At 55.8% G+C, this 57,671-nt stretch carries 47 protein-coding genes and 6 tRNA genes (2 of these 53 cut by a window edge); 15 read left to right on the forward strand and 38 right to left on the reverse strand.

The window, feature by feature from the left end:
• The 12 genes from obgE to CKROP_RS06760 form a co-directional block, all read right to left on the reverse strand.
• Positions 1-291: the start of a GTPase ObgE gene (obgE, locus tag CKROP_RS06705; protein ID WP_012731985.1), read on the reverse strand. 1,251 nt of this gene lie to the left of the window's left edge; 291 of the gene's 1,542 nt are visible here — the first part of the coding sequence; the start codon lies at positions 289-291; its stop codon lies beyond the left edge, outside the window.
• 56 nt (positions 292-347) lie between these two features.
• Positions 348-1,742 (reverse strand): amino acid permease, encoded by a 1,395-nt coding sequence (locus CKROP_RS06710; RefSeq protein ID WP_202795517.1) that lies wholly within the window; start codon positions 1,740-1,742, stop codon positions 348-350.
• Between the two features lie 212 nt (positions 1,743-1,954).
• Complete coding sequence (gene rpmA, locus CKROP_RS06715) at positions 1,955-2,230, reverse strand: 50S ribosomal protein L27 (RefSeq protein WP_012731987.1); 276 nt, start codon at positions 2,228-2,230, stop codon at positions 1,955-1,957.
• Between the two features lie 74 nt (positions 2,231-2,304).
• A complete protein-coding gene (rplU, locus tag CKROP_RS06720; RefSeq protein ID WP_012731988.1) occupies positions 2,305-2,607 on the reverse strand; it encodes a 50S ribosomal protein L21 in 303 nt (100 codons plus the stop codon).
• 253 nt (positions 2,608-2,860) lie between these two features.
• On the reverse strand, positions 2,861-6,637 hold the full coding sequence (locus CKROP_RS06725) for a translation initiation factor IF-2 N-terminal domain-containing protein (RefSeq protein ID WP_012731989.1): 3,777 nt from the start codon (positions 6,635-6,637) through the stop codon (positions 2,861-2,863).
• A gap of 541 nt (positions 6,638-7,178) precedes the next feature.
• On the reverse strand, positions 7,179-7,589 hold the full coding sequence (gene ndk, locus CKROP_RS06730; protein WP_041628861.1) for a nucleoside-diphosphate kinase: 411 nt from the start codon (positions 7,587-7,589) through the stop codon (positions 7,179-7,181).
• 129 nt (positions 7,590-7,718) lie between these two features.
• Entirely contained in the window at positions 7,719-8,564 is an 846-nt protein-coding gene (locus CKROP_RS06735; protein WP_012731991.1) for an amino acid ABC transporter ATP-binding protein, read from the reverse strand.
• Positions 8,561-9,493 carry an amino acid ABC transporter permease gene (locus CKROP_RS06740; protein WP_012731992.1) on the reverse strand — a complete coding sequence of 311 codons (933 nt, stop codon included), beginning with the start codon at positions 9,491-9,493 and terminating at the stop codon, positions 8,561-8,563. The genes CKROP_RS06735 and CKROP_RS06740 overlap by 4 nt, the downstream gene beginning before the upstream one ends.
• 268 nt (positions 9,494-9,761) lie before the next feature.
• A complete protein-coding gene (locus tag CKROP_RS06745; protein ID WP_041629446.1) occupies positions 9,762-10,166 on the reverse strand; it encodes a DUF4233 domain-containing protein in 405 nt (134 codons plus the stop codon).
• Between the two features lie 86 nt (positions 10,167-10,252).
• Complete coding sequence (gene folC / locus CKROP_RS06750; RefSeq protein WP_041629447.1) at positions 10,253-11,770, reverse strand: bifunctional tetrahydrofolate synthase/dihydrofolate synthase; 1,518 nt, start codon at positions 11,768-11,770, stop codon at positions 10,253-10,255.
• A gap of 173 nt (positions 11,771-11,943) precedes the next feature.
• A complete protein-coding gene (locus CKROP_RS06755; protein WP_041628862.1) occupies positions 11,944-14,715 on the reverse strand; it encodes a valine--tRNA ligase in 2,772 nt (923 codons plus the stop codon).
• A 161-nt stretch (positions 14,716-14,876) separates the two neighbouring features.
• Entirely contained in the window at positions 14,877-15,872 is a 996-nt protein-coding gene (locus CKROP_RS06760) for a malate dehydrogenase (protein WP_012731996.1), read from the reverse strand.
• Between the two features lie 624 nt (positions 15,873-16,496).
• Between CKROP_RS06760 and CKROP_RS06765 the strand changes: the two genes are divergently transcribed.
• Entirely contained in the window at positions 16,497-17,369 is an 873-nt protein-coding gene (locus tag CKROP_RS06765) for a TetR/AcrR family transcriptional regulator (protein ID WP_052292383.1), read from the forward strand.
• A gap of 64 nt (positions 17,370-17,433) precedes the next feature.
• Here the strand turns inward: CKROP_RS06765 and clpX are convergent, their stop codons facing one another.
• From clpX to CKROP_RS06795, 6 genes are all read right to left on the reverse strand, one after another.
• The gene (gene clpX / locus CKROP_RS06770) at positions 17,434-18,702 is read right to left on the reverse strand and encodes an ATP-dependent Clp protease ATP-binding subunit ClpX (RefSeq protein WP_012731998.1); all 1,269 of its coding nucleotides are present in this window, start codon (positions 18,700-18,702) and stop codon (positions 17,434-17,436) included.
• Positions 18,703-18,894: 192 nt separating this feature from the next.
• Positions 18,895-19,515, reverse strand: a complete 621-nt coding sequence (locus CKROP_RS06775; RefSeq protein WP_041629449.1) for an ATP-dependent Clp protease proteolytic subunit — start codon at positions 19,513-19,515, stop codon at positions 18,895-18,897.
• A gap of 65 nt (positions 19,516-19,580) precedes the next feature.
• A complete protein-coding gene (locus CKROP_RS06780; protein ID WP_012732000.1) occupies positions 19,581-20,219 on the reverse strand; it encodes an ATP-dependent Clp protease proteolytic subunit in 639 nt (212 codons plus the stop codon).
• Between the two features lie 174 nt (positions 20,220-20,393).
• A complete protein-coding gene (gene tig, locus CKROP_RS06785) occupies positions 20,394-21,881 on the reverse strand; it encodes a trigger factor (RefSeq protein WP_012732001.1) in 1,488 nt (495 codons plus the stop codon).
• A 104-nt stretch (positions 21,882-21,985) separates the two neighbouring features.
• Positions 21,986-22,062 (reverse strand) — tRNA-Pro (locus tag CKROP_RS06790).
• 686 nt (positions 22,063-22,748) lie between these two features.
• Positions 22,749-22,823 (reverse strand) — tRNA-Gly (locus CKROP_RS06795).
• A 348-nt stretch (positions 22,824-23,171) separates the two neighbouring features.
• Between CKROP_RS06795 and CKROP_RS06800 the strand changes: the two genes are divergently transcribed.
• Both CKROP_RS06800 and CKROP_RS11705 read left to right on the forward strand, forming a co-directional pair.
• On the forward strand, positions 23,172-24,950 hold the full coding sequence (locus CKROP_RS06800; RefSeq protein WP_012732002.1) for an ABC-F family ATP-binding cassette domain-containing protein: 1,779 nt from the start codon (positions 23,172-23,174) through the stop codon (positions 24,948-24,950).
• 245 nt (positions 24,951-25,195) lie between these two features.
• Complete coding sequence (locus CKROP_RS11705) at positions 25,196-25,432, forward strand: helix-turn-helix transcriptional regulator (protein ID WP_081429426.1); 237 nt, start codon at positions 25,196-25,198, stop codon at positions 25,430-25,432.
• Between the two features lie 179 nt (positions 25,433-25,611).
• On the opposite strand, the gene CKROP_RS06805 is transcribed toward CKROP_RS11705, so the two are convergent.
• Together CKROP_RS06805 and CKROP_RS06810 are read right to left on the reverse strand one after the other, a co-directional pair.
• Positions 25,612-26,088, reverse strand: coding sequence for a ribose-5-phosphate isomerase (locus CKROP_RS06805; protein ID WP_012732003.1), 477 nt, complete (start codon positions 26,086-26,088; stop codon positions 25,612-25,614).
• A gap of 4 nt (positions 26,089-26,092) precedes the next feature.
• The gene (locus tag CKROP_RS06810; RefSeq protein ID WP_012732004.1) at positions 26,093-26,734 is read right to left on the reverse strand and encodes a mycothiol-dependent nitroreductase Rv2466c family protein; all 642 of its coding nucleotides are present in this window, start codon (positions 26,732-26,734) and stop codon (positions 26,093-26,095) included.
• 149 nt (positions 26,735-26,883) lie between these two features.
• Between CKROP_RS06810 and pepN the strand changes: the two genes are divergently transcribed.
• A complete protein-coding gene (gene pepN / locus CKROP_RS06815) occupies positions 26,884-29,625 on the forward strand; it encodes an aminopeptidase N (protein WP_012732005.1) in 2,742 nt (913 codons plus the stop codon).
• 70 nt (positions 29,626-29,695) lie between these two features.
• Here pepN and CKROP_RS06820 read toward each other — a convergent pair whose 3' ends face one another.
• The 6 genes from CKROP_RS06820 to CKROP_RS06845 all read right to left on the reverse strand — a co-directional run bounded on the left by CKROP_RS06820 (position 29,696) and on the right by CKROP_RS06845 (position 36,939).
• Positions 29,696-30,412, reverse strand: a complete 717-nt coding sequence (locus tag CKROP_RS06820) for a DUF8185 domain-containing protein (protein WP_012732006.1) — start codon at positions 30,410-30,412, stop codon at positions 29,696-29,698.
• Positions 30,413-30,438: 26 nt separating this feature from the next.
• Positions 30,439-30,906, reverse strand: coding sequence for an acyl-CoA thioesterase (locus CKROP_RS06825; RefSeq protein WP_237698406.1), 468 nt, complete (start codon positions 30,904-30,906; stop codon positions 30,439-30,441).
• 66 nt (positions 30,907-30,972) lie between these two features.
• The gene (gene ettA, locus CKROP_RS06830; RefSeq protein WP_012732008.1) at positions 30,973-32,643 is read right to left on the reverse strand and encodes an energy-dependent translational throttle protein EttA; all 1,671 of its coding nucleotides are present in this window, start codon (positions 32,641-32,643) and stop codon (positions 30,973-30,975) included.
• Positions 32,644-32,877: 234 nt separating this feature from the next.
• Positions 32,878-33,495, reverse strand: a complete 618-nt coding sequence (locus tag CKROP_RS06835; protein ID WP_041628863.1) for a single-stranded DNA-binding protein — start codon at positions 33,493-33,495, stop codon at positions 32,878-32,880.
• Between the two features lie 493 nt (positions 33,496-33,988).
• Positions 33,989-34,516: a Dps family protein gene (locus CKROP_RS06840; protein ID WP_012732009.1), complete on the reverse strand. Its 528-nt coding sequence runs from the start codon at positions 34,514-34,516 to the stop codon at positions 33,989-33,991.
• A gap of 200 nt (positions 34,517-34,716) precedes the next feature.
• The gene (locus CKROP_RS06845; RefSeq protein ID WP_012732010.1) at positions 34,717-36,939 is read right to left on the reverse strand and encodes a bifunctional copper resistance protein CopD/cytochrome c oxidase assembly protein; all 2,223 of its coding nucleotides are present in this window, start codon (positions 36,937-36,939) and stop codon (positions 34,717-34,719) included.
• A gap of 127 nt (positions 36,940-37,066) precedes the next feature.
• Here CKROP_RS06845 and CKROP_RS06850 point away from each other — a divergent pair.
• A tRNA-Arg gene (locus CKROP_RS06850) sits at positions 37,067-37,143 on the forward strand.
• 413 nt (positions 37,144-37,556) lie between these two features.
• On the opposite strand, the gene CKROP_RS06860 is transcribed toward CKROP_RS06850, so the two are convergent.
• A complete protein-coding gene (locus tag CKROP_RS06860) occupies positions 37,557-38,042 on the reverse strand; it encodes a hypothetical protein (RefSeq protein ID WP_012732011.1) in 486 nt (161 codons plus the stop codon).
• Between the two features lie 624 nt (positions 38,043-38,666).
• Here CKROP_RS06860 and CKROP_RS06865 point away from each other — a divergent pair.
• Positions 38,667-39,602: a sugar-binding transcriptional regulator gene (locus CKROP_RS06865; RefSeq protein ID WP_012732012.1), complete on the forward strand. Its 936-nt coding sequence runs from the start codon at positions 38,667-38,669 to the stop codon at positions 39,600-39,602.
• Between the two features lie 9 nt (positions 39,603-39,611).
• Here the strand turns inward: CKROP_RS06865 and CKROP_RS06870 are convergent, their stop codons facing one another.
• Together CKROP_RS06870 and CKROP_RS06875 are read right to left on the reverse strand one after the other, a co-directional pair.
• Complete coding sequence (locus tag CKROP_RS06870; protein ID WP_012732013.1) at positions 39,612-40,826, reverse strand: NupC/NupG family nucleoside CNT transporter; 1,215 nt, start codon at positions 40,824-40,826, stop codon at positions 39,612-39,614.
• 2 nt (positions 40,827-40,828) lie between these two features.
• Positions 40,829-41,281 carry a cytidine deaminase gene (locus CKROP_RS06875; RefSeq protein ID WP_012732014.1) on the reverse strand — a complete coding sequence of 151 codons (453 nt, stop codon included), beginning with the start codon at positions 41,279-41,281 and terminating at the stop codon, positions 40,829-40,831.
• Positions 41,282-41,504: 223 nt separating this feature from the next.
• Between CKROP_RS06875 and CKROP_RS06880 the strand changes: the two genes are divergently transcribed.
• Both CKROP_RS06880 and deoC read left to right on the forward strand, forming a co-directional pair.
• A complete protein-coding gene (locus tag CKROP_RS06880; RefSeq protein ID WP_012732015.1) occupies positions 41,505-42,800 on the forward strand; it encodes a thymidine phosphorylase in 1,296 nt (431 codons plus the stop codon).
• 66 nt (positions 42,801-42,866) lie between these two features.
• Positions 42,867-45,419, forward strand: a complete 2,553-nt coding sequence (deoC, locus tag CKROP_RS06885; protein ID WP_012732016.1) for a deoxyribose-phosphate aldolase — start codon at positions 42,867-42,869, stop codon at positions 45,417-45,419.
• Between the two features lie 191 nt (positions 45,420-45,610).
• Here the strand turns inward: deoC and CKROP_RS06890 are convergent.
• Positions 45,611-45,683, reverse strand: a tRNA-Lys gene (locus CKROP_RS06890).
• A gap of 496 nt (positions 45,684-46,179) precedes the next feature.
• On the opposite strand from CKROP_RS06890, the gene CKROP_RS06895 reads away from it, so the two are divergent.
• The gene (locus CKROP_RS06895) at positions 46,180-47,382 is read left to right on the forward strand and encodes a L,D-transpeptidase (protein WP_012732017.1); all 1,203 of its coding nucleotides are present in this window, start codon (positions 46,180-46,182) and stop codon (positions 47,380-47,382) included.
• Between the two features lie 157 nt (positions 47,383-47,539).
• Here the strand turns inward: CKROP_RS06895 and CKROP_RS06900 are convergent, their stop codons facing one another.
• Positions 47,540-48,466, reverse strand: a complete 927-nt coding sequence (locus CKROP_RS06900) for a Cof-type HAD-IIB family hydrolase (RefSeq protein WP_012732018.1) — start codon at positions 48,464-48,466, stop codon at positions 47,540-47,542.
• Between the two features lie 147 nt (positions 48,467-48,613).
• On the opposite strand from CKROP_RS06900, the gene orn reads away from it, so the two are divergent.
• Both orn and CKROP_RS06910 read left to right on the forward strand, forming a co-directional pair.
• Positions 48,614-49,282, forward strand: a complete 669-nt coding sequence (orn, locus tag CKROP_RS06905; RefSeq protein WP_012732019.1) for an oligoribonuclease — start codon at positions 48,614-48,616, stop codon at positions 49,280-49,282.
• Positions 49,283-49,374: 92 nt separating this feature from the next.
• Positions 49,375-49,450, forward strand: a tRNA-His gene (locus CKROP_RS06910).
• Positions 49,451-49,586: 136 nt separating this feature from the next.
• Here the strand turns inward: CKROP_RS06910 and CKROP_RS06915 are convergent.
• The gene (locus tag CKROP_RS06915) at positions 49,587-49,871 is read right to left on the reverse strand and encodes a DUF3618 domain-containing protein (RefSeq protein WP_012732020.1); all 285 of its coding nucleotides are present in this window, start codon (positions 49,869-49,871) and stop codon (positions 49,587-49,589) included.
• Positions 49,872-50,157: 286 nt separating this feature from the next.
• Here CKROP_RS06915 and bcp point away from each other — a divergent pair, with 286 nt between their 5' ends.
• A complete protein-coding gene (gene bcp, locus CKROP_RS06920; RefSeq protein WP_012732021.1) occupies positions 50,158-50,685 on the forward strand; it encodes a thioredoxin-dependent thiol peroxidase in 528 nt (175 codons plus the stop codon).
• A 61-nt stretch (positions 50,686-50,746) separates the two neighbouring features.
• Here bcp and CKROP_RS06925 read toward each other — a convergent pair whose 3' ends face one another.
• Positions 50,747-51,625: a glutamine amidotransferase gene (locus CKROP_RS06925; RefSeq protein ID WP_012732022.1), complete on the reverse strand. Its 879-nt coding sequence runs from the start codon at positions 51,623-51,625 to the stop codon at positions 50,747-50,749.
• 108 nt (positions 51,626-51,733) lie between these two features.
• Between CKROP_RS06925 and CKROP_RS06930 the strand changes: the two genes are divergently transcribed.
• Entirely contained in the window at positions 51,734-52,897 is a 1,164-nt protein-coding gene (locus tag CKROP_RS06930) for a DUF4272 domain-containing protein (RefSeq protein ID WP_012732023.1), read from the forward strand.
• Positions 52,898-53,002: 105 nt separating this feature from the next.
• Here the strand turns inward: CKROP_RS06930 and CKROP_RS06935 are convergent.
• Positions 53,003-53,084 (reverse strand) — tRNA-Leu (locus CKROP_RS06935).
• Positions 53,085-53,277: 193 nt separating this feature from the next.
• Here CKROP_RS06935 and CKROP_RS06940 point away from each other — a divergent pair.
• Together CKROP_RS06940 and CKROP_RS06945 are read left to right on the forward strand one after the other, a co-directional pair.
• Positions 53,278-53,775 (forward strand): hypothetical protein, encoded by a 498-nt coding sequence (locus tag CKROP_RS06940; protein ID WP_012732024.1) that lies wholly within the window; start codon positions 53,278-53,280, stop codon positions 53,773-53,775.
• Positions 53,776-53,928: 153 nt separating this feature from the next.
• Positions 53,929-54,264, forward strand: a complete 336-nt coding sequence (locus tag CKROP_RS06945; protein ID WP_041629460.1) for a DUF3817 domain-containing protein — start codon at positions 53,929-53,931, stop codon at positions 54,262-54,264.
• A gap of 12 nt (positions 54,265-54,276) precedes the next feature.
• Here CKROP_RS06945 and CKROP_RS06950 read toward each other — a convergent pair whose 3' ends face one another.
• From CKROP_RS06950 to murI, 4 genes are all read right to left on the reverse strand, one after another.
• A complete protein-coding gene (locus CKROP_RS06950) occupies positions 54,277-55,080 on the reverse strand; it encodes a non-canonical purine NTP pyrophosphatase (protein WP_041628866.1) in 804 nt (267 codons plus the stop codon).
• A gap of 69 nt (positions 55,081-55,149) precedes the next feature.
• The gene (gene rph / locus CKROP_RS06955) at positions 55,150-55,914 is read right to left on the reverse strand and encodes a ribonuclease PH (RefSeq protein ID WP_012732027.1); all 765 of its coding nucleotides are present in this window, start codon (positions 55,912-55,914) and stop codon (positions 55,150-55,152) included.
• Positions 55,915-55,949: 35 nt separating this feature from the next.
• Positions 55,950-56,720, reverse strand: a complete 771-nt coding sequence (locus tag CKROP_RS06960) for an MBL fold metallo-hydrolase (protein ID WP_012732028.1) — start codon at positions 56,718-56,720, stop codon at positions 55,950-55,952.
• Between the two features lie 108 nt (positions 56,721-56,828).
• On the reverse strand, positions 56,829-57,671 hold the 3' portion of the coding sequence (murI, locus tag CKROP_RS06965) for a glutamate racemase (protein ID WP_012732029.1). Its footprint extends 24 nt past the window's final position; 843 of the gene's 867 nt are visible here — the last part of the coding sequence; its start codon lies beyond the right edge, outside the window; it ends in the stop codon at positions 56,829-56,831.

Consider the following 57,671-nt stretch of genomic DNA (forward strand, 5'->3'; position numbering starts at 1 on the left):
AACGACGGTGCCATCGGGAACGGGGAGGACCAGGTCTTCGCCCCGAGCTCCATTGCGGTTGTCACCAGCCCCATTGCCGCCACGGGTTGCCTTGATATGCGGGTGGAAGTGGAAGTCGACGAGCGTGTGAACCTGGTTGCTGACCTCCAGAATAACGTCACCGCCGTGGCCGCCATTGCCCCCATCGGGGCCGCCCAGGGGGACGAATTTCTCGCGGTGAATGGATGCGCACCCATGGCCGCCATCGCCAGCGCGGACATGCAGCACAACGCGGTCAACAAACTGAGGCATGAATTCCAATCCTTCCGTGAAACGGCTCGGGTGAGCCGGATCAAGCGCTGCCGATCTTACATCTGATGATGCCGGCTAATGTCGACATCGTCGAGGGGAACCATATGGGAGCGGGTGGAGAGCTTGTGCCCCACCCACAACGCAATGAACAGCGGTAGGCCGATATATGAGGACAGAATGGTAGAGAAACTAGACCAATCAAAGAGGGCTTGGTAATTCTGCCCGATAATCACCACTGCGCACATCACCAGCGCAACAATCGGCCCAGCGGGGAACCAGCGAGCACGATAGGGCAGATCAGCGGGGTCATTCCCTTGAGCGATATAGGCGCGTCGGAAACGATAATGGCTCCACGCAATCGACATCCACGCTAAGAAACCGGCTAGACCCGACGCGTTAACCAGCCACTCGTATGCTGCGCCCTCCCCAATCAACGAGGTGAGGAAACACAGCAATCCCACCGCCGTGGTGGCAAAGAGTGCCGGCCGGGGCACACCACGTTTCGATGTTTTTGCGAAGATGCGCGGTGCGACCCCATCCTTCGCCATCGCATACAGCATTCGTGTCGACGCGTACAGGCCGGAGTTTCCCGCCGACAAAATCGAGGTCAAGATGACCGCGTTCATGATGGTCGCAGCGGCAAGAACACCCGCATTTTGGAACACCAAGGTGAAGGGTGAAACCGAAATATTGTCGACGTCGGACCGAAGGAGGTTGGGGTTGGTGTACGGGATGAGGAACCCAATGACCGCAATCGCGCCGATGTAGAAAAGCATGATTCGGATGAACACGCTGCGGATAGCGCGGGGAATGTCTTTATCCGGGTTTCGTGATTCACCGGCCGCGACCCCGACGAGCTCCGTGCCTTGGAATGAGAATCCGGCGATCATGAAGACGTTGAGGATGCCTAGGAATCCGGCTTTGAATGGTGCTTCGCCGTGGGTCCAGTTGGAGAATCCTGGGGATTTTCCACCAAAGATCCCGGCGATCATGAGCACGCCTATGCCCAGGAATACGATCACCGCAACAACTTTGATGAGCGCGAACCAGAATTCGCCTTCCCCATATCCCTTGACGGAGGCGATATTCAGCGAAAAGAGGAGCGCGAGGAATATCGCGGACCACACCCAACCCGGCGTCGAGGGAAACCAAAATTTCATGACCAGGGCTGCCGCTACTAGCTCTGCCGCTACAGTGATCGCCCAGTTGAACCAGTAGTTCCAGCCTGTGGCGAAACCGAAGGACGGAGACACGTAGGTGCGGGCATAGTGCGCGAAGGCCCCCGACACCGGTGAATATGTCGCCATTTCCCCCAGTGACTGCATCAGCAGGAACACCATGAGGCCGATAGCACCGTAGGCGACGAGGGCACCGCCGGGGCCGGCGTCGGCAATGGTGGCACCCGAAGCGACGAAGAGCCCGGTACCGATGGCGCCGCCGATGGCGATCATGTTCATGTGCCGCGATTCCAACCCGCGATCCAGAGATTCGCTGTGAGGGGTTGTGGTGCTAGTCCGGCTGTGGTGGCTCACGAGTTCTCCCTCAACATCGTTGGGGTTGGGGTGGGGTGGGAATGCTTGGCATACCTGCCAGGTCATTATTCCACATATAAAAAGAACTCCCCCGGGCGATAAGACGCCGGAGGAGCTGCGGAGACGGCGAACTAGGCCTTGGCGGGCTCAGCTTCGACGTTCTCGACGATATTGACGGTGCGACGGTTACGCTTGCGAGCGAACTGAACTGCACCTGCTTTCAGGGCGAAGAGAGTGTCGTCGCCACCACGGCCGACGTTTTCGCCGGGGTGGAATGAGGTACCACGCTGGCGAACAAGAATCTCGCCCGCCTTGACCTGCTGGCCACCGAAGCGCTTCACGCCGAGGCGCTTTGACTCTGAATCGCGACCGTTGTTTGAGCTGGCCGCACCTTTCTTGTGTGCCATTGGTTGATTTCCCTCCTTGGAAAAACTCGGGCACGTGGCAGCTGTGGGTGATGAACCCGCAGCGGCCGCGAGACTTACTTGATGCCGGTGATCTTCACAACGGTCAACGGCTGGCGATGCCCGTGGCGACGCTTGTATCCGGTCTTGTTCCTGTAATGCATGTTGCGGATCTTCGGGCCCTTGGTGTGCTCGACGATCTCGGCGTTCACTGCCACTGAGGACAGATCATCACCTGAGGTGATTGAGGCACCGTCGACGAGCAAAACCGGGGAGAGAGCCACGGACGAACCCGGCTCACCCTCGATCTTCTCGACCTTGACGAGGTCACCTTCAGCAACCTTGTACTGCTTTCCGCCGGTCTTGACGATCGCGTACATAAGAGGGCTACCCCTTTTTATTTTTCGCTCGGCTCAGGGCTAATCACCCTGACTGGACTATTAACGTGTTCGCGGCATGAGACATGAACGGTTGCCCGGGCGCATTCATGAGCACACACGGGCCTAGACAGTCGGCCTGCGAACAGCGACTGCTCAAGACTACCCGGTCACCGATGGATAACAAAACCGTCTATATCATTGTTACCAGTGTGAAACGAATCGACGTTTTTTCCCGGGCGCCTGAAACTACCGATCACTTCTTCGTGGAGGCTCTCCGCCGCGCACGACGTCGGCCATTCTTGCGGGCGGATGACCCACTGTGAGAGTCGTTTTCCCGCTTGTCGGCGTGCTCTGACCGGTTTTCGGCCGATGACTTATCCGACTGTTTCTGGTCTGACGCGTTGGACGAACCACGTCCCGTTTTACCGGTTTTACCGTCTGAATAGTTTTCCTTCTCCGGCGGTACATCGGACCGGGAGTTTCCACGAGTAGCTCGCCGACGCCGTGGCGACCGGTCGAACTGTCGTTGTGCCTCCTCATACGTCTCCTCGTGCTGGGACGAGGTGTCTGCTGAGGAGGATTTCTTCCCTCGGGACCGTGACGATGAGTCTCCTGAATCCTTCGAGCGAGATTTGGTTCGGGACGCATCCTTAGTCTGGTGCTCGTCCTTGGCGTGAGAGTCGTCCTCATTGCGGGACTTCGATTGCGACGACGATGCTGCCTTCTTCGCCTGCGACGCACTCCGGCGGGTCGCGTGACGACGACCACGCTGCTTCTTACCGCGTGTGGTCTTGTCGCCGCTCCCCTTGTCCGCGTCAGCGTCAGGATGGTGAGCAGTTTCCTCGTCACGCTTCGTCGCGTTTTCCGGCGGGTTTGTCTTCGCACCATCGGACTCTGTGTGGTCCGCCTTTACCTGCTCCTCATGCTGAGAACGCGATGAGCGTGTTGTTTTACGACGCCGCCGGCGACGAGGACGCCCATCCTTGTCACCAGAAGATCCATTATCGCCAGCCGAAGCATTATCTGCGTCGTCGCCACCACTCCGAGAGTCTTGCGCAGCTGGGAGATAATCAGCGCCACTGGGCTCATCGGGATCTTCATCGTCGGCAAGAATTACTGCAGCTGCAGCGATTTCCTCGATGGAGCGCCGACGCGTGGTCGCCTCCTCAGAGTCGCCCTGTTTTTCAGAATGACCCTGCTTCCCAGAACCGCCCTTCCCAGCATGGTCCTTCTTAGAACGGCCGCCTCCAGAGCGACCACCCTTAGAGCGGTCGTTCTTGGAATCGCCTGACGTGGAATCACTCGACGTATCGTCCGCGTGATCGTCGGTGTCGTCGTCAAACGAGTACTCGGGCAGGTCATTGTCGACATTGTCCTGAAGTGCCGCGCTATCGTCGTCCGATTCATCATCATCCGTGCTGCTCAACAGGATGGGATCGTCGTGGACAATGAACCCACGGCCATGACACTCACTACATGGCGTCGAGAAGGTTTCAACCAAGCCTTTGCCCAGCCGCTTGCGGGTGATCTGCACGAGACCCAGGGACGTCACTTCACCCAGCTGATGGCGGGTTCGGTCCTTGGCCAGGGCTTCACTGAGCCGGCGGAGCACCAGTTCCTGGTTTTCTTCCAGCACCATATCGATGAAGTCAACGACGATCATGCCGCCGATATCACGCAACCGCATCTGACGGACGATCTCGTCGGCGGCTTCGAGGTTGTTGCGGGTCACGGTTTCTTCGAGGCTGCCACTCGAGCCGGTGAAACGGCCGGTGTTGACGTCAATGACCGTCATGGCCTCGGTCTTCTCAATGACAAGCGTGCCTCCGGACGGAAGGAACACCACGCGGTCCAGCGCTTGTTTCAGTTGCTTATCAATCCCCCAGTGGCCGAACGCGTCCTGCCCATCATGGTCCTGACGCTCGTACTTCGACAATTTCTCTTCCAGGTCCGGCGCAATCCGGTGGATGTACGACGACACCATCGACCACGAGCGGCCCCCGTCGACAATAAGCTCATCGAAGTCCTCATTGAAGAGGTCACGCACAACCTTGACCAGCAGGTTTGGCTCTTCATGCAGTGTTTGTGGGCCGTCAAAGTGCGGCTTCGATCCCTTCTTGCCGCCCTTCGAATTCTTCTTCCCGGAACCTTTCCCAGAGGAAGCCTGCGAGCCCGGCAAAGTACGGAGCTCGTCAGCCTTCTCAAGGATCGTGTCCCACACATTCTGCTGCCGACGAACATCACGAGCGATGTCCTCGGTATCGACGCCCTCCGCGGCCGTGCGGATAATCGCACCACCCTCATCAGGCAAAATGCCGGAAACCGCTTTCTTCAAACGCTTCCGCTCAGGCTCCGGCAGCTTACGCGATACCCCGTGCGCACGCCCCTCGGGCACGTACACCAGGTACCGACCGGCCAGCGAAATGTGGCTGGTGAGCCGCGGCCCCTTGTGCCCGACGGAATCCTTCGTGACCTGAACCAAAATCGGATCGCCCGGCTTGAGCGCTTTTTCAATCTTCCGCTGGCGACCAGTGTGCCGAGTGTGCCGCCAATCAATGTCTCCGGAGTAGATCACACCGTTGCGGTCGGTTCCGATATCGACAAACGCAGCTTCCATGCTGGCCAAGACGTTTTGGACACGCCCCAAGTAAATATTGCCGACGAGGGTACGCGTGCGTTCCGACGTCACGAAGTGCTCGACCAGCTGATCGTCTTCCATGATGGCGACTTGCGTGACTTTTCCGGAGCCGTCGGATCGCACTGAATCGCGAACGATCATCCGGCGGTGAACGGCATCCCGGCGCGCCTGGAACTCAGCCGTGCTGATGGTCTGGTGTTTGTCGCGCTTGTTTTCTTCGCGACGCTTCCGCGCAGCCGCAGCACGTGTAGAGCCCTTGATCTTGGTGGGCTCATCGGACTTCGGCGACTCCTGTTTCCCCTCGCCGGAGCCATCACCGTTGCCCGAGGAGTTGTTGCCCGAGGAACGCCCCTTCTTGTTCTTGTCCTTACGTTTGTTGGAGTCGTGCTTGTTTGAGTCGTGCTTGGTGTCTTTCTTGTCCCCCGATTTGCCCTTATCGCTGCTCTTCTTCGACCGCTTCGACGACGAACCACGCTCATCGTCCGAGGTGTCGTCCTCATTGTGGTCTTTGGAGTTTCGAGATTTCGGCGACTCGTCGACGTTCTTCTTGCCCCGGCCACGGCGACCCCGGCGGCGTCGATATGACGGTGAGTCGTCATTATCCTCATTGTCGACGTCCGATGTCTCCTCTGTGTCCTCTGACGATTCACCATCGGACGTGGAAGAATCACCTGAATTGTCGCGGGATTCCGTCGACTCCGTGGCGACCGGCGTGGGCGCCATGAAAATCGGAGTCGGAATGGAAATATGATTCGTTTCCTGGTCCTCAGCGGTGTCGGAGCTCTCAGTTTCTAGCTCTTCGGCGTCTCGCGTCTCAGTCTCAGTCTTTTCCGCCTCGGACTTATCGACGTTGGCTTCCCCAGCATCAGCGTCCTCTGCCTCGGACTTATCTTCCTCAGGTGTCTCCGCTTCAGGGGTAACCTTCTCAACCTCGGCCTTGCCGACGTCGGCACGCTCAGCCTTATCCGACTCAGTCTTATCCGCCTGCCCCTTATCGGTATCAGCGTTCTGAGAGTCGGCATCACGCGCGTGATCGGAGCCGTCTTTCTCTGCAGCTTGTACTCGGTCGCGGAATTCGGCCACTTGTTCACGAGTGACGGTCGATTGCGCACTGCGGACGGTGATTCCGACGGCACCGAGGAGGGCAATAACTTCTTTGCTCGTGTGCCCGATGAGTTTCGCTAACTGATGAACGCGTGTTTTCGCGGCGAGGTCACGCTCGTCGAGGGAAGAGATAACTGCTTTTGTCCCAGCAGATAGGGCACTTAATTCGGTCACCATCTCGGCGTGGGCCGCTCGGGACGCCCGAGCATTCCTCGACTTCGATTGTGATGATGTGTTTGTCGTTCGTTTTGCCGAACGTCGACGGGGTGTACGGCTTGTGTCAGCCACAATTCTCCTTTAGCAGCACCGCAGTGGTCGCGCCCCAGATAGTGGCACGGGCCGGTGGTCCAGTCCGTCATGCGCACGATGGCTTACTCATTCCGAGCGACGTCTGCTCGGCACCACCGAACACTGACTAGCACAGTGCGTGTATAAATCCGGCTGGACAGCGTGTGCAGTGCGGTTCTTTTGTCATGGTAAAGCTTGCTGGCGGAACAGAAACGGGGGCGCAGCTTGCAGCTATCTTCTAAAAGCTCGCGGTTATGAACACCGGGGTAATAGAGCAATCTCGGACGGCCCCTCGCTGTTAAACGACACACATGGGGCACACAATGTGCGGTCATGCGCTGCAGCGCAGCTTCGCCCGTCTGCATTCCGAATATTATTTTGTCATAGGCGGACCGGAGGGCGGCGGATCAGCAGCCCTCGCCCACTACAATTCCCCGCACAACCAGGCCATATACCTGGGCTAACGGAGTGTCGTTATCGTTCCCGCACCGTCAACATGCGATCATTCGCCATGTGGTCATCGTGCGGGTTCGATAAGAATTTAAAGGTTCGGGAACCAGATGCCGATTTCACGTTCTGCCGATTCCGGCGAGTCCGAACCATGAACGACATTGGCATCAACGTCGAGCGCGAAATCCCCACGGATGCTCCCCGGCGTCGCTTTCTTCACAGGGTCGGTACCCCCAGCGAGCTGCCGCCAAGCCTCGATAGCGTGTGGGCCTTCGACAACTCCAGCAACGAGCGGCCCCGATGTGATGAATTCAATAAGGTCTTTGAAGAACGGCTTGTCTTTGTGCTCTTCGTAGTGCTTTTCCGCGGTTTCCCGGTCTGCCACGCGCAGATCCAGGGCGGAGAATGTGAGCCCCTTACGCTCGATACGGGCGAGAATCTCTCCTACGAGGCCTCGTTTGACTGCGTCGGGCTTAATCAGAATGAGGGTACGTTCAGACATACCATCATTGTAAGTCATGAATCGCCTACGCTTGAAAGGCTTAGCAAAGCGTCTTGCACAGAGAGAGCCACTTGCCCACGGAATAGCCGAACAGCATTGGGGCGGTCGAACGGCATTAGGTTGCTCGGCCTATAACACCGACTGGAGGAAAGCTTGGAGTCGATCTGACTTCGGGTTGTTGATCACGTCCTGCGGAGCGCCTTGCTCCACAATCTGCCCTTCATCCATAAACACGACGTTATCGGCCATTTCGCGGGCGAATCCCATTTCGTGAGTCACCACGATCATGGTCATTCCACTCTCGGCAAGCTCTTGGAGAACCGTGAGAACTTCAGAGACCAACTCAGGGTCCAGTGCCGACGTCGGTTCGTCGAACAACATAATCTCTGGGTCCATAGCCAACGCACGCGCGATAGCAACACGCTGTTGCTGTCCACCGGACAATTCACCCGGATAGTGCGTCGCGCGATCCCCTAGTCCAACTCGTTCCAGGAGCTCAAGTGCCCGTTTCTTGGCCTTCTCTTTGGGCACACCTTTAACCCGGCGCGGCGCTTCCATGACATTTTCCAAGGCAGTCATGTGAGGGAAAAGGTTGAAACGCTGGAACACCATCCCGATGCGGGAGCGCTGCCGGGAGATATCTTTCGCTTTCAAACGCTGGAGTCGCCCGTCGGAAAGGGGTTCTTGCTCATACCCCTGCAGCTCTCCATCGATCCGAATCGAACCTGCCTGGATTCGCTCCAGTTGGTTAACGCATCGCAGCAGAGTCGATTTTCCCGATCCTGATGGGCCGATGAGCACGGTGACGTCGCCGCGATTCACCGACAATGACACGTCTTTGAGGATTACCAGCTCACCGAAGGCTTTCCACAGACCGTCGATGACAACCAATGGCTCACCTGAACCGGCCGTAGCCGTGGACGCCGACGTCGTACTCGTCGATGTATTCTGATCCGGGTTTACGGGCTTACTCACTGTTCAACCTCCGGGATTTTGCTCAGTTTCGACGGGTCAGACGCCACTTTTTGGATTCGTTTGGAGCTACGGTTTTTATCAAAACCGCGGCCGAAGTATCGCTCGAGGAAGTACTGCCCAACCATAAGCACGCTGGTCACGACGAGGTACCACAGCGCCGCGACAATCAGCAGCGGGATCGGTGCATAGAGACGGTTGGCAATGGCATTTGTTGCGTACTGTAGATCCAGAGTAAACGGAACGGCCAGAACCAGGGAGGTCGTTTTCAGCATGCCGATCGTTTCATTTCCGAGCGGCGGGATAATCACTCGCATCGCCTGCGGGATAATAATTCGACGAAGGACGGTGCTGTGCTTCATTCCCAAGGCTCGGGCGGCCTCATGCTGGCCTTCGTCCACGCTCTCTAAACCGGATCGGACGATTTCGGCAAGGTAGGCACCCTCGTTAAAACCAAGCCCCAGTGTTGCAGCCCAAAACGCCGTGATGATGTCGGATGTATCGAATTTGAAGAACTCGGGGCCGAAGGGAACCCCCATGGACAACTTCGGATACAGAACAGCCAGCAAACCCCAGAAAACTAACTGGGTGTAAACCGGGATTCCACGGAAAACGAAAATATAGGCCCAGGCAACGGAACGAAGAACAGGATTCTCACTCTGCCGCATAATGGCCGCGGTCACAGCCAGCACAATACCGATCGCCATGGCCAGAACGGTCAGCAACAGGGTCCAGCCAACACCTTTCACGACGTTCACGTCGCGGATGTAGTCGTTGACCACGTCCCACTGATAGTTGGTGTTTGTGATCAGGCCGTGGATGAACATCGCGACTAAGACTGCAACGATGACAGCTGCAATCCATGTACCCGGATGGAAGACCCCACGTTCCCGGATTCGACCGGGAATAGGATCGGTGTGATGTGAAGCCATGTTGGTGTCTCTCGTTACGTGATCAGTGCGGGTACCTATCGAGGGGTCAGCCCACAGGTCGCAATATTATTGATGTTTGAACATATTATTACATCACCATCCCGAAGACGAGGTCGGGCACTGGTGCGGATGCTTAACGAGCTTGCCGACGGCGGCCACGACGACGTTCCGTACGGTGGCCCAACCGACTCCCCCGATTCACCGATTACCGCTTGTCCCCCGACAAAAGGTCCCCCGAATCCCCCGATTCCAAGCACGTCCCGCGAACTTATGTGTGCTGGGTAGTTAGTAACCCGCGCTTCATCCGCTCAATCAAGTTCTTGCGCAGGTACACGATATACGCCCAAACGAGTGCGAAAACGATCCCCATCACACCCATTGCGGGATGAACAATGAACCCCACGATGGCAACAACCTGCAAAAGCAAGTCGACCCCCAGAGCCCACGACTTACCCTGCAGGAACGACATAACCAATAAGGCAACGCAAAATACGATCACCGACACGATGTTGAAAGGCGTGTTATACGCGCCTTCGTCAACTCGGGCTACCACGGGGAGAACCAGTAAGAAGGTGATGAACTCCATGATCAAGGTTCCGGCCATCACTCCCCGCAAACTTTTCAACGGGTCCTTCACCGGATCATGGCCGGGTCCTAGGGGGCCATACTCGATCGCGTCGTCGCCCTTGGCGCTCGGAAGCTGGTTGCCGTGCCGCTGGTTGCCGTCGCGACCCGAACCTGTTTCTCGTCGATCCACCACTACTCCGGTTCCTTTCCTAGCAGCGCACGCGCGCGGCCTGCTGAATACACACTGCCCGTTATGACGACCCCTGTTCCAGCCAAGCCATAGCCTTCTTCCTCGCCTTCCTCTTCGGCCAGGGCAACAGCGTCTTCAATGGCGTCGGCCATGGAGGCTGAAACGTGGACACGTTCATCGCCGAAAAGGGTGCGCGCGAGCTCAGCTAACTCGTCGACGGGCATAGCTCGTGGCGAATCAACCTCCGTGACAACGATTTCATCGAATGTGTCGCGCAAGGTTTCCAACACACCGACGACATCTTTGTCTTGGAAGATGCTGACGATGCCGATGAGGCGTCGGAAAGAAAAGTCGTCGTGAAGGGTTTCTGCTAAAGCCCGGGCACCTTGGGGGTTATGGGTGGCGTCAACAAATACCGATGGCGAGGTTCGGATGCGCTCTAAACGGGCTGGTGAGCTGACGTTACCGAAGCCCTCGCGGACAGTGTTGATGTCCAATTGCCGTCCGCCTCCCGCGCCAAAGAAAGCCTCGACGGCGGCAAGCGCTGTTGCGGCATTCCGGGCCTGGTAGGCACCAGACAGCGGGAGGAAGATGTTTTCATATGTTCCACCGAGACCACGGATAGTTAAGGTCTGGCCGCCAACAGCCACGGATCGTTCAACGACGCCATATTCACTCCCGGCGCGGGCCACCGATGCATCGACGGACACCGCTTGTTCCAGGATCACATTCATCGCGGCGGGGTCCTGCTCGGCGATAATGGCGACATTATCGGGTGGGGTCAGAAGGTCATCCTTGTCCCACCGAGACTTAATAATTCCCGCTTTTTCACCGGCGATTTCTTCAATGGTGTCGCCGAGGTATTCGGAGTGGTCCATTCCCACCGGGGTTATCACGGTCACGTCCCCGTGCACGACGTTGGTTGCATCCCAACGGCCACCCATGCCGACCTCGACGACAGCCACGTCGACGGGAGCGTCGGCGAATGCAGCGAATGCCATCGTCGTGAGCACCTCAAAGGTGCTCATACGCGGTCCCCCCTCGTCCTCAGATCGGCGATCGACCATTTCGACGAAGGGCTTAATGGATTTCCAGGTCTGCACGAAGTCTGCAGGATGGATTGGTTCCCCATCGATGGCAATTCGTTCCGTCACTGACTGCAGGTGAGGGCTGGTGGTACGGCCGGTCCGCCGATGGAACGCACGAAGGAGGGATTCAATCATCCGAGTCACGGACGTTTTCCCATTCGTCCCCGCAACATGAATAGATGGGTATGCGTGCTGAGGATCCCCCAAAAGATCGAGGACCTGATGCATGCGATACAGGGTGGGATCAATTTTCGTCTCTGGCCAGCGCGAATTGAGCTGGTCTTCGACGTCCGCCAGTGCCTCGAGATCGTCCGGTGTGATGGTGCGGTGCACAACCTCTGGCTTTGTTTCGTCACTCAAGGGCAACGTCAGCCCGGCATCATCGACTTTGAGGTCATCGGAGATCGCGGCGTTAATGTCCTCCGGACTCAGTGATGCCGGATCGACTGAATTGCCCTCGATCTTGTCGTGATGGGAATGGGGGATGCCCCCGTCGTTATCGAGGTCATCCTCGTCACGACCTGCCACCATTCATACCTTCTTCCTTGTATCCCGCTTCGTTCTATGCCGTTCGTCCGCATTCACCAGGGTTTATCCCCAGGAACTTATTCGAGGTCCGCCAACCGCGCTGAAATCCTGGCAACCTCTTCCTCGGCAATAGCTCGACGCTCACGGATCTTGTTCACCACGGCATCCGGCGCTTTCGTGAGGAAATTCTCGTTGGCCAGCTTCTTACCGGTGGTTTCCAGTTCCTTGTTCGCCGCTTTGAGGTCTTTTTCCATCCGCTTCCGCTCAGCGTCCTTATCGACGGTGTCGGAGGTGTCCAGTTCGACAGTAATCGTGGTTTGCGATAAGCGCAGTTCAATGGACGCCGTCGCAGAGAATCCGTCTGAGGGTTCATCGATACGAGCCAAATTACGGATGGCAGGTTCTTGTTCCTGAAGATCCGCAGCGGCGCAATCAACCCGCGCTGGTACCCGCTGTGACGGTTTCACACCCTGATCGGAACGGAAACGGCGGATTTCCGTCACCAATTTGATGAGGTCCTCCACACGACGTTGAGCAACGGGGTCGGCGTCGGCACCGTCTGTCGTCATCGACACATCAGGCCAGGAAGAAACAACCAGAGACTCTTTCTGCCCTTCCACACCACTGGTGAGCGCGGTCCACAATGTTTCTGTCACGTAAGGCATCGTCGGGTGGAGCAGCCGCAGAATGGTGTCCAGCACTCGGCCGATCACGCACTGAGTGGCCTGCCCGGTTGCATCATTGTCCTCGGGGTCGCGCGGAATCTGTGTCTTCGCGATTTCCAGGTACCAGTCACAGAACTCGTCCCACGTGAAGTGGTAGAGCGCCTCACTCGCCTTCGCGAATTCGTACTTGGCCAGGGACTTATCGACGTACTGACGGGTGGCCTCCAGGCGGTCCAGGATCCACCGGTCAGCGTCCGTGAGCGAGGAGCGCTCTGGCAACGGGCCAACCTGCGCGCCATTCATCAGCGCGAACCGGGTTGCGTTAAAGAGCTTCGTCGCAAAATTGCGCGAGGACTGCGCGGCGTCGCTACCGAGCGGCAAATCTGTTCCCGGGTTTGTACCGCGAGCCAGCGTGAAGCGCAAAGCATCGGCGCCATAATCGCGCACCCAATCCATGGGATCAATGCCATTGCCCAAGGACTTCGACATCTTCCGGCCCTGTTCATCGCGCACAAGACCGTGCAAGAAAATGTCCGTAAACGGTACCTGAGGACGGCCGTCCTTCGCCGTCGCACCCTGGCCATCATGAAGGGTTGAGTCCTCGAGGGTATCGGCATAGGTGGCGAACATCATCATTCTGGCCACCCAGAAAAACAGAATGTCATAGCCGGTGACCAGCACGGACGTCGGATAGAACTTGTCCAGATCCTTAGTGTGTTCCGGCCACCCCATCGTCGAGAACGGCCACAGGCCCGAGGAAAACCAGGTATCTAACACATCGGGATCCTGATGCCAGCCCTCACCTGTTGGTGGTTCATCATCGGGGCCACAACAGACGACCTCACCGTCGGGGCCATACCAAATCGGAATCCGGTGGCCCCACCACAGCTGGCGAGAAATACACCAATCGTGCATGTTGTCGACCCAATCGAACCAGCGGGGTGTCTGGCTTTCCGGATGGATGACGGTATCACCGCTGCTTACTGCTTCAGATGCCATCTTGGCAAGGCCATCGACTTTAACCCACCACTGCTCGGACAAGCGTGGCTCGATGGCCTCCTTCGTGCGCTCGGAGTGGCCCACCGAGTGGACGTAGGGGCGGATCTCCTTCACAACCCGGCCCTGTTCCCGCAGCGCCTCCGTGATAGCCTTCCGCGCCTCATACCGATCCATGCCATCGAACTGGGTTCCTGTGTCCGCAATATGCGCGGTCTTATCCAAGACCACGGGCATATCGAGGTGATGGCGCTGCCCCATCGCGAAGTCATTGGGGTCATGAGCAGGCGTGATCTTCACAGCACCCGTACCGAATTCAGGATCGACATAATCGTCGGCAATGACCTTCATCATGCGGCCTTCGATAAAGGGATGCGGCAACTCTTTACCGACGAGATCTTTGTATCGATCATCGTCCGGGTGGACGGCAACCGCGACGTCGCCCAGCATCGTCTCAACACGCGTCGTCGCGACAATGACGTGCGGCTCGTCGTCGTTGAGAGAACCGTAGCGGATGGAAACGAGCTCACCTTCATCGTCGGAGTACACGACCTCAATATCGGAGATCGCGGTCTCTAACTTCGGCGACCAATTCACCATTCGGTTCGCACGGTAAATTAATCCCTGATCATAAAGCTTCTTGAACATGGTCTGAACCGCACGTGAGAGTCCCTCGTCGAGGGTAAACCTCTCACGCGACCAGTCCAGAGAATCCCCCAAGGCGCGCATCTGGTTGCCGATTCTCTCGGCATAGTCTTTCTTCCACGACCACACCTTGTCGACGAATTCCTCGCGGCCGTAATCGAAGCGATCCTTCCCCTCTGTCTCCTTGAGAAGCGCTTCAACCTTGGTTTGAGTGGCGATACCCGCGTGGTCCATGCCCGGGAGCCACAGAACCTCATAGCCTTGCATCCGCTTTTGGCGGGCGAGGGCATCCATAATCGTGTGGTCCAAAGCGTGCCCCATGTGCAACTGCCCGGTCACATTCGGCGGTGGCAGAACAATGGAATAGGACGGCTTCGATGACGACGCATCCGCCGTGAAGTAGCCCTTGTTTACCCAGCTCTCATCGAGTTTCTTCTCAACATCCGCGGGATTCCACTGCTTAGGTAAGAGGTCTGCGCGGTTCGTCGTAGAGGATTTCGATGATGACGAGGAGCCTTGCGGCGTGTGACGGGCTGAATTCATGAGGTTCATTCTAAAACGGACCGAGGACATATGCGGTTTCGGGGCAACGACGGCACAAGGCCCGACTCTTCCACCAGGGAGAGCCGGGCCTTGAACAACCGGTTTTACAACGCGTAACGGGCGCCTATCAACCGTCTATCAGTCGTCGAGGACTGCCAGGGCTAGATCAAGCCGCTATCCTCCACGATCTTCTTTTCGTTACGGAGCTCCTCCACATTCGCGTCGATCAGCTTGCGCTGAGCGTCGGAAATCTCCAGGTCCTTAACAACTTCCCACTCGCCGTTCACCGAGCGGCACGGCACAGAGGCAACCAGGCCCTCGTCGATACCGTAGGAACCATCCGACGGAAGCGACACGGATACCCAGTCGCCCTCCGGGGTGCCGGCGAACCAGTCGCGCATGTGATCGATGGCCGCCGAGGCTGCGGAGGCTGCGGAGGACTTACCGCGAACCTCGATAATTTCAGCCCCACGCTTGGCAACACGCGGACGGAACTCGTCGGCAAGCCACTTCTCATCGACCTTGTCGGCAACAGACTCGCCATTGACCGTGGCATAGGTGACGTCGGGGAACTGCGTGGCAGAGTGGTTACCCCACACCGTCATCTTCGCGAAGTCTTTCACCGGGGCACCCAGCTTGTCAGAGAGCTGAGCCAGCGACCGGTTGTGATCCAGACGGGTCATAGCGGTGAAGTGGTTGGCCGGGATGTCGGGGGCGCTGGCCTTCGCGATCAGGCAGTTGGTGTTGGCAGGGTTGCCCACGACGAGTACGCGCACATCTTTGGCAGCGTGGTCGTTGATTGCTTTACCTTGGGGCCCGAAAATCTTGCCATTTGCTGCGAGGAGATCGGAACGTTCCTCTCCTTTACCGCGGGGCTTGGAACCAACCAAGAAAACCGCCTGAGCATCCTCGAATGCTTCCTCTGCCTTATCGGTGACCGTGATACCGGTGACCAGCGGGAATGCAGCGTCAAAGAGCTCCATCGCGACACCCTGAGCAGCGGAAACAGCCTGCGGAATATCGAGCAGCCGGAGGTGAACCGGGGTGTCCTTACCAAAGACGTCACCTGAAGCAATGCGGAAGAGCAAAGAGTACGAAATCTGTCCGGATGCTCCGGAAACAGCAACGTTGACGGGATTCTTTCCTTCAGCAGTCATTAAAACCTTCCCTACATATCGGTGTACCGCGTACCACCCGTTCACAGTCGGGCCATCCACCTACTACTCGAGGGGTCAGTTGCCCGGAAAAGAGCTACGGAACGGTAGGTCCGCACGCCTCCAACGATACTCCTTGACGCGACCGCCCTGCATATACAGACCTGCGTAGACAGAGTTGTGTTGCGGTCGGGACCGTCCAGACCGCGCCTTCCCCACGGCAACAGTCGTGGCACCTACCATTCCGTAGGTTCTTTCTTGGCAAGGGGGTAGTTGCACGCGTCGATCGTATAACGGTGGGCATTGATCGGGACGCTATGTACTTAACTACCCCCGAATAAGGTCAGAAACGCTCGGCGAACTGGGATACACCAAGAGATAATGCAGAAAGTAAAAACTAATGTCTACGATTGTGTTGGTAATTATGGCACCAGGTCGAGACCGTAACTGTTCCTCTACCACCGTTAGTCGATCAGCATCACTAGCACGTGGAGGTTGGGGGCGGACTGGATCATAAGCTCGTCGATAATGTGGATCATTCGATGAGGGATCAAGGAGCATGAGGCAACAGACTCAGCACGCCGCGAACTGAAGCCATAGATGTCAACCCCGTTCGAAGTAATGAGTATGTCAACATCGCCTTTACACAACGACTCCCCCTCAGCACCCGACCTCATTTCCATCGATACCGGCCCTATCTCGAAGAACGCTGAGACCTCAGCCCCCGAGCATGAGGAAATTCTCGACGCCGCGCTGACCGTTTTTTCTAACGTCGGCTATAACGAGGCTCGCCTGGAAAATATCGCGAGCGCATCCGGTGTCTCTAAACGGATGATCCATTACTATTACGGCGACAAAAAAGGCCTTTACATGGAGTGCCTGCGCTATGCGGAAACGCTCCTCCACCCGAAGGCAGAGGATCTTATTCCTGACAGTGACGTGCCGGTCGAGGCGATCCGGCAGCTCATTGACATCCTTGTGAAGAAGTTCTTTGCTGAGCCGCGGTCGGCCAGGATGTTAGCGATGGAAAACCTGCTCGGGATACTCCCCCAAGATGCCGATGTCCACATCTTTTCCGGTTCACCCGCCGTTCTGCAGATCGGGCGACTGCTGATGAATGGCCAGGATCACGGCGCATTCCGGCCAGGGGTGTCCGCGATCGATATCTACTTCATCATTTGCGCGTTAGCGACGTTTCCTGCGTATAACCAGTCGACCTTCCGGTCTATGTACGACGTAGCTACCGGCGACGAAAGCAACCGGGATGGCATTAATGCGCTGATTCAAGATACTGTGATCAGCCTTTTGACGACGACGATGGCCACACGCGAGGGAGATTCCTACACCGTCACCACCGAACAGCTTCGCGCCAGCGAGCGGGAGAATACGCCACTATATGGCGATGGTGATCTGTTGGACGGCAGTGACGCGCCGGCGTCTAATGAGACCAATAGGTTCGACGAACAATTTGGTCCGTTCTCGGAGTTTTACCGCGACTGATTGAACGTGATACGTCGGCAACCATTTACGGGTTGAGGTGGCCGCCCTTTGAGAGCAACCGGCTTTACGCGGATTCCCTTTCCGCCTCCGTGGACGAAATCAGCCTCGGTTCAGCACCTTCTGTGACGCATTCTTCTGAAATAACCACTTCGGTAACGTCCTCTGAGTCGGGGACCTCGAACATGACCGGTCCTAAGATCTCCTCCAAGATCGCCCTCAGGCCACGAGCCCCCGTACCGCGTTCGATGGCCTTGTCGGCAATGGCATTAAGCGCACCCTCCTCCATGGTCAGGGTTACGCCATCCATGTCGAGCAGCCTGCTGTACTGCTTGACCAGCGAGTTCTTTGGTTCGGTCAACACGCGAACCAGCGCTTCGCGGTCAAGATCATTGACGGTAGCGACGACCGGGAGACGCCCAATGAACTCAGGAATTAACCCGAACTTCACCAGGTCTTCTGGCTGAACATAGGAGAACGCATCGAGTTCGTTTTCCTCTTTAGAGGACACATTCGCGCCGAATCCGAGCCCCTGCTTTCCGCGTCGCTCGCCAATGACTTTCTCCAAGCCCGCGAACGCACCGGCAACGATGAACAGGACATTCTTCGTATCGAGCTGGATAAATTCTTGGTTCGGATGCTTCCGGCCACCCTGCGGCGGGACCGAGGCCACCGTTCCTTCGAGAATTTTCAGCAGTGCCTGCTGAACACCCTCGCCTGAAACGTCCCTGGTAATCGAGGGGTTTTCCGATTTGCGTGAAATCTTATCGACCTCGTCGATGTAAATGATTCCGCGCTGGGCACGATCGACGTCAAAGTCCGCAGCCTGGAGGAGCTTCAGAAGAATGTTCTCCACGTCTTCACCGACATAGCCGGCCTCCGTCAGGCTGGTTGCGTCGGTCATAGCGAAGGGAACGTCGAGCATGCGGGCCAGTGTTTGCGCCAGGTAGGTCTTGCCAGAACCGGTCGGGCCGAGCATGAGGATGTTGGACTTCGCGATCTCTATATCGTCGTCAGACTTATGGTGGTCATTCTCATCGGCTTGGATGCGCTTGTAGTGGTTGTAGACCGCCACGGCTAAAGTCCGCTTTGCGGCGTCCTGGCCGATGACGTAATCACCGAGAAAGTCGACGATTTGCGATGGCTTGGGTAGCGCCTTGTCCGTCTTCTGCGCGGGTGAGTTATCGAATTCTTCTTCGATAATTTCATTGCACAGGTCGATGCATTCGTCGCAGATGTACACACCCGGGCCCGCGATAAGTTTGCGGACCTGTTTTTGGCTCTTTCCGCAAAAAGAGCACTTCAGGACATCGGCGCTTTCCTGCATACCTGCCATAAATTCCCTTGACCCCTAACGACTTCGTAGGCGTACAACCGTTCATGGTTGTCTATCCGAGACCAAAGCCCAGAATAGCAGCGGAACTCGTCGATTCCGCGCTCATTCTGGGCTCGTTGTCATCTCATTATAAATCTGGGCAGCAAACCGGCGCTTCCGCTTCATAAACCCTGTTCGCGTCGGTGCTCCGCCCTATTTCTGCGCAGAGGCCTTACGGTAATCAAAGACTTGGTCGATGATTCCGTATTCTTTCGCACCTTCTGCGGTGAGGATCTTGTCACGGTCGGTATCGATGCGAATCTGTTCCGCTGATACGCCGGTATGACGTGCCAAGGTGGTCTCCATCAAGGTCCGCATACGCTCGATCTCTGCGGCCTGGATTTCGAGGTCGGAAACCTGCCCCTGCGTGCCCTGCGTCGCTGGCTGGTGAATAAGAACACGCGCATTCGGCAACGCAGCACGCTTACCCGGAGTACCGGCTGCCAACAGCACCGCAGCAGCCGACGCAGCTTGCCCCAAGCAGACAGTGACGACGTCGGGACGGACATACTGCATGGTGTCGTAAATCGCCATGAGCGACGTGAAGGATCCGCCGGGCGAGTTGATGTACATGGTGATGTCGCGGTCCGGGTCCAGCCCCTCGAGGACCAGCAGCTGAGCCATGATGTCGTTGGCGGAGGCGTCGTCGACCTGGGTACCGAGGAAGATGATGCGCTCTTCAAAAAGCTTGTTATACGGGTTGGATTCTTTGGCCCCAAACGAGCTGTGCTCGACAAATGATGGGAGGATGTAGCGGCTTTCTGGCATCTGCATGTGGGAAACCCCGTTCAGTTGAGAAGAAGAATACTGGTTGAGTTCATCGCTAGGGTTCATGGCCACTACTCTGTCTCCTCCTTCGCCGATGTAATCACGTGATCAACAAAGCCGTACTCTAAGGCCTCCTGGGCATCGAACCAGCGGTCACGGTCGGAGTCTTTCTGAATCCGCTCCAGCGACTGGCCGGTGTGCTGCGCGTTGAGCTCGGCCAAATCGCGCTTGGTGCGGGCGAACTGCTCGGCCTGAATAGCAATATCAGCTGCCGTTCCGCCTACACCTGCCGACGGCTGGTGCATCAAAATGCGAGCGTGTGGCAAAGCGTAGCGCTTGCCTTTTGTTCCCGCAGTGAGGAGGAACTGGCCCATGGAGGCAGCCAGGCCCATCCCGTACGTGGCGATGTCACACGGTGCGTACGTCATGGTGTCATAAATGGCCATCCCTGCGGTCACAGAACCACCGGGCGAGTTGATATACAACGAAATGTCCCGCGTCGGGTCCTCCGCCGAGAGCAAAAGGATCTGTGCGCAAAGCCGGTTGGCGATGTCGTCATTAACCTCGGTGCCGAGGAAGATAATGCGTTCCCGCAGCAGTCGCTCGAAGACGGAATCGTTAAGGTTCAATCCTGCTGTCCCATTGTCCATGGTGGGGGCAGAATATCCCTTCTGAGCACTAACTCCAGTGTCGTTTGAGGAAAAGTTCATTATGTACGCTCACTTTCCAATATTTTTGGGTGCACCCCAGACTAGCTAATTCGATGAAGTGTGGCTCGCCTTTTGCGCTCTGTTCGCTGTTAGCGTGCGTCGGTATGAGATGCCGATGCCCCCACACCTTTCAGGGCGTGGGGGCAGTGTCGGAATTATCCGCAAGTCAACGGTTTATTTTTCAGCGTTCTCTGAATCGTCATCGGTGGGGGTTGCCACGGGAGCTTCCGCCGCTTGATCGAATTCAGCCGATTCTTCGGTCTCGGTGCCAGACGGCGTTGCTTCACTGTTTTCCGATGCCTCGGCATCTGCGGACCCGGTAGAAGTCTCGTCGGTGTTTTCTTCTTCACCGAAGTATTCTTTCGGATCGATCTCGTTGCCATCGGTGTCCTTGACCGACACCGTGCAAATGGATTCAGCCAAAGCCTTGCCACGACGAACATCGGCGTAGAGGGCACCGATCTGGTCCGACGCCTGAATGGCCTGCATGAACTGCTGAGGCTCCATGCCGTACCGCTGGGCGGTGAACATGATGTGCTCGGTGAATTCCTGCTGGCTGACCTCTGGCTGGAGCTCATCAGCGAGAGTGTCGAGGAACAGCTGAGTCCGCACGGCCTCTTCTGCACTGGACCGGGTGTCGCGATCGAACTGTTCGCGGCTGCTGCCCTGGGCTGCGAGAAGCTGGTCAAAGGCTTTCTCATCACCATTGAACTGCTGGAGAAGCTGGTTCAACTGGCCCTTAACTTGCTCTTCGACAACGGCTTCTGGCAGCTCGAAGTCGGTCTTTTCCAGAGCCTTTTCGAGGACCTTGTCCCGGATCGACGACGCCTGCTCAGCCTTCTTGTTTTCCTCAACCTGCTTGGCCAAGGATTCACGAAGCTCGCCGATGGTGTCGAACTCCGATGCGAGCTGAGCGAAGTCATCGTCAGCTTCAGGAAGTTCACGTTCTTTGAGCGACTTCACAGTGACAGTGACCTCGGCCTCTTCGCCTTCGTGGTCACCGGCGACAAGGTTCGACTTAAAGGTCTTTGATTCATCAACCTTCATGCCCTCGAGCGCGTCGTCCAAGCCCTCGATGAGCTCGCCGTTGCCGACCTGGTGGGAAAGGCCTTCGGTCGTGGCCTCGTCAACAGGTTCGCCACCCACGGTTGCGGACAGGTCAATGGAGACGAAGTCGTCTTTCTGAACTGGGCGCTCGACTGCCTTCAAGGTGCCGAAACGTGCGCGGAGGTTGTCCAGCTCAGCGTCGACAGCGGCGTCGTCGGCAACGAGCGGATCGACTTCGACTTCGATGGTGGAGAAATCAGGAAGATCAATCTCCGGACGGACATCAGCCTCTGCGGTGAACTCAACGAGCTCGTTATCTTCCAGCCGGGTGATGTCAATGGTCGGTTGCGTGAGGACCTTGAGGTCATGCTCTTCAACAGCCTGGCTGTAGCGGCTGGGCAGCATGTTGTTGATGGCCTGGTCGAGGATAGCCCCCCGGCCAAGTCGCGCCTCAAGAACGCGCGGAGGAACCTTGCCTTTACGGAAGCCAGGGAGTGTGACCTGCTGCGCCAGCGAGCGGTAGGCTTGGTCGATCTCCGGCTGAAGCTCGTCAAAAGGAACTTCGACAGTAAGCTTTACGCGAGTCGCGCTCTGTTGCTCAACGGAGCTCTTCACGGATGCACACTCCTGTGGTGTCGTTGGTTATTTGGAATACAATTTCTCTCTATTTGTGGAGACCCGGCCTGCCAAACGTCGTGTCTGACCGGCCGGGCCACTCCTGGTCGGGGTAGCGGGATTCGAACCCACGACCCCTCGCTCCCAAAGCGAGTGCGCTACCAAGCTGCGCCATACCCCGGTATGAAAGAAAGTCCACCGGCCACGAGTGCCGAAGACAACTAGAGTCTACGGGCACCGTTTTTGCCACTTTCATTGACCCCCACTATTCAGCGTTATCCACCGCAAAATACGTGGTGAAAGAGCTTTTTGTGATGTTACACGGTCAGCTTAGGGGTTAGCAATGGAGCGAGGCTGCGTCATTTTCTACTCTCCGCTGTGACAGCAGCTCTATGCCTTAATTCCTATGCCTTACGTTCCCTGTCTCACGACGGGGACTGCCGCATGATGACGGCATAACCTGTCCAAAAAGTGTCCACACCGCGTTTTGTCGTACAACCCCCGGGAAGAACCCAATTCCTGGGCTCGAAACGCCGACGCACCGAAGAAGGAACCGGTACACGGAAAACTGCGGGAAACTACACCTAGAGCCTAAAAGTGCGGGGGGATACGCGTCCCAAAACAAAAGTGCGGGGCTATATGGTCAATTTTCGGCCATTTTTCGCCCATATCCCTCCGCAGTTTTCACAAAAGACCCCGATATACCCCCACAGTTGTCCCGCACGCGGACACACTATTGGCGTATAACACTGAAGAACCCGTGTGGTCATATGCATGGTCATACGACGAAACCCGGCTAGTTCTCCGCAAGCGTGGAAAACCAACCGGGTGATATTGTCGTCGGGACTCTCTATGTCTCCGACATAATGGAGGGAATGACGGGAATCGAACCCGCGTCTTCAGCTTGGAAGGCTGAGGTATTAGCCACTATACGACATTCCCATTGCGAAAAACGGTACCTGAGCACGTGAAACACGGCTGACGCGTACTTCAAGGCCCACGAACCTTCTTTCCGCGGTGTGTTGCCATAGTACATTTCGTTCGCGGTTTCGCAAAACCCGAACTCCCCACAAATTACGCATTCCCGATCCCGCTACAACGCTGCCTTTTAAACGCCGCTTTAACCGTCGCACGAACAAAAACGCTCACTAGTGCAGAAGCATCAGCTTCACACGAGCAGCCGCGTCGCCAATTAGGCAAGCACCACCAGCAGCAATAACGCCCAGAATGTCGGTCACCTAACGGCCCGTCGCGTAAAATAATGGTGACGACACTACCCCTGGAGGAACCATGCCTACCGATACTCCTGCTGCCCCACTATCAGGCGATTCTTCCGCATCACTGACGGCAACAACCCTCTCCACTGATTTATCCCAGACGCAGCTTATCGCCAACGGCGTCAGTTTTGATTATTCGGGAGTACCGGTTCTCCGCAACATCGACCTCACCTTGTCAGCGGGCGACGTTCTCGGGCTGGTCGGCGATAACGGCGCTGGTAAATCGACGTTAATGTGGGTCTTCTCTGGCCGACGCAAACCCACGAGCGGCGTCGTCACCCACATCGGGCAACGTGTTCTTGGTTCCCAGGAATTAGAGGCCCCCTTTGATTCGACCGGAGCGATGCTCATTAAAGAGGCACTGGGGCCGTCACTCCGTCGCTTGCAAGCATTCGAGGAGGCCACGGAAGCACTTGCCGACGCGGAGACAGACGAGGAAGTTGCCCGAGCAAATGAGCGGTATTCCACCATTTTCTCCGATGTCACGGCCCACGATGATTGGAATGCCGAACATAACGCGGACATCATTCTCGACAGCCTCGGCCTCACCAATGATGACTCAACGACTGTCGATGGCGAACCGCTGCTCTCACGAAGGACAGCCGATCTATCCGGTGGCCAGCGGGCGCGTCTTGGGTTAGCGCTCACCCTCATTCGCAATCCCGAGATTCTCCTCCTCGACGAGCCCACAAACCACCTGGACGACCGTGGCAGAGAACTTGTTATCGATCACATTCATAACCACGCTGGCGTGGTTGTCGTCGCTACGCATGATCGAGACTTTCTCGACGCGGTGTGTACCCAGATCGGCGATATCGTGCCCCGGCGCGAGGGAATTCACATTTTTAGGGGCAATTACACCGCTTATGACAAGCACCGTCGGCATGAGCGCGCGCTGTGGGAGCATCAATGGAAGACGGAGCAGAGGGAGAAAAACCAGCTAGAGCAGGATATTGAGGCGCATCATGAGTCGGCCGGTCCGAAGAAGGCGAAGCGGGACAACGAAAAGGTCATGTATGGGATGGCCGGTAACCGGGCCGAGCGTCAATTGTCCCGACGAATCCGTGCGGCGCGGCAACGTCTCACCGAGCTCGAGGAGAACGGTGTGGAACAGCCCCCCGCAGTTCTCGGTCTCGATGCACCCTTGACGGCGCCCGTACCGCGTCGTCGGGTCGCGGCAGGATCCGAGGAGGACTTCGCCATTAAATTACAAGGACTCGTCGTCCCTGATCGTGTCCGCGTAGGGTCTTTGACTATTCGCCCGGGTGAAAAAGTAGTGATCACGGGGCCGAATGGAGCAGGCAAGTCGTCATTGCTCGGGGCTATCTCCGGCGCGGTGCCGACAGAGAGCGGGCAAGTTCGCATTGGGGAGGGCCAAAGTGTCGGTGTTCTCCGCCAAGAGCAGCGATGGGATGATCCCACACAATCAGCAGAGGATCTGTATGCATTGGCACCCCACCCCACTGTGAGCTTCGACGAGCTCGGACTGCTGGCTCCTGAGGACGCCATTCGGCCCGTCGGGGACCTCTCTATAGGTCAGCAGCGACGAGTAGCGCTTGCGCTGATTGCAGCCGGCCCGCCTCATATTCTCCTTCTCGACGAGCCGACGAACCACCTCTCCGTGGACTTGATTGAAGAGGTGCAGGATGCCATCGCGAGTGCTGAGGGAACAGTGCTTGTTGTCACTCACGACCGTCGGATGATTGAGCGGTTGGAGGCTCGGCACCTGATTGTTGACCACCACGAGGTGGTGGAAGGGCAACGAGGGCACCGTTCAGTCGAGTTCCAATAATTAGTTTTGGCAACCATACCATTATCAGTACCCCTACTATGGGGTAATTTTTTACCGGCTCGATAACGAATAGTTAACGATTCTTTATCGGGCAGAAATCTGCAGATTCTTTGGTAAGCAGCGCCTTTAAACGTGGGTTGAACACATACGGGGGTGTAATAAGTAGTTTAACGGACTTCATGCCAGTTTAGCTGGAGTTTTGCTACATAGCGCTCCCCTATTTTTCGGGCGTACACTCCTGACTCATGACACCGATCCTTCTTGACAAAGACTCAGGACACGAGCTGTGGACCGCAGCGCAATGCGCTGAGTTTTCTGGTACAGCGCGGGGTACATTCACCAGCTATGCGGGTCGTGGTCGCGCACCAAAGCCTGTAGCAAAGTTTCAAGGATTGACTCTCTGGGATGCTGAAGACGTAAAGCATTGGCACGAGAATCGAGTTGACCGTAGGAGAAAAAACGACTCCGACACCGACGGTTAAGCGCCACCCTGACTAGGCCATAACCACGCTGTCCGATGATGAATGCTACTCTTCGGTGGAGGGCGAGCTGAAAGAAGATAACACCGGAAAAGGAAAAGCATCTCTTGCACATTGTTGCGCAAGAGATGCTTTCTTTTATGGCACGTTCGTGCCCGAGCCCCGACGGCAGCCCGAGCGGCCTACTGGTCTTCGGGCAACGCGGGTGCCATCCCCGTACGTTCATACTCCGCGAGGACGTCAAGCCGCCGCTGGTGGCGTTCCTCATTTGACCACGGCGTTTCGATGAAAGCGTCGACAATCTCGAGGGCTTCCTCCTCGGAGTGCTGGCGAGCCCCTAAACCGATGAGCTGTGCATTGTTATGCTCCCGGGCAAGCTTGGCCGTCTCCACGGACCAGGCCAAAGCACAGCGGGCTCCCTTGACCTTGTTGGCAGCGATCTGCTCACCGTTTCCGGAACCGCCGATCACGATGCCCAATGATCCGGGATCGTTCACGACCCGGGCAGAGGCTTCGATGCAGTAAGCAGGGTAATCATCCTTGGGATCAAAGGAATGAGCCCCGCAATCGACGATCTCGTGGCCGTTCTTTTCCAAATGAGCAGCAATAGTATTTTTCAACTCGAACCCAGCGTGGTCCGCACCAAGATAAACGCGCATAGTTCTAGGGTAGCTCAGCAGTCTTGTTTTCTGGCATCTCTGTGCGAGATCGTTTCAATTCGAAGAAATGCGGGAACGCTGCCAAGGCCACTGCCCCATCGAAGATTCGTCCCGCATCTTCCCCGCGCGGTACACGGGTGATCACTGGCCCGAAGAACGCGTTATCGCCCAACTTCAGCACCGGCGTCCCCACGTCGTCGCCGACCGCGTCCATCGCGCCCTGGTGGTGACGGCGTAGCGAATCATCCTGCTCAGTGGAGTGTGCCACCTCGAGATACGACGCCGGAAGGCCAATCTCTTCCAAGGCATCGCGGAGCACGTCGTCGAATCCCTCGCCGGCGTGAGCGTCCACTTCTTTCTTATCGTGAATCCGGGTGCCCATTGCGGTGTAGTAGGCGTCTAATTTCTCCGGATTTTCGTCGGCAATGAGGGCGGCAACGCGAGCTGGGCCCCACGTCTGTTTCATCATCTTCTTGTAATCGTCGGGAAGATCATCATTGTTTTCATTGAGAACCGACAAGCTCATAGGATGCCAAACCACAGTGATATCCCGGACTTTTTCTACCTCTTTAATCCACCGGGATGTTACCCAGCAAAACGGGCAGGAGACATCAAACCAAAAATCGACTCGTTGTTTGTCGGCCATGTCATTACCTCCATGATCTGTACGTTGGCGCTGTGCCCACCGAGGGCTCATTGCTCCCGCGATTTTTCATCACCTAGTAGTCTCAATATCTGGGAACTTTATGCTCTCGCATATTCCAAAGCCCTCCAGCGAAAGGACACAACGCAGGAATGTCATCAACTAATCTCACCTGGCAAGAGGCCAAGGACCGGGCCGCACTCATTGGAGTGGACCGGTACTCCATAATTTTAGACCTTACTGACGGACATGGGCTTCCTGGAGAAAAAACCTTTACGTCAAAGACCACAGTGTGGTTCCACACACGCGACGGTGTGTCGGAGGGCGATCTGGAGCAAGGAACCTTCCTGGATCTCCGCGCCTCGCGGGTAACATCTGTGCAGCTCAACGGGACCGATGTCACGACCGATGCGATCCGTTATTCGGATAACCAGTATGACGAGGAAGCCGGTATTCAGCTTCGCAATCTGGAACCTGGCGACAACCGCGTCACGGTGTGCGCCGAATGCCGCTACTCGACCTCAGGTGAGGGACTTCACCGTTTCGTCGATCCCGCGGACAATGCGGTCTACCTGTACACACAATTCGAAACTGCCGAGGCCAAACGCGTCTTCGCGTGCTTCGACCAGCCGGATCTCAAGGCCACATACCGTGTGCAGGTCATCACGCCTGATTCGTGGCGGCTCATTACTAATGGCCCTGTCAGCACCACGGTGATCTCTCCCCGCACGGGTATTCTCACGACCGACGGCGACAACCCACAAACAACGGTCGCCATTCACGAAGCTGAGGTTGATTACCCTCTCTCTACCTATTTAATTGCTTTCATGGCGGGGCCGTACACCGAAGCCACCGATGTGTGGCGCGGAACCATTACTCCGCACCCCGAAACATCGGACAAATCAACCGAAACGTCGGACGAATCGTCCAGCCAGGAAGTCGAAATTCCCCTCGGTCTTTATTGCCGACGGGCGCTGGCCGAGCACCTCGATTCCGAAGAACTGTTTAAGGAAACAAAACAGGGATTCGATTTCTACGCTAAGCACTTTGGCATCCCGTATCCATTTAAGAAATACGACCAAGTGTTCTGCCCTGAATACAACATGGGGGCAATGGAAAATGCCGGGGCCGTCACGATCCGTGAAGACTATGTGTTCCGGTCGGCCACCACTCGGTACCTCTACGAGCGTCGCAATGACACGATCCTCCACGAGATGGCGCACATGTGGTTCGGCGATCTCGTCACCATGAAGTGGTGGAATGACCTGTGGCTTAACGAATCATTCGCCACCTGGTCCTCGGCGCAGGCTCAAACTGAGGTCAGCGAATTCACCACCGCGTGGGTCACATTCGCCCACGTCGAAAAGGCTTGGGCATACGCGCAAGACCAGATGTCGTCCACGCACCCGATTTCGACGGACGCGTCGGATATCGAAACCGTCGACCAGAACTTCGACGGGATCACCTATGCCAAGGGCGCGTCGGTTCTCAAGCAGCTAGCCGCTTATGTCGGGCTCGACGAATTCTTCGCCGGTGTACGTCTGCTTTTCCAGCGCCATCAGTACGACAACGCGACCTTCGATGATCTCCTTAACGCGCTCGAGGAATCGTCGGGACGCGATCTGTCCCAGTGGGCTGATCAATGGCTCAAGACCACCGGCGTCAATACCTTGTCCGTCGATGCGCAGGCTAAAGACGGGGCCTACACCTCAGTTGCTGTCAAGCAGAGTGGTGCGCAACCGGGTGAAGGCGAACACCGCGATCACCGCATCGGCGTCGGCGTCTATTCCCTCCAGGATGGTGACGTCGTTCGCACAGCTAACACCGAGCTGGATATCCACGGTGAGAGCACCGACGTTCCTGAACTCGTCGGCACTCCCGTCGGCGATCTCATTCTGCCCAATGATGGCGACCTGACATATGCGCTCATCGATCTCGATGATGCTTCCAACGAGTTCGTGCTGAATCACCTGCCGGCAATTAAGGATCCCATGGCTCGCGCTCTGTGCTGGTCGGCGGAGTGGGAGCGTCTGCGCGCTGGTCGTTTGCGCGCTCGTGATTTCATCGCGCTTGTTGAGCGTGATCTGCCTCATGAGACGGAAACCGCCGTCGTTCAGCAATTAGTTCGACAGGTTGTGTCCGCAGCGAGGAACTATGCCGACCCGACGTGGCTTGCCGACGAAGGCTGGGATGCGGTTGCTCAGGCTTTGGTATCGACGGCACGCGCGGCTGCTCCGGGTAGCGATACCCAGCTCGCGGCGGTCAAGGAGCTGCCCAATGTGGAGCCCACCGCCGAGACTGTTGCTATCGCGCGCGCGATTGTCGATGGCACCCCGGAGAGTGTCGAACTGGACGGTCTCTCCATCGATACCGATATGACGTGGCTTGCGATCAAAATGCTTGCCGCGTCCAGCGGTTCCCAAGGGGTGTCAGAAGATGAGGTCACAAAGCTTATCGACGAAACCTCCGCGAACGACCGTTCGTCATTGGGTGAACAAGCGGCGATTGCGGCGCGGGCGCTCCTGCCAACGCCGGACAACAAGTCTCGCGTGTGGGATGACATCATGGGCGAGGATGCGTCGACGCTGTCGAACCGCCAGTTGTTGTCGAATGTCGCAGGATTTAGGACTGCCGGCAGTGACGAGCTCTTGGCCGGTTACCGCGATCGTTATTTCGATGAGGCCCTCGGCGTGTGGGAGAACCTCAATGGCGAGATGGCTCTGCGCGTGCTCGCGGGAATGTATCCATCATGGGATACATCGGACGAGGCTATCGCTCGAGCCGAGAAACTGGTTGCCGACGAAGAATTGCCCGCTGGTTTCCGCCGACTGATCGCGGAGGGTAAGGATAATCAGCGCCGCTTCGCTGCAGCACGTGAACACGACCGGAGCTAAAAGCCATAGCCTCGATGTCTCCTGAACTGGGGACGCCGAGGCCTCCCCGGCCATACGGTCCGGGCTGGGCCTACATATTAAGTAGGTTCAGCCGATTCCTGCGTTGTGCAAGGACCGTTCCCAGCCTGGTATCCGTCCTGACCCAGAGAGGCGAAACGGAGACCCGCATAATATCGCCTCCGATAAAACCGAGGCTTCCCAAGGCGATAATGGCTCGCGACGTGAGCTGCGCCGTCTCTTCCGTCGTCGGCGATTCGACGGTCATAATCTTCTGGTCCAACAGCGATTGAGCTATCCCCGCTGGCCCCGATTCTGCCGTGGCTGTGTCACGGACGTCGTTATATAACGCCGCAACGGTGTCTATCGCTGCGTCATCAATATGGGTGAATGTCTCTGTCAGAGGCACAGGTCCGGGCCACATTCCCGGCGTACCGGGGTGCTCCAGCGAAAGAGTTATCGGACCACCCTCCCGAGAGTGGAAAGAGGTCGACGCATCGATGGCTCGCCGCACGTTCGAACAATGCGTGATGACGTCACGAGCCGAGTCATTCCCCCACACACCACGGACCCGTCGCAGCCCAAAGGGACCAAGTGGCGTGGTGACATAAACATCGAACCACTGATGACGCTGGTCACGAGCCTCGATGGCAGCACCCGCAGCATTAGGTTGGCGAGATCTGGTATTCGCAAGATGAATCCGAACCAACGCCGTCGAATCGAGGCGTTCTGCTCGAGACATGTATGTGAAGAGGTCTCGAGCAACGCCGTGCTCAATAGTTATCGGCATGGTGTCCCCTGGATGAGGCCGGTGGATTACTCCGTAGAATCCGGAGGCACGAGTTGATCAATATCGGGTTCATTATCTTGGCCTCGTTCGATTTCTCTCACGGGGCGAGTGATCATGGACTCGAGGAGCTGCCGTTCACTGTCCGTAATTTCGCGCGGAGAGCTCGACCGCATATCGATAGCAACCTGCGTAATCTTCACTTCGCAACACACGATCCCGTCGCTATCGAGGATCAGTTGGCGGACACCAAAAGATGTTCGGCCGACCCGGGTCACTTCTGAATTCACGGTCACGGTGTGGCTGGATGGGGAAATTCCGCGTCGGTAATCCAATTCGGCGTGGCGCACAAATACCTTTGGTACTGACCCGTTACCAGCTATGGACTCCATTTCGTTCAGAAGTGCGACGCGTGAATCTTGTGAGAACTCGAGATACGCCGAGTTATTGACGTGACCATACATGTCGAAGTCGGACCACCGAAGTGGCAATGACACTGTATGGACCCTGCCACTACGTCCGAGTACTTCACGAAAAGGCATAATTCACCATGACCTAACGAATTAGCGAGTTAACTTCCGGTGAGTCACACGGTGGGGACGCGCAGCTTCTTCACCGAGCCTATCGACCTTGTTCTTCTCATAGTCCTCGAAGTTACCTTCAAACCAGTACCACTGGCCTTCGGCAACATTGCCTTCCCAGGCGAGAATGTGTGTACACGTGCGATCCAAGAACCACCTATCGTGGGAGATCACAACAGCACACCCTGGGAATTGTTCAAGCGCATTCTCCAAGCTGGAGAGAGTTTCGACATCCAGATCGTTGGTGGGCTCATCCAATAGGATCAGGTTACCACCCTGCTTCAAGGTCAGCGCCAGGTTCAAACGGTTACGCTCACCGCCGGAGAGCACCTTGGCTGGCTTTTGCTGATCAGCACCTTTGAAACCGAAAGCCGAAATATAAGCGCGCGATGGCATTTCGTTCTGGCCGACGATGATGTAGTCCAGCCCGTCAGAGACGACTTCCCACACGGTCTTTTCGGGGTCAATGTTCTCACGGTTCTGGTCCACGTAGCTGATGTCGACAGTTTTACCGACTTTCACCTCGCCGGAATCCGGCTCTTCAAGCCCCACAATCGTCTTGAACAAGGTGGACTTACCCACACCGTTCGGGCCGATAACACCGACGATGCCGTTACGAGGCAACGTGAAGGACAGGTCTTTGATCAGGGTACGGCCATCGAAGCCCTTGTTGAGGTGGCTGACCTCCACAACCTGGTTGCCCAGGCGCTGCGGGGTCGGAATTTGGATTTCCTCAAAGTCGAGCTTCTTGTATTTCTCGGCCTCCGCAGCCATTTCCTCGTAACGCTGCAAGCGAGCCTTATTCTTCGCCTGACGTGCCTTAGCGCCCGAGCGCACCCACTGCAGTTCCTGCTTCAACCGCTTCTGCAGCTTGGCGTCTTTCTTACCCGCAACTTGCAGACGCTCAGATTTCTTCTCCAAGTACGTGGAGTAGTTACCTTCGTAGGGGTACAGCTTCCCGCGATCGACCTCACAAATCCACTGGGCAACGTGGTCGAGGAAGTAACGGTCGTGGGTAACAGCCAACACCGCGCCCGGATAATTACGCAGATGCTGCTCCAGCCAGAGCACAGACTCAGCGTCCAAGTGGTTGGTGGGCTCATCGAGCAGCAATAGATCTGGCTCAGCCAACAGAAGCTTGGCTAGTGCTACACGACGACGCTCACCACCGGATAGCGTCGTCACTGGCGAGTCTGACGGCGGACACCGCAGCGCATCCATAGCCTGGTCGATCTTCGAATCCAATTCCCAGGCGTCGGCAGTGTCGATCTTCTCCTGCAGGACGGTCATGCGTTCCATGAGCTCATCGGAATAATCCGTCGCCATCTTTTCGGCGATTTCTTCATATTCACGCTTGACTTCCCAGATCTCTCCGAGGCCTTCTTCCACGTTGCCGCGGACGGTCTTTTCCTCGTTGAGTGGAGGCTCCTGGAGCAAGATCCCCACAGAAGCGCCGGGATCGAGGAACGCCTCACCATTGGAGGGCTGATCAATTCCCGCCATAATTTTCAAGATCGACGATTTTCCGGCGCCGTTTGGCCCCACCACGCCGATCTTGGCCCCCGGATAAAAAGCCATGGTGACGTCGTCAAGAATGACTTTTTCTCCATGCGCCTTGCGCACGTTTTTCATTGTGTAAATGAATTCACCCATACAGTCCTCAACTCATTTTTCTATGCCGCACGAACCTAGCATTCTCTGCTCACCTACTATGGCCGATGACCATAGGGTTCACCACCTCGAAAGCTAATCTCAAGGATCAACCTCGAGAGTTAAGAGGTGGGATGGTCCCCGCGCAAGTTCCTCAGCAAAGTCTAACCGTTGAGGGTACGCAAGCACGGTGCTAACAACAACCAGTTACGACGACTCCTTCACGGAGGCACGCCCTCATGCGCTAGCCAAGGCGACATCCCGTGTGTATGAATCCTCCTGTTCGCTCAAATGCATGGAGTTCCTCAGGGCTGTGGAGTCGGCGGAAGTGCTCGAATCACTCGACGAGCCCTCGGGGAATGGATTTCCATCCGACGTGACCGTTCCGTCCCAATCGGTGGAGAGACTCGTCACCTCCCCTGATCCCTTGGCTGCTCCAGCAGAGGAGCCGATTTCCAACGGAACCAAACGTCCTAGGCGGCTAGTCATCGCGGACGTAATAACGATCCTGTTGAGGTCAACTCCAACGTGAGAGGCCTTGATTCTCACGGAGCTCCGCGTGATCTTCTCCCCCGAGTCCAACGTCGCCTCCCACGAATGAGTGATCAGCCGACCGTATATAACAACTGGCATCCTCTTCGTTACCGATTTCAAACAGTGTGTGGCTAGTGGACCGGACATCTGGACGTCGATAAATAATGAGTCAGATGACTGCCATACACCATCGTCGTCACGCCAACGACGATCCGACGCAACGCGCATAGTTGAGAAAGGGGTTCGACCCGATGGTGTTCGATCAACTGGGTCACTGACGACGTTTCCCACGACGGTGACCATTGCGGAATTTTGTGCCATGACGTACCTACTCTCCCTCCTACGAAGGGCGCTCCCGGTAACGGCTGAGTAGCTGAGTAGCTGATTAGCGCAGTACCGTGAAGTCCTCATCGATAGAGACGATCTGAAAATGACAAACTCAGAGTGGCACACGGTGGTCCGGAAATTAGGCCTGTGAGGAGCTCATCGGGGCGTCCGCTGTGGATAACCAAAGTTATCCACAGATTTTTATTCACCCGACTTTCTTATCCGCGCAGTGAATCCACACGGTGAAAAAGATCCGTGAAACAAAAAATAACGCCCCGTGCCGACAGAAGGGGTGAGTGCCGAAAGTAGGTGTCGCCGATACAACGGATAATCGCATAGCGATAAAGAAAAACCGGACCGCGCTATCGCACAGTCCGGCGCATGTCATCGGAAGGCCTCGTCATGACTTCCGATGACGAACAGGGAAACACGCTGCTGAAGCCCCGTTTAAGGGTTCAACTAGGCGCACAGTGAAGATCGATATGTACTACTTTCCAGATGGAGTACGGGTCTCGGCGCTGATGAACCAAGCCTGCTGCTCCAGCTGCTTGATGTATTCGTGCAGCAGATCAGCACTCGTCGGGTCAGCCTCGTCAACGCGGTCGTGAACCTCACGCATGGTGTTGGTTGTCGCGTTAATAGCCTCGACGACGTGGGAAATAGCGTCGTGAGTAAGGATCTCTCCTGCCGGGAACTCCGGAAGGGACGAACCTGCGGCTACAACAGCCGTGCGACCATCGGGAATGCCATTCAAAGCACGCATACGCTCAGCGATTTCGTCGGTGCCTTCACGAGCAACCGAAACAAGCTCGTCTAAGTTCAGGTGCAGATCGCGGAAGTTCGGTCCGAGAATGTTCCAGTGAGCTTCCTTGGCAACCAGGCTCAAATCGATGAAATCAACGAGAACCTTCTGCAGATCAGAAACAACGTCGCTAGGAGCACTAAAGGCTGGAGTTGTTTGAACAGAGCTTTCAGCGGAAGCCGAACGCCCAACAGATGCTTGCGCGGAAGTCATATCTTTTTCCTTCTCTCGATAAGTTGGTTTGTCGTCTCAGAGCTACGTGGACTGTGCCCGATACCGGGCTTTTCCTTCGCTCTGCCCCTAATTATACACCCTTCCTATACGCGTGGCAACTATTAATAAGCTGGCTTTAGATAGGGCTTAGCTATTGCCGACTTTGAGCCCCGGCGAGGCTAATCCGGCCGGTTATCAGCTCAGTCCCCTTCACTGGACCTACCGTTCCCTGAACCTTTTCCACTGTCATCCTGCTGCTCAGCGTCAACACTGCCGGTTGGCTTATCGGCAGGCGTTTTTGCTGATGAGCGGCGTGCCTTCGGTACGTTATGGTGCTCAAACTTCTTCTGGTGGAAGTAACTCCGCACCTCGTCAGACGAATAATCTGAGCTGTAGTAGTCCTGCAGTTCCCGATCCCCTGCGCCAGAGTTCAGCGCCGCGAGCATCTCGTTGTAGGCATTGAGTTCGGCCTCGTGGGTGCGGTCAGCCCGACGCTCATAGCGTACTGTTTCTTTACTATCTTCCCGACGCCACTGCAGGAAGTGAGCCGCTGTCACGATTAACAGCGGGATCTCGCCGGTTGCCCACGCGATCTTACCGCCCAGGTTCTGATCAGCCATGTAGTCGACGTGCCACGGGATACCGAAGGTTTCATACATCGGTTGCCCGAGCGGGTAATTCAACTGCATGAGGGCAATCGCAAACCAAGCGTGGAACGGCATTGTTCCTAAGATGGTCACCATTTTGATGAACGGAGACGTATGGCGAGGTGCCGCGTCGATACCAATTGATATCCAGTAGAAAATGTACCCGGAGACCAAGAAGTGAGCGATCATGAATAGGTGACCGAAGTGATACTTCATGAGAGCCTCAAATAGAGGCGTGAAGTACATAATGTAGAACCCAATGACGAACTGTGCAGCAGCCACAACGGGGTTCGTTAAAAACCGCGAAACCGGGTTATTGATAAAAGCAACAATCCACTCACGTGGCCCAGGGACACCGTCGCGGCCCGCAACAGGCAAGGCGCGGAGGAATAAGGTCACCGGACCAGCCAAAACCCAGGCGATCGGGATCGCCATCGACAAAATCATGTGCTGGATCATGTGCATCGAGAACGACACCATCGCGTACATCCCGAGGCCAGAAGACGTCGCGAAAAGTAGAAGAATGTTCCCTAGTGTCCACCACAACACTCGGCTAAAAGGCCACTCCCCGCCCTTTTTCCGGAGATGGACGTAGGCCCACACATATAAAACTTCCGCAATTATTGCGACGGTTCCGTAAATCATGTCGAACCGCACCATGCCGAACAGACCACCCCACGACGGTGGCTTCGTCAGGCTGAAGCCCAGCTCAAGCTCCATGACGTTAAGGTTCAGCTCTTTCGGCAAGGGTGGCGGAATGCGAGACAAAGATACAGCGACGCCGATTGTCGCCGCCATCACGACCAGTTCCACGATCGCAATTTGAGAAAAGGCGAGTCGGTCCGACGGATTCTTTTCCAGCTTGGGAATCGTCATTCGTCGGTGGAGGAATCCAAAAATGCCCAGGACGATGAGCAAAACCGCTTTGGCTGTAATTACTCGGCCATAATTACTGGTCAGGAGTTCATCGACGCGGATGCGGAGCAACGCATTAACTACTCCTGAGATTGCCAAAACAATAATCGACACCAATGCTAAGAAGCTGTATCGCTTGACGATAACGTCCATGTGGGGCCCTTTGCGCAGGGCGTGCTGGATCATTGCTGCCAAGCCGCCGACCCACAATGCACAAAACACAAAGTGCCACAGGTACGAATTAACGCCATAGTCGTGATTACCACCGGCCGCTGAGTGTCCTTCAAGGCTAATAGGTATCAACGTCACCAGGGAGAAAGCGAAAAATAGCATCTGGAAAATCCAGCGTCGCGTCCCTAACGACCACACGACAGTGATCAACGCGAAGATAGCGACCCACATCCAGGAACGCGCCACAGATACTTGGTCAATCGCTTCCCCCCAGTGCGCCGGGCTGAGCGTCGTCGACAATGGTGCCCCCGAAACGTCCGACAAACTCATCGGGATAAGCAGCAGTGCGAGAACAGCCCATATAAATAGGCACCACGTGCCTGTTCTGCTTGTTTTATACCCGTCGACGTCGAGGTAACCATCTTTCCGTGGTGGTGTGCCAAATGCCGACATCAAGAATGATCCGACCCCAATGAAGCCGAACATCGTGGCCAGACCACGGACAAAGGGAAGGCCGAAGGATACCGAGAAACCAGGGTCGGGAATTCCTAGCGCAGACAGTGATTCGCTATACAAGGAATAGCCGATGGCCGCCCCCACTATTCCCGCCACGAGCCCGGCGAGCACAAAGTAACCGGTAGCTGACCGCACAGGCACCGAAGAACCAGCTTTCGTCTTTACCTCCGTCATACTCCCAACCCTACCCAGCGCGGAGACGATCTAATCAACCCGAAGGACCAGTTATCAGCAAAGAGTTCAGTACTGTTATATTCGTCTAGTGGGTTGCGACGAAAGCGCAACCCACGATCGATAGAATGCCCCTGTAGCTCAGTGGATTAGAGCATCCGGCTTCTACCCGGAGTGGCGCGGGTTCGAATCCTGCCAGGGGCACCACACGACCGATCAGCTGTCGGATGCCCCAACATAAGTGTCTGTTCAGTGGTGCGGACAGAATCCCGGAGGATTGTGTCCGCACCACCCTTTGACACTTATTCACCAACAGGCACCAATACAAAAGCCCACGACAATCCATGAGCACATGTGAACCTTTATCTCCGAGTGCCGAGTATCTTTACTGTGTAGCGCTATTTCCTAGGCCTACTATAAATCAAATATATGACCCCGACAAGAGTTCCGAACACGACCGTTTTTCCCCAATCCTCCCACGAAAAGGGGTCATCTTTGAAAACCAAAGACCACAAGTAGAAGAAAACGAGAAATCCCCCGGCCATTCCAATCCACCATCGAATAGCTTTCAGGACGTTTGTGGTTCGCTTCTGCATCAGATCCTCCTTCCGATCAATCTCCTATTTCCAAAAGGCACACCTAGCTCCATAAAAAGCTAGCACGGCGGCAATAGCTGCAGCATTCCGCTTAACACCCTGTTTTGCTAGGTATGCAACCGCTTCTTCCGCAGCTTCGAAGTACTTTTCCTGTCCTATCAAAACAGCAATGGCATTGACATGAAATATTTCTTTAACATCGTCCTCGACCTTCCCTTCCATGCAAGAAAGGAATTTTTCAGTTCCACCGAGGCCAAAGGCGTATTCATTTGCTACTGTTTCGTCAGAAAAGAGTTCATCAGGAGTCAAGCCGACAACCGCTGCAGCTTCAGCCGTCTCCTCTTCGCCCACATTATCAACTAGGACTTCTTCCTTTTCTTTACCACTTTCCACTCGGGATAGTTCCTTAAACGACTTCGCAGCAAGTTCCACTTCGTGCGCCTGTTCAGAGGTAAAGTTCTCCAATTGTTTCTGATCAGTCGAATCCGTTACGGGCGTAGCGACTGCCATACCCGCTCCAGCCAAGGAAACTGATAAAGCAAGGAGTACTGAGGAGATAATCCGTCCGTGGCTCATCCATATTACAAGCCATTCCTTTCAGTGAATTTTTCAACCTACAACCTGTAGGCATCCTTACTTTTAATACCGAGACGTAAGCTGTCTATAGGTTTTATAAATTAGGTTGACCTACACTCCGAGCCGGGGGATATGTTAGCCTTGCACCAAATTTTTCAGATCATCCATTCACATACATCAACTGGACACTAATGACCGCCACGCCGCTGTTATGTAGCACAAACCAGACGCGCCCCGCCACATCACGCGACGCACGATACCTCCTGCTTGGGAAGTATGTTTCAGTCGTCTGACAGCATCAGTAGGTGCCCGGCATCGTTGATAGCCTCCACTCTCATGACACCCATCCGTATAGTACTCGGAGGCAGATCTGCACTAAGCTGCCCTAACGATTGGGTTGGATGAGTAAGCCACGCCCGGAAGGCTGTTCACTGCGAATACCCGGCGATCACCGTAAACCGGGCTGTATCAGGCAAAATGGCTGTATCAGGCAAAATAAAGTCAAGTTAAATAAAGCATGCGTACAAGCACTCAGCATTAACTGATTGAGGTTCAACTGTGGACAGTCGTGATGAGCAATCCCTACGCGCGGCAAAAATGTACTACCGCGACAACCTTAGCCAAGCAGAAGTTGCCCTGGCTTTAGGTATTTCGCGACCAACAACATCCAAGCTCATTCAGCATGCCCACGACCGCGGCTTCGTAACCATCACTATTCGCGATCCCCGGGAAGCGTCGTCCACCACCGCAACGGCACTAGCGACAAAATATGGCTTAACATCTGTGCGGCTCGCACAACCGGTATCGCAGACCACCGACGATATCGTCGATGCCCTCGGTCATGTCGGTGCGCAAGCCCTCCGTTCTTTTGTCGTCGATGGGTCCAGTGTCGGTGTGTCGTGGGGGCGAACAATGTATTCCATCGCCCAGCATCTCACTGAAAAAAACGTTCACGACGTGACGATCGTTCAGCTGAAAGGCGGAATGTCATATACAGACCGGAAAACGAACGATATCGAAACGATCACGTTGTTTTGTAAAGCCTTTCACGCATATGCCCACACTCTTCCCCTGCCCGTCATTTTTGATAACGCCGAAACAAAAGAACTTGTAGAAAAAGACCGGTTTATCGCCAATGTTCTCGAGCAAGGGAGAAAAACTGACATCGCCGTTTTTACAGTGGGGTCAGCGGGAGAAAACAGTCTGGCCCTTAACCTTGGCAGCGTTACTCCCTCCGAGCGCACACAGCTTCGTCAACGGACGGTGGGTGATATTTGCTCACGGTTTTTCGACGCGAATGCATCCGTCGCGGTGCAATCAGTGGACGAACGCACTGTCGGAATAACCATGGAAGATTTAGCGCAGCGCCCGGTCCGACTTCTCGTCGCGGGCGGATTACACAAAGTGCGCGCCTTGAAAGTTGCGCTGAAAGCGGGGATGGCAACGCACTTAGTCACTGATCAAGCGTGCGCAGAACGCTTACTTGAGGAATGATTGCCGACCCTAACTTGCGACGACGCCCACAATTGCAGCGTTAATCATATTGACGCAGAAACCTGCAAGAAGAGCAAACATTCCGAATTTGGCTATCTCACCACGACGCTCTGGCGCTAATCCACCCATCGATCCCATTTGGATTGCAATCGAAGAGAAGTTGGCAAACCCAGCCAACGCGAAGGTTGAGATCATGACAGCTTTGTCGGAGAGTTCATCAACGTGCTTACCGAACGAGGTGTAGCCCACGAACTCGTTGAGCACCGTCTTTTGCCCGATAAAGTTACCGACGTCAACGGCATCGTGCCATGGAACGCCGATAGCCCAAGCAAATGGGGCAAGCGCCCAACCGAATATTCCTTCCAGGCTCCATTCGGAATGGCCGAACCAGCTACCGATTCCTCCGATAATCGCTGACAAGAAAGCGATGACCGCGATAAAGGCGATCAGGAGGCATCCGACAGTGACAGCAATGCGTCCACCATTCATAGCACCGCGGCCAAGAGCATCAATGACGTTCTTTGATTCTTCATCGCGGACATCCCGGACGGTCGCGTCCAATTGGCTCTCTTCCGTTTCCGGGAAGAATGCCTTGGCCATGAGTAGCGAGCCGGGAGCATTCATAACGCTTGCCGCCAAGAGGTATGGAAGTGGAGCCCCCAAAAGGGAGTAGCCAATCAAGGTGGACCCTGCGACGGAGGCAAAACCGCCGGTCATACAGGTGAATAATTCGGATTTCGTCAGCTTTTTGATATACGGCTGAATGAGGAGGGGCGCTTCACTCTGCCCCAAGAAAATAACGGTTGCAGCAAAGACCGATTCAACCTTGGACGTCCCCATGAGTTTTCCGAGGGCACCGCCGACGTATTCAACAACAATTTGAATGACGCGGAGATAGTACAGAACACCGATGATCGCACCGAGGAAGATAATGACTGGGAGAACATTGAGTGCAAAGACGAACCCGATTTTGTCCCCAAACAAGGGACCAAAAACGAATTCTGTTCCTTTGTCGGTATAACCGATGAGCTGGTCGATGCCCTCAGCCAACCACTTGAGAGCGTGATATCCGGGCCCCCACTTCAGGACCAACAGAGCCAGGATGACTTGGAGGGCAAGGCCGGTGCCCAGGGTCCGCCAGTTAATTTTGGATCGGTGTTTAGATAACGCAACGCCGAGAGCAAGGATAATGGCAATACCAATTAGCCCTTGGGATCTTTCCATGATTACCCCTCCAGGTCTTCAGGGCCGAAGGAAAATGGGAGAATTGATTCAAAGGGTAATACAAATGGGCGCGATTCCTTCTCCACAATGACACGAGAACAACCGAATTCCCTCAAAACCTGCCGGCACGCACCACAGGGCCAACACGGTTCGGCTTTGAGACCAACAATGGCAACTGTGTCGATACGGGGAACATCTCCACTTTCCGCAATCATGCGAAAGGATGCTGTTCGTTCCGCGCAGTTCGTTAAACCATAGCTGGTGTTTTCTATGTTGCACCCAGTGATGGTCTTCCCCTCCGTGGTGCGAATAGCAGCACCGACGGGGAACTCACTGTATGGCACGTATGCACCTTTGGCAGCGTCACGCGCCTGTTCTAGCAGTGTGATATCCGCTGCAGCATCAGAAAATTCACCCCGAGAACTGCCGACGTCGGAAGCGTTCTTTTCAATCATGATGTGTCCTCACGATCAAGGAGCCACGAAGGGTGGCGTCGTCAAGTAAGCCTGCGAACATATGTGAAAAAAGATATTGACATACGTTCCGACTGTTATGATAATTGAGATCACAACGGGGAAACAAGAGTTGGTTACGTCACACTTTAAGCCTTATGACGCATCCCCACTCCCGCCTCACAGGTGACCTCACGGTACACCGGAACACTGATTGGAGTACTACATGGCTGAGCATTTCGATGCCGTCGACGTTATCCGCACCAAAAGAGATAAGGGGGAGCTTTCCGAAGGTCAGATAGATTGGGTTATCGACGCGTACACCCGCGGAGTCGTCGCTGATGAACAAATGTCTGCTCTCGCAATGGCTATCTTCCTCAATGGGATGAACCGGCGAGAGATCGCGCAATGGACTCAGGCGATGATTAATTCCGGTGAGACGATGTCCTTTAGCTCACTGTCGCGTCCAACAGCGGATAAGCACTCGACAGGCGGCGTGGGTGACAAAATCACCCTCCCCCTCGCTCCACTGGTGGCATCGTTTGGAGTATCGGTTCCGCAGCTCTCCGGACGAGGGCTCGGCCACACTGGCGGCACGCTGGACAAATTGGAATCAATCCCGGGCTGGCAGGCGAATCTGTCTAACGATCGCATGATGCAGATGCTCGAAGACCCCGGATGCGTCATCTGTGCCGCCGGCTCAGGGCTCGCACCAGCGGATAAAAAGCTCTATGCACTGCGCGACATCACCAGCACTGTGGACTGCATCCCCCTGATCGCAAGTTCAATCATGAGCAAAAAGATCGCGGAGGGCACGGGCGCGCTCGTTCTCGATGTAAAAGTTGGTTCAGGAGCTTTCATGAAAACTCTTGACGACGCGCGCGAACTGGCTCAAACAATGGTGAACCTGGGAACCGACGCCGGGGTCAAAACCGTCGCACTGCTCACAGATATGTCCACGCCACTGGGGAAGACTGTCGGAAATGCCCTCGAGGTCAGGGAATCGCTGGACGTTCTCGCTGGTGGAGGGCCCGCCGACGTTGTCGAGCTAACCTGCGAATTAGCCCGTGAAATGCTCAATTTGGCCGGAGTTCACGACGCTGACGTTGAAGAAGCTTTGAAGAATGGCCGTGCAATGGACACCTGGAAGTCCATGATCCGCGCCCAGGGCGGCGATCCCGATGCCCCACTGCCCACCGCGAAACACACAGAAACTGTGTACGCGGATGCAGATGGCGTGATCACCGAACTCGACGCTCTTGCCATCGGTGTGGCTAGCTGGCGATTGGGCGCCGGGCGTGCACGCAAAGAAGATCCAGTTCAGGCTGGCGCTGGGATTGAAATCTTGGTGGACCGCGGCCAAAAGGTCACGAAAGGCACCCCCTTGTTCACGCTTCATTCTGACGACACGGACCGATTCGAACGCGCTCTGGAATCACTCAACCAAGGCTGGAGTATTGCTCCTATCGACGAGAGCGTTCCTACACCACGTCAGTCCGTCGTTATCGAAAAAATCAACTAGCCCCGGCCGTTGTTCAGTGCCCGCAAACGGCATTGAACAACTTTTGTTCAATTCTTAGGAGAAACTGTGCCTACTACGCCAGACAGTCTTTCATCTGGTACGAACACACCCTCGCGCGACGAGGTCGCCTCCATCGTCGACCACACTCTTCTCAAACCTGAATCAACGCATCACAACGTCGACGAGCTTATCCACGAGGCTATTGAACTCGAGACGTATTCCATCTGTGTCTCCCCGTCGATGCTTCCCATCACCGTTCCCGACGAACTCCATGTGGCAGCGGTTTGTGGCTTTCCTTCCGGAGCCCACGCCAGTGAGATCAAAGCCGAAGAAGCCCGCCTGGCAGTTAACAATGGCGCAGATGAAATCGACATGGTCATCAACCTGGCGGCAGCAGCCGAAGGCGACTGGGCCACCGTCGAAAAGGACATTCGTGCGGTTCGGGATGCCGTTCCCTCGCCCACTGTTCTTAAAGTCATCCTAGAAACTGCTCTTCTTTCCGACGACGCTATTGTTGCCGCATGTAACGCTGCGAAAAATGCAGGCGCGGATTTCGTCAAGACGTCGACGGGTTTCCACCCGAGTGGTGGTGCGAGCGCTCACGCCATTCGCCTCATGCGCGAGACCGTCGGGCCTGACATGGGAGTTAAGGCGTCTGGCGGAATTCGAACAGCAGAAAAAGCACTGGAGATGATTGCTGCGGGGGCAAACCGCCTAGGGCTTTCTGGAACACGAGCCGTTCTGGATGGCCTCGCAGACTCCTCTGAAAGTGACGACTCTACACGTGACGATATCCTCGCCCGCGCGGAAAAATGGGCTGACAACGATGTTGATTCCACAGACGCTGAAACGATCCGTGAGCTCATCAAAACACGGAACATCGACGAATTAGCCGCACGCTTCTCTGGACCACTGCAATTCGGAACTGCTGGTTTACGTGGAGAAATCGGCGCCGGGGAATCACGGATGAACCGGTCCGTCGTCATCAAAGCCACTGCAGGACTCGTATCGTATTTAACCGAATCCATCGGATCCGCGCCCGTCGTCGTTATTGGCCATGATGCTCGCCACGGTTCGGCAGAATTCGCTACCGATGCGGCTGAGGTTATTAATGCTGCAGGGGGCCATGCGCTACGTTTACCGAGCCATTTTCCTACCCCGTTACTCGCGTTCGCGGTTCGGCATTTGAAGGCTGATGCCGGCATTATGGTCACCGCTTCTCACAATCCACCGCGGGATAATGGATACAAGGTCTATCTAGGTGGACGCATGACCGATCAGTGGGGCAACGGTGTACAAATCGTTCCCCCAGACGACAGCAATATTGCTAACGCAATCGCACAAACGGGCCTGGCGAAGGATATCCCGCGTTCGTCAGAAGGCATTACCTTCCTTGGCGAGGAAGTACGAGAAGCCTACCTCGAAGCTATCGAGACAGAAACCGAACCATTCCGCACGGCGGAAACCGCCAGCAAGGGCGATGACTCCCCCACATCCAACGAATCCCACAGTTCGTTCCACAGTGATATTTCCATCACCCTCACTGCAATGCATGGCGTTGGGGCCGAAACCGCCACAAAAGCGCTCAACAAAGCAGGGTTCACCAATATCACCCTCGTCAAGGAACAAGCCGAACCAGATCCGGACTTCCCCACCGTCTCATTCCCCAATCCGGAAGAGAAGGGAGCCCTGGATCTCGCTCTCAGCAACGCTCAACGTAGCCATGCTGACGTCGTGATAGCTCTGGACCCCGACGCTGATCGGTGCTCCGTCGCCATTCCTACAAAGACCAGCGACGCCACTGGGAGCGATGGACCATCGACGGAACCGACATATCGCCAACTGACTGGTGACCAAATCGGTGGTCTGCTCGGTGATTTCGTCGCACGTACAAAGTTGCGTCCGGTTCACCAGAGTTCAGGCTCGGATGCAGACGCAGCCTCAGGGGATACTACCGCTGAGACGTCGGATTCAGTCTTTGCCAACTCCATCGTCTCGTCTCGGCTACTGGGAGCTATTGCAAGAAAATACGGCCTCAATTACGGCCCTACCTTGACGGGCTTCAAATGGATCGGGCGTACCCCGGACTTGGCGTTCGGTTACGAAGAAGCGATTGGCTACTGCACCTATCCGAATATTGTCAGGGACAAAGATGGGGTGTCGGCAGCCGTTACCGTCGCTTACCTCGTCGATTCTCTCCATCGAGAAGGCAAAACGGTAGACGATCGTCTCACAGAGATTGCTCGCGACAACGGCGTCTACGCCACAACTCAGGCCGCGTTCCGGGTTGAGAACCGCCAACGAATCGTCGATGGCATGTCCAAGCTAAGGACAACCCCGCCGGCTGAATTTGCGGGATCGCCCATCACGGAATCCGCGGACCTCGCGAACGGTTACCACGGTTTACCGGGAACAGATGGTGTCCTGTTCCTCACGGAGGACAACACACGCGTCATCTGTCGGCCTTCCGGGACTGAGCCCAAGCTCAAGTGTTATCTCGAGGTAGTCTTACCCGTCGATGCGGACGCGACCGCAACTGAAATCATGGCAGTACAGACTAAAGCTCAGGCAAAGCTCGAGCAGGTCCGGGCAGAAATAACCGTAGCGACCGGGTTCTAAGCACCCGCCTGAATGAAGGCCTTTGTGGGTTTCCGGTACCCACTGACAATAGGTTTCGCACCGATTGTTTAATCAATCGGTGCAATCCTGTGCATGTCGTATAACCCTATAACCCGGATATTTTTTGGAGACTTTTGGCTATAAAGAATCCCCAGTTAGAGGCTTAAACGCTGTTCTAGCTGGGGCTTTAGTGCGCCATCAGGGACTCGAACCCCGAACCCGCTGATTAAGAGTCAGCTGCTCTGCCAGTTGAGCTAATGGCGCAGAAAACAACGATCACCTTGGTGATAAACATCGCATTGTTGCAATACAAGAACCGGGTAAATCCGCGGTGTTGCAACGAGAAAAAACTATAGCAACCTCTCTCGAAACCAACAAATGTCCAGCTCACTAGGATATAAAACGACACCGAACAATCGTCGGCAACAAAATTCATACCGGCTATGTAGCCCGTCTCGCTCGTGGGAAACTCAACAGACCGATCAATCATGAGCCCCACCCAGAGTGTTTGAGCAACCACATTGAATTCCACACAAAGCGTTATGGAGTCGTTCAAGGATTGTTCCCAAGTTGTTACCGCGCAAACACCCCGATCCTTCACAACGTCGCTTAAAGTTCTCTAGTACGATAAGAATCAACTTTATGGACACATCACTGAAGGCGAGTGATCCAGAAGGTGTAACGCGAGGACCCCTCGCTGATATATCGTGTATGAACGGCTGCACACACGCAGCGAATGACGAATGTGTAAGGGTGGAAAATGCCACAACGTAGGTTCATGCGTAGCAAGCACGCACGCATGATCATTTCCGCTTTGGTGGTCACCGGAGTGATGGGAGTATCGGGCTGCACACTCCAAAAGGTTGAAAGCGGAAGTACGTCCAACAGAGCGAAAACCTCTGAGATGAAAGAGGACGCCAAGCCTGTTGCCAGTGTCTCCGACGGCGATACCGATGTTTCGGTCATTGATCCCGTCACCGTTAAGGCTGGCAGTAAGCTATCTGACGTCTCACTCACCTCTTCGGATGGGACAGAAGTTAAAGGTCAATCAGAAAACGACGGAAAGTCGTGGAAAACTGACGAGGACCTCGGCTACGGCAAGACCTATACCTTGACCGCCACGGCCAAAGACAAGAAGCTTAATTCGACGTTCACGACGGTGTCTCCAACCTATCCAATGTCGCCAACCGTCACCCCTGGTGATGGCATGAAGGTCGGCGTTGGACAGCCCTTGAGTATCGACTTCGGCGACTACGTCACCAACAAGAAGAAGATCGAAGACAACGTTGAAGTCACCACAGAACCCCACGTCGACGGGTCCTTCTATTGGGTAAACGAACGTCTCCTGCGTTGGCGCCCCAAGGATTACTGGCAGCCAGGCACAAAGGTCACCGTCAAAACCAAGCTCTACGGTAAAGACCTCGGGGAAGGCTCCTATGTCAACGACGATGTCAGCTCCAGCTTCACGATCGGTGATCAGATTATTGCCACTGCCGACGACAACACCAAAGAAATGGTTGTCAAGAAGAACGGCGAAGTCGTGAAGACGATGCCCATCTCCATGGGGTCGGCTTCCTACCCCACTCCGAACGGCGTGTACTTCTTGGGAGACCACAACCCCTCCATGATCATGGACTCCTCGACGTTCGGTCTGCCGACCACCGCGGCCGGCGGATACCGCAGCACGGTGAACTACGCGACCCAGATGTCGTTCTCCGGCATCTACGTCCACTCGGCACCGTGGTCGATCGCGCAACAGGGAAATACGAATGTTTCCCACGGTTGCTTGAACGTCAGCCCCGAGAACGCGAAGTGGTTCCTCGAGAACACCACCATTGGTGACATCGTCGAGGTAAAGAACACGCAAGGTGGACAGCTTTCTGGCACCGATGGACTCGGCGACTGGAACATTCCTTACGACAAGATCGTGGAAAGCGGTAAGAACGGGACAGTAGTCCAGTAATTACCCAGTGCCCTTCACCCTAAAGATGGCCGACAGCTACGCCCCCTAGCTGCCGGCCATCATTGCATTCGTAGGCCGTTCGGACAGCGCCGTGCACAGACACAGCCCTCACGGGGAGGGCATGCCCACCCACGAGACGCATTCACCCACGGGCGAACTAGTGCGCCCCAGAGGTGCCGTCGAAAAGATGACGAAGGACTTGAACAACCCCCGCCTCCGTATTAGCCGGAGCCCAATAATTAGCTTCCTCCATGATCGTGGGATGCGCATTCTCCATTGCGAACGAGTACTGCCCCTCGGCAATCATTTCGCGATCATTGAGATAATCACCAAACACTGCAGTCTGCTCGCGAGTAACCCCCAGAGCCTCTTGTAACCGACGCAGCGCCACTCCCTTATTCACGCTGCTATCCATAACATCGATCCAATGTTGCCCGGACACTACCGGACGATAACGTTCATCGAGCGACCCAAAGATGCTTCCAACCGCGGCCTCGGCATCGTCGAAATCGTAAATAGCGAATTTGAGGAAATCATCCTCAACATCGGCGACATCGGGGACGACGTCTAACGATGCGTAGTATTTACGCGCTTCGGCCAGAAAAGCATCGTCGTCCCTGTCGACATACGCACCGTCTGCAGCGCACATGACCAGACCCAGGTTTCGCCCGTCATTTACTCCCCGGCGGACAGCATGGATAACTTCGTGGGCAATCGCTTCTGGAATAACGCTCTGCCACACTCTCTCACCCGAATGGATGACAAGGTTCCCGTTTTCAGCGATGAAGTCGTTCGTCCGCGGCAGAGACACCTCTCCGTGGGACCCTTCGACGTCTTCCACGTCGTCCACGCCTGTCGCACCACTATCGGCCGGCTGAAACATCGTGGTCAACGTCGCTAATTGACGCCCACTAGCTGGCACAAACGTGACATTGTGCTCGGTTAACAGCCTATAAACCTCCCAAAATTCCTCGGGAAGGCGCGAATCGCCATCCAACAAGGTGCCATCCATATCGCACACAATGAGGCGAATATCGAGCTCACGGGGATCTATATCCCTCCACATAATTCCGCGACGCTGCATAATCCACAGCTTACGGAAAGGCTATGTCGCCGTGTCACCGCGGCCCACATCATCGGGCGGACTTTGTCACTGAGGCGAACTACACTGACAGCCGGGAAGAAACCACATCAACTAACGACGAGCAGTACACGTAGGAGAGCAGCAATAATGACAGAATCCAACAAATCAAACACCACCAAACCAGCAGCACACAAACCTGAGGACTCGAAGCTGGACCGCATTGTATGGATCGACTGCGAGATGACCGGCCTTGATCCGAGCACACACGTCCTTGTAGAAATCGCCGCCATCGTTACCGACGCAAACCTCAATATCCTTGACGAGGGCCTCGATATTGTCATTCACGCCACTGATGACGAGCTGGCGAAGATGGACGATTTTGTTACCCAGATGCACACCAAGAACGGCCTCACTGATGAAATCCGCAAGTCCACTGTCTCCGTGGGTGAGGCAGAAAACGAGGTTCTCGATTACGTCAAGAAGTGGGTCAACGCGCCACGGACAGCGCCGCTAGCCGGTAACTCCATCGCTAGTGACCGGAAGTTCATTGCGGCTTACATGCCGAAGCTGGACGAGTTTTTGCACTACCGCATGATTGACGTCAGCTCCATTAAAGAACTCGCCCACCGCTGGTACCCCAAGGTGTATCAGAACCAGCCCAAGAAGGGACTGGCCCACAGAGCATTAGCCGACATCAAAGAGTCGATCAGAGAACTGGACTACTACCGCCGGGCAGTCTTCATCACAGATGATCAGGGGACCGACGAACGAATCACATCAGCCGCAGATGAGGCCTCTCGACGGTACCCGATTTAGCAGTTCAGGGCGTGATTTGGGAATTGCCCACCATCTGTTCTAGTATTTACAGCGCTGCGCAGCGTTCTTGCGAGAACAGCGTCGCAGCAATGGTGACTGTAGTTCAGCTGGTAGAGCACCAGGTTGTGATCCTGGGTGTCGCGGGTTCGAGCCCCGTCAGTCACCCCAACTAGTCCCTCCAGTACTTCGGTGTTGGGGGGACTTCCGCCATTCCGACGCCACTCTTAAATAAGAATCTCGCTGCTCTTCATAACAAAACCGCACTCCATGAAGAAGTGCGGTTAGTGCGAATCTGCTAAAAGGGCTAATTGCTCCGGTGAGCCGACAGGAGCTTCTGGATTTCCTTAATCTCCTTGGACTGCTTCCTCTTGCTCCGCATTGTCAGCAGAACCACACCAGCCACGGCGACGCCGATACCGATGAGAACCTTTTGAACCTTCGGGTCCTGAATAAGCGACGTTGCCTTCTCTTTGGCGTCGTCGGCAATCGCATTCGGGTTGGCCCGATCTGCGAGCTCATCGAGGGTGCTGGCTAATTGGTTACGAGTACGTTCAAGATCACTCTGGATTGCATCAATGCTGCGAGCCACAGGGTCTCCTTAATCCGGTCACGGATGCTAGTCCCACGGGCATTACATAGCCCACGAAATAGCACTTTTCTGCTCTTACTCTACGGTAATGGACAACCACAATGCACGACTAACCAGGGTGCGCCGACACCGAAATTTCGCAAAACAGAAAACTGCTCGTTCGCCCGTCGAGACCAAGACGAAGCCTCCGAGAAAAGCCCCCCATGCTGCATCCAGTCGGGGTGCACGCCCTCCCCCATGAGATGGATCGGCCCCGCGCATTCACTTCCAGGTACCCTCAAAAGCTATGAGTGGTTCAAAGTCACATACACAGCCATCGGCCGAGCAGAACTCGTCGGCACCCCGTCGGCTAGAGAAAGGCGATCCTGCCCCGCAGTTTTCGTTGACCTCAGACGCGCAAACGCAGGTGTCGCTGTCGGATTATTCGGGCAAGAAAGTGCTGGTCTACTTCTATCCCCGCGCGAACACACCCGGATGCACTAAGGAAGCATGCGATTTCCGCGACAATCTGTCTGTGCTTGCCGACGCGGGAATTGACGTCGTCGGTATTTCCCCCGATTCTCCAGAGAAGCTCACGAAATTCAAGGAGAAGTACGAGCTTCCCTTCCCCTTGCTCTCGGATCCCGACAAAGAAGTTATGAAAGCATGGGGCGCGTTCGGGGAGAAGAAGAATTACGGCAAACTTATCCACGGTGTCATCCGCTCCACCTTCGTCGTCGGTGAGGATCAGACCATTGAATTGGCCAAGTACAACGTCCGAGCTACCGGCCATGTTGTGCGCATCCTCAAAGATCTCGGCCTGAGCGGTAAATAGTTTGTGACGGTATCCGTCCCAAGTGCCTTATCCTACGAGTATCGTTATCTCTCGAGCCCCACTACTCCACGAGCCCGGCGCGGCGAAGCCATTTAGTCATCATTACCGTCGAAGCGCTCCTCAGGGCTGGTCCTTTGTTAGCCGCGTCGCTCCGTAGAGACACAATGTCAACACCATGAGCGCGCAGGTCGCTCGTGTGCCTGATCAACCACTTTTCGACGGAAGACGAGTCGAATTCCGGGTGGAATTGGAGCCCCAGCGCCCAGGTGCCAATGGCGAAGGCCTGATTGGGATATCCAGGCGTATTGGCGAGGTTTACTGCGCCCGGAGGCGTCGAAAAGCAATCGCCGTGCCAGTGGAGGACGTCGACGCCCGCAAGCGTTTTCATGGGCGACTGAGCGCCATCCTCGGTGACGTTGAGGGGCGAAAACCCGATCTCCATGGCGCCGGGTGAACCGCCTAATCCACTCCCCGCGGGGTTAACCGCGCCTCCCGCAGCTAGCGCCATTAGTTGAGCGCCCAGGCAGATTCCGATGATCGGCGACTCCTGCGACATCCGTCGCTTGATCGCGCTTTCTTCGTCGGCAAGAAATGGGTACAGCTCTTTATCGTGAACACCGATGGGGCCACCAAGAACAATCAGTAAAGCTGCATTCATGACCCGGTTTTCATCAAGAGGATCGGCACCCATGTCGACATAAGCAACGCGAAAGCCCAGTTGAGAGAAGGTTTCTTCCCAAGTTCCCAGGTCCTCAAACGCTAAATGTCGAAAAACGAGAACCTCGCGTCGTGATGCACCCTGACTGGGGTTATCGTGACCTGACTGTAATTGTTCCGAACCTTTATGTATTTTATGACCCTGTAACGGATCTTTCTGAGGATCGGCGCTGGTACATTTGCCGGGCTGTGGATGAGAGTTCTGGGCGGAGGCCGTATTCATGTGCTTATTCTAACCGCGAAACGCTCTACTCTGGAGTGCTTAGCGTGACATATGCACACGTGACGGATCCACTTAATAGATGAAGAACGCGAATCGGAGATTATGATAATGGAAATTAATGCCTACTCCACTCTCACGGAATACAGTGAGCCACGGGTGGCATCTAGCCCTGTACAAAGCCAGGGTTTGCCCCATATCAATCCCACTAATTCTTCATCTGATTATCCGGCTAGCTTCGAAAGCTCGGAGACCACCGAATCCCCCTCGGCCACATCAGAGGGGCAGGATTCGAGCGATGCCACAGAAAATCAAAAGCAGTCGAGCACTCTCGATTATGAAGCGCTAAATACTTTTAGCGCTCACATTCACGAGCTCTATGAATACATTTTTTCTCGTTTTAATGTCAGTGCGGGAAGTGGACAATTCCCTCAGGAAGCTTTAGATCTTCTGGAACACTTACGGTCGACGCAATGGCATTACAGTTTCGAAGCCAATGCATCTGATCCGTCTACTTATCGTCAGCTTTTGCAGTGGTCGGCTCAAAACAACGCCGTGCTCCTCATGGAAGACGGGATGTTTATTGACCCCGCCGGACAACCGTTGCTTCCCACGCCCAGTGTCACGACTTTAGGCCACCCGCCCATCATTGATTCTGCGCAGAAGCGGTTTACTACGATCCAGCACCAGATTCGCGACAATATCGGCGTCGATATTCCCGACACGTTCACGCCTGTGCGCGCTCCGGAAGAACTCGCGATTAAACCTGCGGAAGATATTCAGCTGCGCGCTATTGCCCTGTGCATGGTTGCGGATTACGCGGATTCCGTTCTACGCGGCGATCCGATTGATCCCGCACTTATGGAGGAAACATCCCCGGAAGGCTTTGCCGCACGAACTAAAGAAGAGAAGAAGCTTTTCGAGACCGCGGATCCGGGGCTTGCAGAAAAGCTGTCCTGGCGAAGTGAAGCCGTCGGGGCACTGACCTGGGCACTCGGTAGGTATGAACTGCCCTCGGCTTTCACCGGGGAACCAACCGACGGTGCAGAAGCATTCCCCACTGCCTTGGACATGGATGAGACCCCGACTGTCCGCGATATCGACGAACTGCTCGACGCACAACAGACGTACCGGAGCCTCATGGCGGCCGCCCGGCGCGGAATGGTCAGGGGCACGAACTTTGACCCCAACAGCGGCATTGAGCGTCTATGGGCCCTCAACTGGCTGCTCGACGGACACACCTTGGAGTGGGACACCACCGACGTATCGGTGTAGCGGTCGCGGTCGAGCGTGCGTCGGCCGTCGTGAGATTCACGACCTGGAACACCCCGTTCTGAAAACTAAAATACCCCTCACCTGCGCAAACAGGGAGGGGTTTCGTGCGCTTGGGGGGACTTGAACCCCCACGTCAAAAGACACTGGAACCTAAATCCAGCGCGTCTGCCAATTCCGCCACAAGCGCAAAACACATGAACATCCGAACCAATCAACCACAGCACCACACGGCACACCAGCTGTTTGAGAATTCGGAGATACGGGCCGACTAAATGACCCGAACATGCGCGACGTAATAATAGCTGACAGCACCAGCCAATGGAAACCTCCAGTACAAACACCACTCACACCCTGGCACAGCAACGGGTAGACTGTGGCACGTGAGTACAGAGGACAAAGCCGACCGCGTGCACGGGGACGATGCCCTGACCAGTGCAGACGGAGGACAGCAAGAGGTGCAGCCTCAGCACACGATGCCGTCCGTTCGGGTTCGCATTGTTCAAATCATTTTTCTCATCGCAGCAGTGGCCGCAACCTTATTCCTAGCCCACTGGCAATGGGACCGGTACACGTCGGACTCGGGTACCGCGCAGAATCTTGGCTATGTTTTGCAATGGCCGGCAATTGGAGCCTTTTTCATTATCGCGTATCGTAAGTATCTTCAGTACGAACGTGAACTCGCGGAAGGTAATGCCGAACCCGGCGCGAGGCGTGAAACCTCACGTTCTCGCCGTAAAGAGTCATCGCGCAAAGGAGCGACGGACACACCCTCCCGCGAGAACGATGCTCCTATGCGGGAGATACCTGAGGACTTCTTGCCTCAGCGATCCCGCCCCCAGCCTGAGCAAACCCCGGAGAACCCCAGAAAAACTCATTAAACGTAGGCACGCAGGAATTCCACTATGACTAACAACACCCCTGTGAATGACGCACAGTCGACTGGTGCGCCCAATAACGATGCACGCCAAGCCGATACACATCCATCCGACGCGAATCGCGCACCCAATCAACGGCGACGCGACACACCGCGGATCAATCCCGCTCGGCAGGCGCGAGTCGCTTCCGCACTTAAACGCTACTCAGTGGCCGCCTACGTCACAGGTGTGTGGCTACTTCTCCTCTGCGTGGAGATGGTTTTCGACCACCTGATTCTTGATAATCCCCCCGACTGGTTCATGTATATCGGCATGGCCCACGGTTTTTTCTTCATGGTATACCTCATCATGACGCTGGACCTCGGAACGAAAGCGCGGTGGAAGCCCATCAAATGGCTCACCACATGCTTAGCGGGAACCATCCCCTTCCTCTCCTTCGTGGTGGAGGCACGTCGTCGGCACGAAGTCCAGAAGGCATTCAACCTCTCGTAGCACCGCCAGCGCCTACATATCCCCTATTGATCGCAAAATCGGCACCAGCTGGGCCAAGGCGCGCCCTCGGTGTGATTGGGCATCCTTCTCTTCAGCAGATAGTTCGGCAGAGGTTCGCGGCGCAACACGCGGGCGTCGGTTCTTCCCCGAGTGATCTGACTGATTAACACCTTCGCCATCCTCATCACCCGCATCCCTCGGGGAATGTTGAATCTGGGCGCGGGTGTCTTCCTCCTCGGGAACAAAAATCGGATCGTAACCGAAGCCATTAGTGCCCCGAGGCTCGCGAATAATACGGCCCCGCCACTGGCCGCGAACAACGAATTCGCCAGGTTCAGCAGGAGCCGAGAGAGAAACACCCTCACTGAACTTTTGTAGCGAAGGAACCGTCAGGCCTGCCGCCTTCGCCCGAGGCATCAGGCTCTCCGGAATAACTAAGGCGCATACCGAAACGAACGCAGCCCCACGTCGTTCATCGGGGACATCATTCATCTGTCCCAAAACCAGGTTCGTGTTGGCATCATCATCGCCATGCTTACCTGACCACCGAGCCGAGAGCACCCCGGGCATGCCATTGAGCTCGTCGATAGCCAAGCCGGAATCGTCGGCAATCGATACCAAATTAGTGTGCTTGGCAGCTTCTCTAGCCTTCAACAGGGCATTATCACCGAACGTCCGGCCGGTCTCTGGGGCCTCAGGATACTCAACGACATCTTTCAAGCTGAGCAACTCAATCCCAGCAACATGCCGCATATCCAGAACCCTTTGGAGCTCCCTCAGTTTCTTAGCATTCCGACTGGCAACAAGGACCTGCACATTTCCTCCTCGTCCTGGGTTAAGCACTCGTCCTTTAGCAAGCACCCATCCTCTGTTACGCGTTCTTCGTTAAGCGTTCTTCCGGTTCGGCAAACGTTTCGGATACGGCTTCGACAGAGCTTCCTTCTGAGCACGAATCAGCTCTGAACATCCCTTTTCCGCCGCATCCATAAACTGCATCAACTGCTCACGAGAAAATGTGCTGTGTTCACCCGTACCCTGGATCTCCACGAACTCGCCCGATTCCGTCATCACGACGTTCATGTCGACCTCCGCGCGAGAATCCTCTTCATACGGCAGGTCCAGGCACACATGCCCGTCGATAAGACCGACGGACACTGCAGCAACAGGAGGAAGCAAGGCATTCTGAGACACCAGGCCCTCCGCTTCCAGGTATGTCAACGCATCGGCAAGAGCAACATAGGCACCGGTAATAGAGGCAGTACGCGTACCACCATCTGCCTGGAGGACATCGCAATCCAACGCAATGGTGTTTTCACCCAACGCCTTCAGGTCAATAGCAGCTCGAAGCGAACGCCCCACCAGACGGGAAATCTCATGCGTCCGCCCCTTAACCTTCCCCCGCATTGACTCGCGCGGCATCCGCTCCGCCGTCGCCGAGGGAAGCATCGAATACTCGGCCGTTAACCACCCTTCACCGCTGTCCTTTTTAAAACGAGGCACACGGTCCTCCACCGAGGCAGTACACATCACACGTGTGTTCCCGAATTCCACTAAGACAGACCCAGCGGGATTCGTCGTAAAGCCACGAACAATACGGACAGGACGCATTTCATCAAGGGCACGGCCATCAGCGCGTACAAAATCACTCATGGTCCCCACCCTACCGGTCGCCCCGGACACGACCGCTAAAACTCGTACGTCTTCTTGGGGGTCGCTACATCGATCTCACCCGAAAAATGGTCCTGAGCAGCGCCAACAGTGGCCAACGCATCAATCCATGGAGGGATGTGAGTCAAAATCAACCGCTCCACACCAGCTCGCGTTGCCGTCTTGGCCGCCTCCGGGCCACTCATATGCATGTCAGGTGCAGCATTCTCCGACGACACTCCCCATGACGCCTCACACAAGAGCGTGTGCGCACCCTTGGCCAAGTCCACCAGCTGATCGCAGTAGGCGGTGTCCGCAGAAAACACCAAGGTGTGGCCGGTTCCCCGCTCAACCGCCCGCAGCGCGTACGTCTCCGTCGGGTGAATGACGCGCACCGGCGTGAAATCAAAAGCCCCCACCGACTGAACAACACCCTCGCGCCAACTATGGATGACGAAGCTATCGGAGAAATCGTCCACGTCACCTGGTGCGTCGGCACTGGCTAAGCCCAAATGCTTAGCAGAGAAATCCGGGCCGACGAAGGTATGTTTGGACTTCGCTGCTAATTGGGGATGGAACCGACGCCACACCAGCAGCGACGGAAAGTCTAGGCAGTGGTCAGCATGCAGGTGGGTAAAGACGATATGCGCTCGACCAGGGTCGGTGACCTGCGGGAGAACCCCCATCGCCCCGGGCCCCAGATCCATGATGACAGGATCCGACCCATCGTCCGGCGTCAACAAATAACTCGATGCCGGAGACTGCGGACCAGCGAGGCTTCCTGAAGAACCGATAATCGTCAACCGCATGTGTTTATAGTGCCAGACCAGCGCACATCATGGCGATTAAAGCTGCAATTTTGCGCGCTTTTGTCTCGATCATCACTCCATCATCTGGCTGAGATGAAGATCACGGATCTACATATCCGTAAGGCCCTCAACGTGGCTCACTTGGGTAATCGACGGGCCCAAGAAACGCCTGGCCAGCCTGGCAAACCGATGGGGATCACCGGTCGACTCAAAGGTCCGAACAGGTTCAGGACCCGCATAGTCATTCACGACGTTGGCATCCACCACATCCAACGACTCCGCCTCAGGGTTAGCGTCGTTAAACAAATCCTCCTGATAAAGGACCCGCGGAACCTCCTTGCCCTCCTCCTCGGAGCTGCTCACCAGGGTCACGTTATCCCCCATCACCAGCTGAATCACCCCTGTGAGCAGCGGATAATGAGTACACCCCAGCACCACAGTGTCGACGCCGACATCCTGCAACGGCTCCAAATACGCCTCCGCTAAGCCCATAATCTGCCGGCCCGTCGTGATGCCACGCTCGACGAAGGGCACGAATTGCGGGCAATCGACGGCATGGACCTCGATGTTCGGATCCAGATTCGCGATGCATCGCTGGTACGCTCCCGACGCGATCGTTCCCGTCGTTCCGATCACTCCGACGCGGCCATTGCGCGTTGCCGCGACCGCGCGTCGCGACGCCGGCTCGATCACCCCCACGACGGGGACGTCGTAGAGCTCCCGCGCTTTATCCAAGAACACCGACGCGGCCGTATTGCACGCGATCACGATCATTTTGGCGCCGCGGGCGACGAGGTCGTCGGCAATCGCCGTCGAATACCGGATGATATCTTCGCGGGGCTTGGGTCCATACGGGGCGTGCGCGGTATCTCCGACATACATGATCGACTCGGTCGGGGCTTGGTCCACAATGGTCCGCGCAACAGTTAACCCGCCTACCCCGGAATCAAA

This window comes from Corynebacterium kroppenstedtii DSM 44385 (genome assembly GCF_000023145.1).
In the GTDB taxonomy this organism is placed as follows: Bacteria; Actinomycetota; Actinomycetes; order Mycobacteriales; family Mycobacteriaceae; genus Corynebacterium; species Corynebacterium kroppenstedtii.

Bases quoted from the DNA above. Each gene is read 5' to 3' on its own strand.
- CKROP_RS06710 (WP_202795517.1), bottom strand. From the start codon at position 1,742: ATGATCGCCATCGGCGGCGCCATCGGTACCGGGCTCTTCGTCGCTTCG.
- rpmA (WP_012731987.1), bottom strand. From the start codon at position 2,230: ATGGCACACAAGAAAGGTGCGGCCAGCTCAAACAACGGTCGCGATTCA.
- rplU (WP_012731988.1), bottom strand. From the start codon at position 2,607: ATGTACGCGATCGTCAAGACCGGCGGAAAGCAGTACAAGGTTGCTGAA.
- ndk (WP_041628861.1), bottom strand. From the start codon at position 7,589: ATGTCTGAACGTACCCTCATTCTGATTAAGCCCGACGCAGTCAAACGA.
- CKROP_RS06740 (WP_012731992.1), bottom strand. From the start codon at position 9,493: ATGGCTTCACATCACACCGATCCTATTCCCGGTCGAATCCGGGAACGT.
- CKROP_RS06755 (WP_041628862.1), bottom strand. From the start codon at position 14,715: ATGAATTCAGCCCGTCACACGCCGCAAGGCTCCTCGTCATCATCGAAA.
- CKROP_RS06760 (WP_012731996.1), bottom strand. From the start codon at position 15,872: ATGACTGCTGAAGGAAAGAATCCCGTCAACGTTGCTGTTTCCGGAGCA.
- CKROP_RS06765 (WP_052292383.1), top strand. From the start codon at position 16,497: ATGTCAACATCGCCTTTACACAACGACTCCCCCTCAGCACCCGACCTC.
- clpX (WP_012731998.1), bottom strand. From the start codon at position 18,702: ATGGCAGGTATGCAGGAAAGCGCCGATGTCCTGAAGTGCTCTTTTTGC.
- CKROP_RS06775 (WP_041629449.1), bottom strand. From the start codon at position 19,515: ATGCAGATGCCAGAAAGCCGCTACATCCTCCCATCATTTGTCGAGCAC.
- CKROP_RS06780 (WP_012732000.1), bottom strand. From the start codon at position 20,219: ATGAACTTTTCCTCAAACGACACTGGAGTTAGTGCTCAGAAGGGATAT.
- CKROP_RS06800 (WP_012732002.1), top strand. From the start codon at position 23,172: ATGCCTACCGATACTCCTGCTGCCCCACTATCAGGCGATTCTTCCGCA.
- CKROP_RS11705 (WP_081429426.1), top strand. From the start codon at position 25,196: ATGACACCGATCCTTCTTGACAAAGACTCAGGACACGAGCTGTGGACC.
- CKROP_RS06805 (WP_012732003.1), bottom strand. From the start codon at position 26,088: ATGCGCGTTTATCTTGGTGCGGACCACGCTGGGTTCGAGTTGAAAAAT.
- CKROP_RS06810 (WP_012732004.1), bottom strand. From the start codon at position 26,734: ATGGCCGACAAACAACGAGTCGATTTTTGGTTTGATGTCTCCTGCCCG.
- pepN (WP_012732005.1), top strand. From the start codon at position 26,884: ATGTCATCAACTAATCTCACCTGGCAAGAGGCCAAGGACCGGGCCGCA.
- CKROP_RS06820 (WP_012732006.1), bottom strand. From the start codon at position 30,412: ATGCCGATAACTATTGAGCACGGCGTTGCTCGAGACCTCTTCACATAC.
- ettA (WP_012732008.1), bottom strand. From the start codon at position 32,643: ATGGGTGAATTCATTTACACAATGAAAAACGTGCGCAAGGCGCATGGA.
- CKROP_RS06835 (WP_041628863.1), bottom strand. From the start codon at position 33,495: ATGGCACAAAATTCCGCAATGGTCACCGTCGTGGGAAACGTCGTCAGT.
- CKROP_RS06840 (WP_012732009.1), bottom strand. From the start codon at position 34,516: ATGACTTCCGCGCAAGCATCTGTTGGGCGTTCGGCTTCCGCTGAAAGC.
- CKROP_RS06845 (WP_012732010.1), bottom strand. From the start codon at position 36,939: ATGACGGAGGTAAAGACGAAAGCTGGTTCTTCGGTGCCTGTGCGGTCA.
- CKROP_RS06860 (WP_012732011.1), bottom strand. From the start codon at position 38,042: ATGGCAGTCGCTACGCCCGTAACGGATTCGACTGATCAGAAACAATTG.
- CKROP_RS06870 (WP_012732013.1), bottom strand. From the start codon at position 40,826: ATGGAAAGATCCCAAGGGCTAATTGGTATTGCCATTATCCTTGCTCTC.
- CKROP_RS06875 (WP_012732014.1), bottom strand. From the start codon at position 41,281: ATGATTGAAAAGAACGCTTCCGACGTCGGCAGTTCTCGGGGTGAATTT.
- CKROP_RS06880 (WP_012732015.1), top strand. From the start codon at position 41,505: ATGGCTGAGCATTTCGATGCCGTCGACGTTATCCGCACCAAAAGAGAT.
- CKROP_RS06895 (WP_012732017.1), top strand. From the start codon at position 46,180: ATGCCACAACGTAGGTTCATGCGTAGCAAGCACGCACGCATGATCATT.
- CKROP_RS06900 (WP_012732018.1), bottom strand. From the start codon at position 48,466: ATGCAGCGTCGCGGAATTATGTGGAGGGATATAGATCCCCGTGAGCTC.
- orn (WP_012732019.1), top strand. From the start codon at position 48,614: ATGACAGAATCCAACAAATCAAACACCACCAAACCAGCAGCACACAAA.
- bcp (WP_012732021.1), top strand. From the start codon at position 50,158: ATGAGTGGTTCAAAGTCACATACACAGCCATCGGCCGAGCAGAACTCG.
- CKROP_RS06925 (WP_012732022.1), bottom strand. From the start codon at position 51,625: ATGAATACGGCCTCCGCCCAGAACTCTCATCCACAGCCCGGCAAATGT.
- CKROP_RS06930 (WP_012732023.1), top strand. From the start codon at position 51,734: ATGGAAATTAATGCCTACTCCACTCTCACGGAATACAGTGAGCCACGG.
- rph (WP_012732027.1), bottom strand. From the start codon at position 55,914: ATGAGTGATTTTGTACGCGCTGATGGCCGTGCCCTTGATGAAATGCGT.
- CKROP_RS06960 (WP_012732028.1), bottom strand. From the start codon at position 56,720: ATGCGGTTGACGATTATCGGTTCTTCAGGAAGCCTCGCTGGTCCGCAG.